Origin of the sequence: Streptomyces sp. LMG1-1-1.1, assembly GCF_040815545.1 — a bacterium.
In the GTDB taxonomy this organism is placed as follows: domain Bacteria; phylum Actinomycetota; class Actinomycetes; order Streptomycetales; family Streptomycetaceae; genus Streptomyces.
This window is the reverse complement of record NZ_JBFPNH010000017.1, coordinates 1-57,472: the sequence shown is the minus strand read 5'-3', so window position 1 is coordinate 57,472 and position 57,472 is coordinate 1. Positions and strand designations below refer to the sequence as shown.

Below are 57,472 nucleotides of genomic sequence, written 5' to 3'. Positions count from 1 at the left end.
AGGTCGGAGACCATGGGCTTCTTGTCGGTGCGCTGCTCGGGGCCACGGTTCAGCTGGGAGAGCGCGATGACCGGAAGCTCCAGCTCCTTGGCGAGGAGCTTGAGGTTTCGCGACATGTCGGAGACTTCCTGCTGACGGCTCTCCTGCCGCTTCGAGCCGCCCGACTGCATGAGCTGCAGGTAGTCGATGATGACGAGCTTGAGGCCGTTGCGCTGCTTGAGCCGGCGGCACTTGGCCCGGATCTCCATCATCGACAGGTTCGGCGAGTCGTCGATGTACAGCGGGGCCTGGGAGACGTCCGGCATGCGGCGGGCGAGACGCGTCCAGTCCTCGTCGGTCATCGTGCCGGAGCGCATGTGGTGGAGCGCGACCCGGGCCTCGGCCGAGAGGAGTCGCATCGCGATCTCGTTGCGGCCCATTTCGAGGGAGAAGATGACGCTGGGCAGGTTGTGCTTGATGGACGCGGCCCGGGCGAAGTCCAGGGCGAGGGTCGACTTACCCATGGCGGGACGGGCCGCGATGATGATCATCTGGCCGGGGTGCAGACCGTTGGTGAGGGAGTCGAGGTCGGTGAAACCGGTGGGCACACCGGTCATCTCGCCGCTGCGGGAGCCGATCGCCTCGATCTCGTCGAGGGCCCCCTCCATGATGTCGCCGAGCGGCAGGTAGTCCTCGGTGGTGCGCTGCTCGGTGACCGCGTAGATCTCGGCCTGCGCCGAGTTCACGATCTCGTCGACGTCGCCGTCGGCCGCGTAGCCCATCTGCGTGATCTTGGTGCCGGCTTCCACGAGGCGGCGCAGGACGGCGCGCTCGTGGACGATCTCCGCGTAGTACGAGGCGTTGGCCGCGGTCGGTACCGACTGGACCAGGGTGTGGAGGTAGGAGGCGCCGCCGACCCGGGTGATCTCGCCGCGCTTGGTGAGCTCGGCGCCGACCGTGATCGGGTCTGCCGGCTCGCCCTTGGCGTAGAGGTCGAGGATCGCCGCATAGACGGTCTCGTGGGCCGGCTTGTAGAAGTCGTTGCCCTTGATGATCTCCACGACGTCCGCGATGGCGTCCTTGGAGAGCAGCATGCCGCCGAGGACGGACTGTTCGGCGTCGAGGTCCTGCGGGGGTACGCGCTCGAAGCCGGAGAGTCCGCCGTCCCACGAGCCGTCGTTGCCCCGCTCGTGCTGGTCGTCGCGGCCGCGGCCGCGGCCACGACCTTCACCGCGGGTACGGGTGGGCAGCCGGTCACTCGGTCCGCTGTCGGCCCAAGGGTCGTCCATGGGCTCGGTAATGCTCACCAAGCACCTCCTCCCGTCCGCTCCGCGGACCTCGCCCTGCCACTCTTTCTTACGCCACGGGCTTGATCAACGAGTGGCTTTGCGACCGCTTCTGGCGCGTCGGGCGCCGAACCACGGTAGGCCCGCGGGAGGCGTCAGCCAATCTGGTTATCCACAGGCCCTGTGGGTGAAGGCCCAGATGCTGTGGAGAACTCCCCGGAACCTGTGCACGGACCGGGGGACAGTCATGTGGACAAACTCATAGCCCTCTTGAATTCACCCACCTGACCTGCGGTTTCTCCATCCACGGGCTGTGGGGGAGAAAAAGTTCTCCCCCTGGATCAAGATCAGAACAAACGGCCCACACCCGAAGCCCCGCACCCTCGAAAAGTAAGGAGCACAGATACATTGCATCTCTTACCTGTGGAAGATTAGATTGACCCCATGACCCAGGCCCCCGTGACCTCCAAGGCCGTCCGTCGACAGCACGACCGCGAGATCGTGTCTCTGGCCCTGCCGGCCTTCGGTGCCCTCGTCGCCGAGCCGCTGTTCCTCATGGTCGACAGCGCCATCGTCGGCCACCTCGGCACCCCCCAGCTCGCGGGCCTGGCCATCGCCGCCGCCCTGCTCTCCACCGCCGTCAGCGTCTTCGTCTTCCTCGCCTACGCCACCACGGCCGCCGTCTCACGGCGCGTCGGCGCGGGCGACCTCCAGGCCGCGATCCGCCAGGGCATGGACGGCATCTGGCTCGCGGTCCTGCTCGGCGCCGCCGTCGTCGCCCTGACCCTGCCCACGGCACCCGGGCTCGTCGACCTCTTCGGCGCTTCCGACACCGCCGCGCCGTACGCCGTCACCTACCTCCGGATCTCCAGCCTCGGCATCCCCGCAATGCTGGTGGTCCTGGCGGCCACCGGCGTCCTGCGCGGCCTCCAGGACACCCGTACACCGCTCTATGTGGCCATCGGGGGCTTCGCCACCAACGCCGCGCTCAATGTCGGGCTGGTCTACGGGGCCGATCTGGGCATCGCCGGCTCCGCCTGGGGCACGGTCATCGCCCAGTACGGCATGGCCGCCGTCTACCTCTTCGTGGTCGTTCGGGGCGCACGGCGCCACGGGGCTTCCCTCCGCCCCGACGCGGCCGGCATCCGCGCCTCCGCCCAGGCCGGTGCCCCCCTGCTCGTCCGTACGCTCTCGCTGCGCGCGGTCCTGCTGATCGCCACGGCGGTCGCGGCCCGGCTGGGTGACGCCGAGGTCGCGGCCCACCAGATCATCCTGTCCCTGTGGAGCCTCATGGCCTTCGCCCTCGACGCGATCGCCATCGCCGGCCAGGCCATCATCGGCCGCTACCTCGGCGCGGACGACGCCCAGGGCGCCCGGCAGGTCTGCCGCCGCATGGTCCAGTGGGGCGTGGTCTCGGGCATCGTTCTGGGCGTGCTCCTCATCATGGCGCGACCCTTGTTCATCCCCCTCTTCACCAGCGACACGACGGTCCAGGACACCCTGCTGCCGGCCTTGCTGGTGGTCGCGGTCTCGCAGCCGATCTCGGGGGTCGTCTTCGTACTCGACGGCGTGCTGATGGGCGCGGGAGACGGCCCCTACCTCGCCTGGGCCATGCTGCTGACCCTCGCCGTCTTCGCCCCGGTGGCCCTGGTGATCCCTGCGCTCGGCGGAGGCCTCACCGCCCTCTGGTGGGCGATGACGCTGATGATGACGGTGCGGATGCTGACGCTGTGGCTGCGCACCCGCTCCGGTCGCTGGATCGTCACGGGCGCCACACGCTGAACGTTTCACGTGAAACGCCCTGTTTCACGTGAAACAGCGGAAGGGCCGCACCCCGAGGGGTGCGGCCCTTCCTCACTGCTGAGCGCAGACTGCCAAGGGCAGCGTTACGCGGCGACGACCTCGACGCCGAGCTTCGCGGCAACCTCGGGGTGCAGACGCACGGACACCTGGTGCGAGCCCAGGGTCTTGATCGGCGAACCGAGCTCGACGCGACGCTTGTCGACGTCGGGGCCACCCGCGGACTTGATCGCCGAGGCGATGTCGGCCGGGGTCACGGAGCCGAAGAGACGGCCGGCGTCGCCGGAGCGAACGGCCAGGCGCACCTTCGTGCCCTCGAGCTGGGCCTTGATCTCGTTGGCCTGCTCGATGGTCGCGATCTCGTGGATCTTGCGGGCGCGGCGGATCTGCGCCACGTCCTTCTCGCCACCCTTGGTCCAGCGGATCGCGAAACCACGCGGGACCAGGTAGTTGCGAGCGTAGCCGTCCTTGACGTCGACGACGTCGCCAGCGGCACCGAGGCCAGAGACCTCGTGGGTGAGGATGATCTTCATTTTTCGGTCACCCTTCCCTTATCGCGCGGTGGACGTGTAGGGCAGCAGCGCCATCTCACGGCTGTTCTTCACGGCCGTGGCGACGTCACGCTGGTGCTGCGTGCAGTTGCCGGTAACGCGGCGGGCACGGATCTTGCCGCGGTCGGAAATGAACTTCCGCAGCATGTTCGTGTCCTTGTAGTCCACGTACACGGTCTTGTCCTTGCAGAACGCGCAGACCTTCTTCTTAGGCTTGCGCACAGGCGGCTTCGCCATGGTGTTTCTCCTGTGTGATCAAGAAGTGGGAGTACGAGCTGCTTCCAGGCGATGCCTAGAAGGGGGGCTCGTCCGAGTAGCCGCCGCCGGAGTTTCCACCCCAGCCGCCTCCGCCGCCCTGCTGGCCGCCGCCGCCGGAGGGAGCACCACCGCCGGTCGCCCACGGGTCTTCGGCGGGAGCACCGCCGCCACCCTGCTGGGAACCGCCGGAGTTTCCACCCCAGCTGCCGCCGCCACCGCCGCCGGCCTGCTGGCCGCCGCCGCCGTATCCACCCTGGCCGCCGCGACCGGTGGTCTTGGTGACCTTGGCCGTGGCGTTCTTGAGGCTGGGGCCGACTTCCTCGACGTCCAGCTCGTAGACCGTGCGCTTGACGCCCTCACGGTCCTCGTAGGACCGCTGCTTCAGCCGGCCCTGCACGACGACGCGCATGCCTCGCTGGAGCGATTCGGCGACGTTCTCCGCCGCCTGACGCCAGACCGAGCAGGTCAGGAACAGGCTCTCGCCGTCCTTCCACTCATTGGTCTGACGGTCGAAGGTGCGGGGAGTGGACGCGATACGGAACTTCGCGACCGCCGCACCGGACGGGGTGAAGCGCAGCTCGGGGTCGTCGACAAGATTGCCGACGACCGTGATGACGGTCTCGCCTGCCATGGGGGAACCTCTCGGCGGGTTTGCTTCTGGCTGCTTTGTTGCTACTCGAACCCGATGACCTCTGAGCTAGAAGCTCAGTGGGTCTCGGGACGGAGGACCTTGGTCCGGAGGACCGACTCGTTCAGGTTCATCTGGCGGTCGAGCTCCTTGACGACCGCAGGCTCGGCCTGCAGGTCGATGACCGAGTAGATGCCCTCGGGCTTCTTCTTGATCTCGTACGAGAGACGACGACGGCCCCAGGTGTCGACCTTCTCGACCTTTCCGTTCGCCTCACGGACGACGGAGAGGAAGTTCTCGATCAGGGGGGCGACAGCGCGCTCCTCCAGATCGGGGTCGAGGATGACCATCACTTCGTAGTGACGCATGTGGAACCCACCTCCTTTGGACTCAGCGGCCACGGTCGTTCCGTGGCAGGAGGGTCGTGATGCGTAAGCAACGGTATCCGCCACCACTGACAACCCCCTCGGCGAACGAGGAGGCCGTCGGGGATCCCGGAGGGACCTGGGCAGACACCGGCGCAGCTGTACAGAGTACCCGCACATCGGCCTGCGGTTGAAATTCCCCGGTGAGGGGACGCAATCTGTACACAACGGATGTCGGCGGCGCCATGAGGCGCCGCCCTCGCGCAGCAACGCCAGGAGGTGCCCCATGGCACAGGCAATGCGACCCGACCCCGGCCACTCCCTCTTCGCGACCGACGGCAAGCCCCACCCCCTCCAGGACACCCTGGTCGGCGTGACGCTGGTCCTGGGCGTCCTCGCCTTCGTCACCGCGCAGTTCGACAACCTGCACCTGCTGAGTTCCTGGTCGGGCCTGATCGGCATCCTGACCGGTGCCTACGGACAGTTCATCTCCGTGACGACCCGCGAACGCTTCCTGCTGATCCTCGGACTCGGCGCCTCGGCATTCGGGTTCTATCTCGGCATGGCGCACGGCGGCCTCTTCGGCGGCGTGATCAGCTGAGCCCGGCGGCACGTCAGGGCACACACACCCATTCGGGGCGCTCCCCGGTCACAGTAGGCTTCGGCGCGAGAGCCGGAGCCCCTGACCGATGGGGACACACCTGCCGAGGAGCGCCCCGCATGAGCCTGACCCTGAGGACCATCAGCCGTGAGCAGCATCTGGCATTCATCCAGAGCCAGCCCGCGGCGAGCCACTGCCAGGTCCCGGCGTGGGCTGACGTGAAGACCGAGTGGCGCTCGGAGAACCTCGGCTGGTTCGACAAGTCCGGTGAGCTCGTCGGCGCGGGCCTGGTGCTCTACCGCCAGCTCCCGAAGATCAAGCGGTACCTCGCCTACCTGCCCGAGGGCCCGGTCATCAACTGGTACGCGCCCAACCTCGACGACTGGCTGCAGCCGATGCTGGCGCACCTCAAGCAGCAGGGCGCCTTCTCGGTGAAGATGGGCCCGCCGGTCGTCATCCGGCGCTGGGACTCGACCGCCATCAAGGCCGGCATCCAGGACCCGGACGTCAAGCGCCTCAAGGACGTCGAGGCCACCCACATCGAGCCGCGCGCCTTCGAAGTCGCGGACCGGCTGCGGAAGATGGGCTGGCAGCAGGGCGAGGACGGCGGCGCCGGCTTCGGTGACGTCCAGCCCCGCTACGTGTTCCAGGTCCCGCTCGCGAACCGCTCGCTCGACGACGTCCTCAAGGGCTTCAACCAGCTGTGGCGCCGGAACATCAAGAAGGCCGAGAAGGCCGGCGTCGAGGTCGTCCAGGGCGGCTACGAGGACCTGGCCGAGTGGCAGCGGCTCTACGAGATCACGGCCGTCCGCGACCACTTCCGGCCGCGCCCGCTCTCGTACTTCCAGCGCATGTGGACCGTCCTCAACAACGAGGACCCCAACCGCATGCGGCTCTACTTCGCCCGCCACGACGGCGTGAACCTCTCGGCCGCGACCATGCTCGTCGTCGGCGGCCACGTCTGGTACTCCTACGGCGCCTCCGACAACATCGGCCGCGAGGTCCGGCCCTCGAACGCGATGCAGTGGCGGATGCTGCGCGACGCCTACGCGATGGGCGCGACCGTCTACGACCTGCGGGGCATCTCGGACTCCCTCGACGAGACCGACCACCTCTTCGGCCTCATCCAGTTCAAGGTCGGCACGGGCGGCGAGGCCGTCGAGTACGTCGGCGAGTGGGACTTCCCGCTCAACAAGCTGCTCCACAAGGCGCTCGACATCTACATGTCGCGCCGCTGACCGTTCCGTAGGCTTTCGTAGTCTCGTACACATCTTTGACACACCGCTGCCACCAGAAAGGTCCGGGCCGGCCATGGCGCTCTCCCTCTACGTCGACACCGCTCGCTGGCGCGCGCACCAGAAGAGCGTCATCGACCAGTTCCCCGGTCTCATCCCGGTCTGCAAGGGCAACGGGTACGGCTTCGGACACGAGCGCCTCGCGGACGAGGCGGCCCGGTTCGGCTCCGACATGCTGGCCGTGGGCACCACCTACGAGGCCGCGAAGATCAAGGACTGGTTCGGCGGCGACCTGCTGGTCCTCACCCCGTTCCGCCGGGGTGAGGAACCGGTTCCGCTGCCCGACCGCGTGATCCGCTCCGTGTCGTCCGTGGACGGCGTCCGCGCCCTGGTGGGCGCCCGGGTCGTGATCGAGTGCATGAGCTCGATGAAGCGCCACGGCGTCCGCGAGGAGGAGCTCCAGCAGCTCCACTCGGCGATCGAGGACGTACGCCTCGAAGGTTTCGCCCTCCACCTCCCGCTGGACCGCCCGGACGGCACGGACGCGGTCGAGGAGGTCATCGCCTGGATGGACCGGCTGCGGGCCGCCAGGCTGCCCCTGCACACCATGTTCGTGAGCCACCTGCGGGCCGAGGAGCAGGCCCGGCTCCAGCAGCAGTTCCCGCAGACCCGCTTCCGCGCCCGGATCGGCACCCGGCTCTGGCTGGGCGACCACGAGGCCACGGAGTACCGGGGCGCGGTCCTCGACGTGACCCGGGTGGCCAAGGGCGACCGGTTCGGCTACCGCCAGCAGAAGGCGGCATCGGACGGCTGGCTGGTCGTCGTCGCCGGCGGCACCTCGCACGGCGTGGGCCTGGAGGCCCCCAAGGCCATGCACGGCGTCATGCCGCGCGCCAAGGGCGTCGCCCGGGCCGGCCTCGCCACCGTCAACCGCAACCTGTCGCCCTTCGTCTGGGCCGGGAAGCAGCGCTGGTTCGCCGAGCCGCCGCACATGCAGGTGTCGATCCTGTTCGTGCCCTCCGACGCGGAGGAGCCCCGGGTGGGCGACGAGCTCGTCGCCCATCTGCGCCACACGACGACGCAGTTCGACCGGCTCGTCGAGCGCTGAGCCGGCCGGAATGGATCACCCCCCGGGAGCAGGGCTCCCGGGGGGTGATCCATGTGGCTACTCAGGAGCGCCCCATGGGTCGTGCGGATCGTCGGAGGTGCCCCACCGCACCCGGCGGCCCTCCTCCGCGCCGGGAGCGGCGTGCCGGGCCGGATGCGCGGCCCTGCCCATGACGAAGACGTCCTCCGTCCCGTCCAGGACGCCCCCCGAGGGGTCGTCCGAGCCGTCCTGCCGCACCGGGTCCTTCTCGGGCGCCAGGATGTCGCGTACGACCATCGCGCACAGGTACAGGGTGCCGAGCAGGTGCAGGACGATCGCGAACTGGTAGCCGTCCAGCGGCAGGCCCTGCTTGCTGCCGCTGCTGGTGAAGGCCAGGTACATCCAGATGCCGAGGAAGTACATGACCTCGCACGCCTGCCAGACCAGGAAGTCGCGCCAGCGGGGCCGGGCGAGCACCGCCAGCGGCACGAGCCACAGGACGTACTGCGGCGAGTAGACCTTGTTGACCAGCACGAACGCGGCGACGATCAGGAAGGCCAGCTGGGCGAAGCGGGGCCGGCGGGGCGCCGTGAACGCCAGGTAGGCGAGTCCGGCCGCGGCCAGCACCATCAGCAGCAGCGCGTACAGGTTGGCCCGCTCCGGCGTGATCGTCGTCCCGGCCCGCTGGCTGACCAGCAGCCAGACCGATCCGAAGTCGACGTTCCGGTCCCGGCTGAACAGGTAGAACTGCTTCCAGCCCTCGGGCGCGAGCAGCATCACGGGCAGGTTCACGACCAGCCACGCGCCGCACGCGCCGAGCACCGCGGTCCCGTACTCCCGCCACTTCCCGGCCCGGGCGCAGAGCAGCAGCAGGGGCAGGAGGAGCAGTATCGGGTAGAACTTGGCGGCGGTGGCCAGGCCCAGCAGGATGCCGAAGCCCAGCGGCCGGCCGCGCGACCACATCATGACGGCGGCGGCGGTCAGCGCGACGGCCAGTATGTCCCAGTTGATCGTGGCGGTGAGCGCGATCGAGGGGGCCAGGGCCACCAGGAGCCCGTCCCAGGGCCGCAGGCGGTGCGTCCGCGTCACGCAGACCGCGAGGACGGCCGCACAGGCCATCAGCAGGCCCGCGTTGGCCAACCAGTACGCCCTCTCGTTCTCGGCCGCGCTGCCGCCGCCCGGCGTCAGCCAGGCGGCGACCTCCATGAGAAGACCCGTGAGGACCGGGTACTCCAGGAACGGTATGTCACCGCTCAGCCGGTCGAAGTACGGCACCAGGCCGTCCGCGAAGCCCCGCCCGGCGAAGAGGTGGGGGATGTCGGAGTAGCAGGCGTGGGTGTACTGGGACGTCGTCCCCCGGAACCAGGCCCAGTTGTAGCAGGGCAGCTTCTGCACCATGCCGAGGGCGAACATGCCGATGGCCACGAGGGCGATCACCCGCACGGGAGTGAGCTGCCCGGTACCGGGCAGCGCCCGGCGCCCGTACGGGCCGCCGATCAGCTCGCTGCCCGCGGCGGCCACCTTGTCCCGGTGGGTGGGGATGACCGTCCGCGAGCGGCCCTGGGGCCGGTCCTGCGGCGCGCTCGTCTTCTGGAGGCTCGGCATGGGGGACATCCTGCCGTACGTCCCGGTGAAAACGGCGAGGGCCGCCGCGGCCGGTCCGTACGGAAGGTACGGAGCGGACGCGGCGGCCCTCAGGGACGTGCCCGTGCGGCCGGATCAGGGATTCCAGGACCCGCCGCCGGGTCTGCCGTTCCCACCGCCACTGGCATCGGTCGACGTGTCGGTCGGCGTCGGTGAATCCGTGGTGGGCGCCGTGGTCGTGGGTCCTCCGGTGTTGCCACCCGGGTTCCCCGGATAGTTGCACTCGATGTCCCAGACGTCACACGTCGTCTTGCCCGGCTTCGGCGTCTTGGTCGCCGGGGGAGTCGTGGTGGCGGTGGCCGGCGGCGTCGTCGACGGCGTCGCGGACTCGGTGGGCGTCTCCGTGGCCGTCGGCGTCGGCGTCGGGCTGGTGGCGCCACCGCCGAACACGGGCACGGCGTTCTCGATGTCCATCGGCTCGGGGAACTTCACCAGCGGCATGTCCTTGACCACGTCCGACATGTAGTCCTGCCAGATCCGCGACGGGAACGACGAACCGTGGATCTTCGGCTGGGCACCCGTGCCGTACATGTCCTCGAACTTGCGGTCCTTCTTGGTGTCGTCGTCGTCGTAGCGGTACATGTCGATCGCCGTCGCCAGCTGCGCGGTGTACCCGACGAACCAGGCCGACATGTTGGCGTCGGTCGTACCGGTCTTGCCCGCCACGTCGCGGCCCGGGATGCGGGCCTTCGTGCCGGTGCCCTTCTGCACGACGTCGCGGAGCACGTCGGTGACCTGGCTGGCGATGGCAGGGGTGAAGGGCTGCTTGGGCGCCGCTTCGTGCTTCTTGATGACGACGCCCTCCTTCTTGATGCTCTCGACCGAGTAGGGGTCGTTCTGCTTGCCGCCGTTGGCGAAGGTCGAGTAGGCGCCGGCCATGCGGATGGCGCTCGGGCTGGAGATACCGAGGGAGAACGACGGCACCTCGCCCTGCACGAGCGAGCTCTCCAGGAGTCCGGCGTCCTGTGCGGACTGGCGGACCTTGTCGATGCCGATGTCCATGCCGAGCTGCACGTACGGCGAGTTGGCGGAGTGGATCATGGCCTCACGAAGCGAGATCGCGCCGTAGCTGGCGTCCTCGTCGTTGACCTGCTTCCACTCCTTGCCCTTCTCGTTGACCCAGATGTCGCCGTTGTACTTCCGGACCGTCAGCCCGTTCTTGCCGGAGTAACGGCTCTTGTCCGGGTCCAGGATCTTGCGGCTGGACTCGTCCTGGACGGGTCCCAGCTCGGGGTCGCGGACGCCGTACTTCATGGCGGCGGCGAGCACGAAGGGCTTGAACGTCGAGCCGACCATCGCACCGGTGGCGTCGGCGTTGTTGCTGAAGTGCTTGGTGGCGTCGGCGCCGCCGTAGAGGGCGACGATCTTCCCGGTCGCCGTGTCGACGGAGGCACCGCCGAACTGGACGTGTGTGTCGTCCTCCGGGCGCTTCTTCGGGTCGATGTGGGCGTCGAGGATCTTCTTGACCGACTTCTCGAGCTTGTCCACCTTCTGCTTCTCGAAGGTGGTGTAGATCTCGTAGCCGCCGCGCTCCAGGTCCTGGACGCTGATGCCGAACTGGCTCTTGATGTTGGCGTTGGCGGTCCTGACCAGGTAGCCGATCTGGCCGCCCAGGTTGGCGCTCTGGCCGGGCTTCTTCACCTTGGGGAAGGCGGTGTACTTCGCCCGCTCCTCGGCCGGGAGATGCCCGTCCTTCTGCATCTCGTCGAGGATCCACTTCCACCGGAGCGTGGCCCGGGCGGTGTTCTTCTCGGCCGTGGCCTCGGAGTCGATCTCGGGGTAGCCGGCGGGGTCGTAGTACGTCGCGCCCTTCAGCACCGCCGCGAGCAGCGCGCACTCGCTGGGGTTGAGGTTCTTGGCGTCCTTGTTGAAGTACGCGCGGGCCGCGGCCTGGATGCCGTAGGCACCACGTCCGTAGTACGAGGTGTTCAGGTAGCCGGCCATGATGGCGGGCTTCTTCACCTCGTTGCCCACCTTCATGGAGATGAAGAGTTCCTTCACCTTCCTGGTGACCGTCTGCGACTGGTCGTCGAGGCGGTTGTTCTTCACGTACTGCTGGGTGATGGTCGAACCACCCTGGGTCTCGCCGCCCTTGGCCATGTTCCACACGGCGCGGGCGATGCCCATCGGGTCGACACCCGAGTCGTCCCAGAACGTCTTGTTCTCCGCCGAGATGACGGCGTTCTGCATGGCCGTCGGGATCTGCTCGATCGGAACGATCTGGCGGTTGGTGCCACTGCCCGTCGCGACCATGCGGGACTTGTCGGCCCAGTAGTAGATGTTGTTCTGCGAGGTCGCGGTCTCGGCCTCGTTCGGGATCTCGACCTGCGAGTACGCGAACGCGGCGGCACCCATCAGGCTCGCCACGAAGAACAGGAAGGTGCCCGTCACGAGCTTCCACGACGGCATCCAGCGACGCCAGCCGTACTTGCCGTACCGCGGATAGTCGATGATCCGCTTCTTGCCCGGCGGACGACCGCCGGGGCCCCGCCCCGGGCCTCCGCCGCGTCCCCCGCCGCCGCCTCCGCGCCGGCCTCCACCGGGGCCGCCTGGGCTCCCGGGGCCGTTGTCGGCTCCCTTGCGGCGGCTGCCGCGCTGGGCGGCTCTACGGGCCTCCGCGCGGCCGCCGTAAGCGCGCTGCTCCTCTCCGTGAGAGGAAGGCGGCCCGTACGAGGCCGACGGGGCCCTCGTGCCGACGTCATGGGCCGGTGCCGACCCGCGGCCAACCGGCTGCTGGGCAGCGCGCCGTGCCGCCGCGCGCCCACCCGTCGGCGGCTGCTGCGGCGGCATTTTGCGACGATGCTCGCTCATCGAACGACTACTCCTCGGGCAGGCGCGTACGCCTGGAAGCGGCAGTTGAGTTCCGGTCCCCCCGAAATGTGCACGCACGGCACCCCATCGGAGGCCCATCCGTAACGCAGCCGGTCACCCGCAGCACTGACGCCCCACGGCATCGCTTGGTTCCCGGTGGTCTGCATGCCGCACAGACTACGCACGGCCAAAACCCACGGAGAGCCGGACTTCCACCCAAATCAGGCAAGTCGATCCCTGTGAATTGATGATGTGACGCCGGTCACGGCGGTCCCACTTGTCGAGACGGGGAGGCCGTTCTATCGTGCTGATGTATCGAGTCGATACATCAGCACGGCATAAAGGCCGGGGAAGCGGAGGAGGCGACGGATGAGCAGGCGCTCGGGCATCCTCGAGTTCGCCGTTCTCGGCCTGCTCCGCGAGGCCCCCATGCACGGGTACGAGCTGCGGAAGCGCCTCAACACCTCGCTGGGCGTCTTCCGGGCCTTCAGCTACGGAACGCTGTACCCCTGCCTCAAGACGCTGGTCGCCAACGGCTGGTTGATCGAGGAACCGGGCAGCGCTCCGGAGGAGGCCCTGGCCGCTTCACTCGCAGGACGCCGGGCCAAGATCGTCTACCGGTTGACGCCCGCCGGTAAGGAGCACTTCGAGGAGCTCCTCTCCCACACGGGCCCGGACGCCTGGGAAGACGAACACTTCGCCGCCCGCTTCGCCTTCTTCGGTCAGACCGAACGCGAAGTGCGGATGCGGGTCCTCGAAGGCCGCCGCAGCCGGCTGGAGGAGCGCCTCGAGAAGATGCGCGCCTCCCTGGCCCGGACCCGCGAGCGCCTCGACGACTACACGCTTGAGCTGCAGCGCCACGGCATGGAGTCCGTGGAGCGCGAAGTGCGCTGGCTGAACGAGCTCATCGAGAGCGAGCGGGCAGGGCGGGATCAGCGATCCGGCCCCGACGCCCCCGCTCTGCACGACAACGATTCTGGAGAAACGGGCGGCCTGCCCCGGCACGGGGGCAGTACCCGGCCGGATCCGTCCGACGACACCGCCAAGTGAAGCCCTGCGCACAGCAGGGCTTCCACGATCACACAGGGAGCAACCGGAATGGGTTCGGTTCGCGTAGCCATCGTCGGCGTGGGCAACTGCGCCGCCTCGCTGGTGCAGGGCGTCGAGTACTACAAGGACGCCGACCCGGCGGCCAAGGTGCCCGGCCTGATGCACGTCCAGTTCGGCGAGTACCACGTCGGTGACGTCGAGTTCGTCGCCGCCTTCGACGTCGACGCGAAGAAGGTCGGCCTCGACCTCTCCGACGCCATCGGCGCCAGCGAGAACAACACCATCAAGATCTGCGACGTCCCGAACGCGGGCGTCACGGTTCAGCGTGGCCACACCCTCGACGGCCTGGGCAAGTACTACCGCCAGACCATCGAGGAGTCCGCCGAGGCCCCGGTCGACGTCGTCCAGATCCTCAAGGACCGCCAGGTCGACGTCCTCGTCTGCTACCTGCCCGTCGGCTCCGAGGCCGCTGCGAAGTTCTACGCGCAGTGCGCCATCGACGCCAAGGTCGCCTTCGTCAACGCCCTCCCGGTCTTCATCGCCGGCACCAAGGAGTGGGCGGACAAGTTCACCGAGGCCGGTGTCCCGATCGTCGGCGACGACATCAAGTCCCAGGTCGGCGCCACCATCACGCACCGCGTCATGGCGAAGCTCTTCGAGGACCGCGGTGTCCGCCTCGAGCGCACCATGCAGCTGAACGTCGGCGGCAACATGGACTTCAAGAACATGCTCGAGCGCGAGCGCCTGGAGTCCAAGAAGATCTCCAAGACGCAGGCCGTCACCTCGCAGATCCCCGACCGCGAGCTGGGCGAGAAGAACGTCCACATCGGTCCGTCGGACTACGTGGCCTGGCTGGACGACCGCAAGTGGGCGTACGTCCGCCTCGAAGGCCGTGCCTTCGGTGACGTTCCGCTGAACCTGGAGTACAAGCTCGAGGTGTGGGACTCCCCGAACTCCGCGGGTGTCATCATCGACGCCCTGCGCGCCGCGAAGATCGCCAAGGACCGCGGCATCGGCGGCCCGATCCTCTCCGCGTCCTCGTACTTCATGAAGTCCCCGCCGGTGCAGTACTTCGACGACGAGGCCCTGGCCAACGTCGAGAAGTTCATCAAGGGTGAGGTCGAGCGCTAAAGCGCCGCACGCTTGTCGATCGAGGGTCCCCGAGCCACTGCCCGGGGGCCCTCTTCGTATGTGAGTCTTGCTGCCATGTCCGTCGTACGTGATCTGCGCGTACTCCTGCGCCTGACGAACTTCCGCCGCCTGCTCGCCGTACGGCTGCTCTCCCAGTGCGCCGACGGTGTCTACCAGGTGGCCCTGGCCACGTACGTCGTCTTCTCCCCCGAGAAGCAGACCTCCCCCACCGCCATCGCCTCGGCCATGGCGGTACTCCTGCTCCCGTACTCGCTCGTCGGCCCCTTCGCCGGCGTGCTCCTCGACCGCTGGCAGCGACGCCAGGTCTTCCTGTACGGGAACCTCCTGCGCGCCCTGCTCGCCTGCGGGACCGCGCTCCTCGTCGTCGCCGCCGTGCCCGACTGGCTCTTCTACGCCTCCGCCCTCTCCGTCACGGCGGTCAACCGCTTCGTCCTCGCGGGTCTCTCGGCCTCGCTCCCCAGGGTCGTCGACGGCGAGCGGCTGGTCGTCGCGAACTCGCTCTCCCCGACCGCCGGAACGCTCGCCGCGACGCTGGGAGGCGGTCTCGCGTTCGGCGTCCGTCTGGTCGCGGACGACTCCGACGCCGTCGTCGTGGCCTTCGGCGCCCTGCTCTACCTCTGCTCCGCCCTCGCCTCCCTGCGGATGCCCCGAGAACTCCTCGGACCCGACCCGGGCCCCGCCCCCCAGAAGCTCCGCTCGGCACTGGCCTCGACGGCACACGGGCTGGTCGGGGGAGTGCGACACCTCGCCGAGCGCCGACCCGCCGCCCGGGCCCTCATCGCCGTGGGCCTCATGCGCTTCTGTTACGGCGCCCTGCTCGTCACCGTGCTCATGCTCTGCCGCTACGCCTGGAGCTCCACGGACTCCGAGGGCCTCGGACTCCTCGGGCTCGCCGTCGCCACCTCGGGCGCCGGCTTCTTCGCGGCCGCCCTGCTCTCTCCCTGGGGGGTGGGACGACTCGGCCCCTTCGGCTGGATGACCGTGTGCGCGGGAGTCGCCGCCGTCGTGGAGCCGGCGCTCGGCCTGACCTTCGCCCCGGTGCCCTTCCTCATCGCCGCCTTCGTCCTGGGTCTGATCACCCAGGGCGCCAAGATCGCGACCGACACGGTGGTGCAGACCGCCGTCGACGACGCCTACCGCGGACGGGTCTTCTCCCTCTACGACGTGCTGTTCAACGTGGCCTTCGTGGGCGCGGCAGGCGTCGCCGCGCTGATGCTGCCGCCCGACGGGCGGTCCTCGCTCCTGGTGGTGCTGGTGGCCGTGATCTACGCGGCCATCGCGCTGGCCCTGCGGGGGGAACGCACGAAGGGGTGGTGTTTCACGTGAAACACCACCCCTTCCCCGCGCGGAGAGCGTCGCTGTTTCACGTGAAACAACGCACCGCCTCCCGCGGCACGGCTCAGCTCTGCGCCGCCCACCACTCCTTGAGTGCGGCGACGGCCTGGGAGTGCTCCATCGGCCCGTTCTCCAGACGGAGCTCCAGCAGGAACTTGTACGCCTGACCGATCGCCGGACCGGGCCCGATGCCGAGGATCTCCTGGATCTGGTTGCCGTCGAGGTCGGGGCGGATCGCGTCCAGCTCCTCCTGCTCCTGGAGCTGGGCGATGCGGTCCTCCAGGCCGTCGTAGGCACGGGAGAGGGCGGTGGCCTTGCGCTTGTTGCGGGTCGTGCAGTCCGAGCGGGTCAGCTTGTGCAGCCGGGAGAGCATCGGACCGGCGTCACGGACGTAGCGGCGCACGGCGGAGTCGGTCCACTCGCCGGTCCCGTAGCCGTGGAAGCGCAGGTGCAGCTCCACCAGCCGGGAGACGTCCTTGATCATCTCGTTCGAGTACTTGAGCGCGGTCATGCGCTTCTTGGTCATCTTCGCGCCCACCACTTCGTGGTGGTGGAAGGAGACGCGGCCGTCCTTCTCGAAGCGGCGCGTGCGCGGCTTCCCGATGTCATGGAGCAGGGCGGCGAGCCGCAGCACCAGGTCGGGACCGTCCTCCTCCAGGTCGATCGCCTGGTCGAGCACGGTCAGCGAGTGCTCGTAGACGTCCTTGTGCCGGTGGTGCTCGTCACTCTCCAGACGCAGCGCGGGCAGCTCGGGCAGCACGTGCTCGGCGAGGCCCGTGTCCACGAGAAGGCCGAGGCCCTTTCGCGGGTGGGCGGAGAGCAGCAGCTTGTTGAGCTCCTCGCGGATCCGCTCGGCGGAGACGATCTCGATCCGGCCGGACATCTCCGTCATGGCCGTGACCACCTCGGGGGCGACCTCGAAGTCCAGCTGCGCGGCGAAGCGCGCGGCCCGCATCATCCGCAGGGGGTCGTCGGAGAAGGACTCCTCCGGCGTGCCCGGGGTGCGCAGCACGCGGGCGGAGAGGTCCTCCAGACCGCCGTACGGGTCGATGAACGTCTTCTCGGGCAGGGCCACGGCCATGGCGTTGACGGTGAAGTCACGCCGGACGAGGTCCTCGTCGATCGAGTCGCCGTAGGAGACCTCGGGCTTGCGCGAGGTCCGGTCGTACGCCTCCGAGCGGTACGTGGTGACCTCGATCTGGTAGCCGTCCTTCTGCGAGCCGACCGTCCCGAAGGCGATGCCGACCTCCCACACCGAGTCGGCCCACGGGCGGACGATCTTCAGTACGTCCTCGGGGCGGGCGTCGGTGGTGAAGTCCAGGTCGTTGCCGAGCCGGCCGAGCAGTGCGTCCCGTACCGAGCCACCGACCAGCGCGAGGCTGAACCCGGCCTCCTGGAAACGGCGGGCGAGGTCGTCGGCGACAGGGGACACACGCAGCAGTTCACTGACCGCGCGGCGTTGCACCTGGCTCAGTGCAGTCGGGGTGTCTTCGTTGGCGTTCGGCACAACAGAAAAGGGTACGTGCCCCGGCTCACCGCAACGTCCCCGTTTTCCCGAGCGGGAAGATCGCCTGGAGCAGTCCCCGGCACTTGCCCCCAGCGTGCCTCGTTACCATGCCTGGACACAGCAACCGGGAACCATCGACACCACCGGCACCACTGACAACGACGAGGACGGGCGAACGCGTGGCCGAGGCGGCAGACATCCAGGGAACCGGTCCCTCACCTGCCCGCCGATGGCTGCGGCGCACGATCACCGTCGCCTTCGGGGCGCCCCTCCTCGCCGGGCTGCTCCAGGCCCCGGCCGGGGCATCCCCCGCGCTCGCGGCCGAGGACGGCACCGGATCCAGGACCGTCGATGTGTCGCTCGACACCATGGCACCGAGCAGCCCCGTCGAAGGGGACACCGTGACGGTCACCGGGACGGTGACCAACCGGGGGAAGAGGACCGTCACCGACGCGACCGTCGACCTGCGCGTCGGACCGCGGATGACGAGCCGCAGCGAGATCGAGCAGGTGACGGGACGCACCGGCTTCCGGTACGACAGCGATCCCGCCCCCCTCGAGGACGCTCCCACCGTCAGCATTCCCCGGCTCGGTGCCGGCCTCAGCGCGGACTTCTCGCTCTCCGTCCCGGTCTCCGAGCTCGGCCTCGACGAGGCGGGCGTCTACCAGCTGGGCGTCTCCCTCACCGGACACACCTCCGACCAGGGGTCGGACCGGGTGCTCGGCATCGAGCGGACCTTCCTGCCGTTCCAGCCCGAGGCCACCAAGAAGAAGACCCAGCTGAGCTACCTCTGGCCGCTGATCTCCTCCGCCCACGTCTCGGCGGAGACGGCCACGGACGACCAGCAGACCCCGGTCTTCGAGGACGACGCCCTGGCCGACGAGCTGCGACCGGGCGGGCGCCTGGACCAGATGGTCTCGCTCGGCAAGGACCTTCCCGTCACCTGGGTGCTCGATCCCGACCTGCTGGCCACCGTCGACGCGATGGCGAACGGCTACCGGGTCAAGGACGGCACCCTGCACGTCCCCGGCAAGAACCAGGACGTCGCCGAGCAGTGGCTGAACGCCCTGGAGAAGGCGGTCCAGGGGCGCGAGGTCGTCGCCCTGCCCTTCGCCGACCCCGACCTCGCCTCGCTCGCCCATCACGGCAAGGACGTCCCCGGCTCCCTGGGACACCTCCAGTCGGCGACCGACCTCGCCGGGACGACCGTCGAGACCATCCTCCACCTGCGGCCGTCCACCGACTTCGCCTGGCCCGTCGACGGCGCCGTCGACCCCTCGATCGTGGCGGTCGCGACCTCGGCCGGCGCGGACAAGGTGATCGCGCGCAGCGACAGCGTCCGCGACGACCTCTCCTACACGCCCACAGCGGCCCGCCCGCTGGGCAACGGCAGCACCACGGCCGTGGTGAGCGACGCGGTGCTGTCCACCGCCTTCGACGGCGACATGGTCCGCGCGGAGGGCTCCACGCTCGCCGTCCAGGAGTTCCTCGCCCAGTCCCTCGCGATCACCCTGGAGCAGCCGGAGGACCAGCGCAGCGTCGTGGTCGCCCCGCAGCGGACGCCGACCTCCGCCCAGGCGCAGACGATGGCCGAGGCCCTGCGCGGCCTCTCCGCCAAGCGCTGGAGCCAGCCGCTCGATCTCGTCGCCGCCTCGGCGGCCAAGCCCGATCCCGACGCCTCGACCGCGGTGCCCAGCTCCTCCCGGTACCCGAAGAAGCTGCGCGACCGGGAGCTGCCGGTCCAGGCCTTCCGTGACATGAAGACCACCCGCGACGAGCTGGACGACTTCAAGGTCGTCCTGGAGCAGCCCGAGCGCGTCGTGACGCCGTTCGGCAACGCGATCAACCGCGAGATGTCGGTCTCCTGGCGCGGCGAGGTCCGCGCGGCGGTGGTCTACCGCAGCAACGTCCTGGAGTACCTCCAGGGGCTCACCAAGAGCGTCCAGCTGGTCGACAAGTCGGACCTCACGCTCTCCGGCCGCAGCGCGACGATCCCCGTGACCGTCCAGAACAAGCTGCTGCAGGGCGTGGACCATCTGGTGCTGCGCCTCACCTCCGGCAACAAGAACCGGCTGGAGGTGAACGGGGAGGGCTTCGCCGAACTCCCGGTGAAGATCAACGGCGGGCACAGCCAGTCGGTGAAGTTCACGGCCTCCGCCAACGTCAACGGCCAGGTGCCGATGACCGCACAGCTCTACACCGAGGACGGCACTCCCTACGGGCAGCCGATGACCTTCACCGTGAAGGTCTCCGAGATGACCCCCACGGTGATGCTCGTGATCGCGGGAGGCGTCCTGCTCCTGGTCCTCGCCGGTGTGCGGATGTACACCCAGCGGAAGCGGATCGCGGCACGGAACGCCGAGGCCGAGGCCGCGGAGACGGACGAGCCCGCCGAGGCCGCGGCAGACGGGGACGCCCCCTCCGGGGACGATCCCGAGCAGCCGAGTGACCCGACACCTGACACCGGGCCCGAAAGCGGCGACCCGTCGGGCCCGGGTGAGAAGGTGGACCGTTGAGCGATGTCGTGGCCGGTCGGCCGGGGACGATGAGGTGGGGTAAGCATGAACGCGCCGTATGACGGTGACCGCGGCCAGGGCGCGGGCGGCCCCGCGCCTCAGGGTGCCCCGGGCCCGCAGGGGCACGAGCCCTACCCGCAGAACCCGCAGGGGCACGACCCCTACGCGCAGGACCCGCACGTCCAGGACCCGTACGTCCAGGACGTCTTCTCGCACGACCCGTACCGGGCGCAGGACCTGGCAGCGCAGGACCCGGTGGGCGAGGCCCTCTACGACCGCGCCGCGCACCCGCCTCCCCCGCCGGGCACCTACCAGGAGCCCCAGCCGCTCTACCAGCAGCCGGTCGCGCCCCAGCACGCTCCCGACCCCCGGGTGTGGGCGCAGACGCCGGCACCGGAGCCCGAGGGCCCTTCGCGTCACCTGCCGTACGGCGACGACGCGCGCACGGTCCAGTTCACCGGGGTCGACGACCTGGTGACCCGGGCGGGCGAGGAGGAGCCCGAGCCGGACGCCTTCGCCCACCTGTACCGGGACCAGCAGACGCCCGGCCAGGTGCCGCCGCCCGCTCCGGAGCCGGACCCGCTGCCCGCCCCCGCCGCCAAGAAGTCCGGCCGCGCCTCCGGGCTGCTGAAGTCGAGCGCCGTCATGGCGGCCGGCACCCTGGTCTCCCGGCTCACCGGATTCGTCCGCAGCCTGGTGATCACCGGTGCGCTCGGCGCGGCCCTGCTCGGTGACACCTTCACCATCGCCTACACCCTGCCGACGATGATCTACATCCTCACCGTCGGCGGCGGCCTCAACTCGGTCTTCGTCCCCCAGCTCGTCCGCTCGATGAAGAACGACGAGGACGGCGGCGAGGCCTACGCCAACCGCCTGCTGACCCTCGTGATGGTGGCACTCGGCCTGATCGTGGCCCTCGCCGTCTTCGCGGCACCGCTGCTGATCCGGCTGATGTCGAACACCATCGCCGACGACGCCGCGGCCAACAGCGTGGCCGTGACCTTCGCCCGCTACTGCCTGCCCACCATCTTCTTCATGGGTGTGCACGTGGTGATGGGTCAGATCCTGAACGCCCGGGGCAAGTTCGGCGCGATGATGTGGACGCCGGTCCTCAACAACATCGTCATGATCGTCACCTTCGGCCTGTTCATCTGGGTCTACGGCACCTCCGCCGAGTCCCACATGGGCGTGCAGACCATTCCGGACGAGGGCATCCGCCTCCTCGGCATCGGCACCCTCCTCGGCCTCGTCGTCCAGGCCCTGGCGATGATCCCGTACCTCCGTGAGACGGGCTTCCGCTTCCGGCCCCGCTTCGACTGGAAGGGCCACGGGCTCGGCAAGACGGTCAAGCTGGCCAAGTGGACCGTGCTCTTCGTCCTCGCCAACCAGGCGGGCGTCCTCGTCGTCACCCAGCTCGCCACGGCCGCCGGTGAGGCGTCGGGGAAGAACGGCGCGGGCTTCCTCGCGTACTCCAACGCCCAGCTCATCTGGGGCATGCCGCAGGCCATCATCACGGTCTCCGTCATGGCGGCACTGCTGCCGCGGATCTCCCGAGCCGCCCACGACGACGACCCCGGTGCCGTCCGGGACGACATCTCGCAGGGCCTGCGGAACTCGGCCGTCGCGATCGTCCCGGTCTCGTTCGCGTTCCTGGCGCTCGGCGTTCCGATGTGCACGCTGCTCTACGCCTCCAGCGGCGTCGAGGCGGCCCAGGGCATGGGCTTCATCCTGATGGCCTTCGGCCTCGGTCTGATCCCCTACTCCGTCCAGTACGTCGTGCTCCGCGGCTTCTACGCCTACGAGGACACCCGGACGCCCTTCTACAACACGGTCATCGTCGCCGCCGTCAACGCGGCGGCCTCGGCGGTCTGCTACGTCGTGCTGCCCGCCCAGTGGGCCGTCGTCGGCATGGCCGCCTCGTACGGGCTCGCCTACGCCGTCGGCGTCGGCATCGCCTGGCGCCGTCTCCGCAACCGGCTGGGCGGCGACCTGGACGGCACCCAGGTGGTGCGGACCTACGCCCGGCTCTGCATGGCCTCCGTACCCGCCGCGATCGTCGCCGGTGCCGTCGGTTTCGGCCTGTTGAAGCTTCTGGGTGAGGGCGCGCTCGGTTCGCTCGTCGCCCTGATCGTCGGCGGAGCGGTACTCCTCGGTGTCTTCTTCGTCGCGGCAAAGCGCATGCGCATCGCGGAGTTGAACACCCTGGTCGGCATGGTGCGCGGACGTCTGGGACGCTGATTCGACGGTCCCGCACAACCATCGGCGGGAACCGCGTGTCGTGCATAGCGCCGGACTGTGGGCACAATTGGCATGGCTGTTGGATGTGGCGCAACGGATGGGGAGGCAGGAACGACGGTGGCGGAACGTAGCACGGCTGCCGTCGACGTGGCCGACAACAGCGGTGACGACCCGCTGACCGCCAAGGCGGACACGGCCGCGACCGACGGGGTGGCGGAAGAGCAGAAGACGGCGGACAAGACCGCCGAGGCCTCGAAGAACAAGGCGGTCGAACGACAGAGCGGCGAACAGCCCTCCATCACTGCACCCGAACTGCACAGCGGGCACAAACTGGCCAGACGCTACCGGCTGGAGGAGTGCGTCACCCGTTTGGACGGCTTCAGCAGTTGGCGTGCGGTCGACGAGAAACTGCGGCGCGCCGTCGGGGTCCACCTGCTGCCCGCCGACCACCCCAGGGCCCGGTCGGTCCTGGCCGCGGCCCGCTCCTCGGCCCTCCTCGGCGACCCCCGGTTCGTCCAGGTCCTCGACGCCGTCGAGGAGAACGACCTGGTGTACGTCGTGCACGAGTGGCTGCCCGATTCCACCGAGTTGACCGCGCTGCTCGCGACCGGCCCGCTGGAGCCCCACGACGCCTACCAGCTCGTCAGCCAGGTCTCCCAGGCGATGGCCGCCGCCCACCGCGAAGGCCTCGCCCACCTGCGGCTCACCCCGAGCGCCGTCCTGCGCAGCTCCACGGGCCAGTACCGGATCCGCGGCCTGGCCGTGAACGCCGCCCTGCGCGGCATCACCGCCGACCGTCCGCAGCGCACCGACACCGAGGCCATCGGCGCCCTGCTCTACGCCGCGCTCACCCAGCGCTGGCCGTACGACAGCGACGCCCACGGGCTCTCCGGGCTTCCCAAGGGCGTGGGCCTGCTCCCGCCCGACCAGGTCCGCGCCGGCGTCCACCGCGGCCTCTCCGAGATCGCCATGCGCGCCCTGGCCAACGACGGCGCCACCGCCTCGCGGCAGGAGCCGCCCTGCACGACCCCGGACGAGCTGGCCAAGGCCGTGGCGGCGATGCCCCGCGTCAAGCCGCCCGAGCCGGAGTACACCGCCCCGCCCGAGTACCAGCGCACGACGTACCAGCAGGGCACGTACGGACGGCCCCAGCCGCGCCCGGCCGCCACCCAGCCGGTGACGCTCCCGCCGCCCCCGCTGCAGAGCCGCACCGGCCGGGCGTTGAAGTGGGCCGTCTCGGCGCTGCTGATCGCCGCCCTCGGCCTCGGCAGCTGGCAGATCGCGGACCGGCTCCTCGACCAGGACAACTCCTCCAAGAACCCGGTCACCACGCCGACGGTCGACGACGAGAAGCCCGAGCCGCCCCAGCCACTGACGATCCGGTCGGCCGAGGAGTACGCACCCGACGGCAAGCTGCAGAACGCCCCGGGGGTGCGCGACACCTACGACAGCGACAGCTCCACGTACTGGCGTACGAGGACCTTCGTCGACGGTCCCGTCCTGGCGCCGTACAAGCAGGGCGTCGGCATCGTCTACGACCTCGGGAGCGAGCAGAACGTCTCGTCCGCGTCCATAGCGTTCCGCTACGGCGGCCCGCAGACCGCGGTCTCGCTGTACGCCGCGGACTCGCTGACCCCGTCAGGCGGCCCGGACTCCATGAAGAAGATCGCCTCGGTCGAGACCTCGGACTCGACCGCGAAGCCGGAGACCAAGACGCCGGTGAAGACCCGCTACGTGCTCCTCTGGCTGACCTCCGTGCCGTACTCCAGCGGTGACGAGTACTTCGGGGCCGGCTACAAGCAGGCGATCACGAACGTGTCCTTCCAGGGAACCGCGCCGTAGTCGCGGAGCAACCCCCTCCATGAGCGCCGAGCCCAGCTCGGCGCTCATTTACTTCCGGGCACGGACCGGATTGAATGCCTGCACGGCTGCCGATCGAGGAGGGGAACCGTGGCGCCTACGGCTGACGACCCCCGGACGGCGACGGACGAGGAACTCCTCGCGAACCACGTCGCCGGAGACCCGGACGCCTTCGGTGAGCTCGTACGCCGCCACCGCGACCGGCTCTGGGCGGTGGCCCTGCGGACCCTGGGGGACCGCGAGGAGGCCGCTGACGCCGTCCAGGACGCCCTCATCTCTGCTTTCCGGGCCGCCCATACCTTCCGCGGCCAGTCGGCCGTCACGACCTGGCTCCACCGGATCACGGTGAACGCCTGCCTTGACCGTGCGCGCAAGACCGCCTCGCGCCGCACGTCCCCCGTCGACGACACCGACCGCTTCGAGCAGCTCCTCGGCCCCCACGAGTCGGCCGAGGCGCCCGTAGAGCGCCAGGACCTCCACCGCGAGGTGCTCGCCGCACTCGCCGCGATCCCGGCCGACCAGCGGGCCGCGCTCGTCCTGGTCGACATGCAGGGTTACCCCGTCGCGGAGGCCGCCCGTATCCTCGGCGTCCCCACCGGCACCGTGAAGAGCCGCTGTGCACGCGGGCGGGCGCGCCTGCTGCCGATGGTCACTCATCTGCGCGTCGACACCGTGGGTAACGAGGCCACCGAAGGGGGAAGGAACCGGACGCCGGGGGCATCCGTCCCAACGGTGCCGGGGCCGACGGATACCGGACCGACTGATCCAGCTGCTGTGAAGGGCGGAGGTGGGCGCACGTGACTTCCACGGCCGGCAAGGCCGACACCACACAGCACCCGGACGTCTCGGAGATTTCCGATCTGACCGAGGGGCTCCTTTCGCCGACCCGCTCCGCGGCCGTCCGCCGGCACCTGGACGACTGTCCCCTCTGCGCGGACGTCCGGTCCTCGCTGGAGGAGATCCGCGGGCTCCTGGGCACCCTCCCCGGGCCTCCTCGTATGCCCGCCGAGATCGCCGGCAGGATCGACGCCGCACTCGCCGCCGAGGCCCTTCTCGACTCCACCGCGCCCGAGAGCGAAACCCCTGTTTCACGTGAAACATCGCGCTCCCCGGTCGAGGCCTCGCTCCCCTCCCGCGCCCCCTCACCGCCCTCGGACCGTCCCGCGGGCAGCTCCCGCGCCGCCACCGGCCCCGGACGCCCCGGCAAGCCCCGCCGGCGCCGGATCGCCCTGCTGTCCACGCTCGGCGCGGCGTTCGGTGCCGTGGTCCTGGGAACGAGCCTGTACCTCAGTCAGACGGGGACGCTGACCGCCGGCGACAGCGCATCCGACACGAAGAAGGCAGACACCGTCGCCGGCGCGACCCTGAGCCCCTTCTCGGGATCTCCGGTCGAGGATCGGGTCCATGAGCTCCTGGCCGGGAACACGGCCGCCAAGACGCCCCAGGGCATCGGCCCCGAGTCGATGTCCTCCGAGACCAGCCCCACCGCTCCCCAGCGCAACCGGGACAACGCGGTACCCGGCTGCGTCCGGGCCGGCACCGGCCGCACCGACCCGGTGCTCGGCCACGAGCGGGGCGAATACCAGGGCATGCCCGCCTACCTGCTGGTGCTGGCTGATCGCTCCGACAGCACGCGGGTCCAGGCCTACGTGCTCGACGCCTCCTGCGCCGACGGGTCCGCGGACGGTTCGAGCCCGGCCGCCGAAGTCCTCCTGAGCCGGACGTACCCCCGCTCCTGACGTCTCTTCGCCCCGTCCACGGTGCCGCGCGGCGGTCTCGGGAATGCACGCCCCTTAGGATCCGTTGGGTGGGGTGAGAGCGACCGAGACAACCACCCCCGTAGGCAGTGGCAGTCTGCAGAGACGAGGAAGAAACCCGTGAGCGACGTCCGTAACGTGATCATTATCGGCTCCGGGCCCGCGGGTTACACCGCGGCGCTCTACACGGCCCGAGCGTCGCTGAACCCTCTGGTCTTCGAGGGGGCCGTCACCGCCGGTGGCGCCCTGATGAACACGACCGAGGTCGAGAACTTCCCCGGCTTCCGTGACGGCATCATGGGCCCGGACCTGATGGACAACATGCGGGCCCAGGCGGAGCGCTTCGGCGCCGAGCTCGTCCCGGACGACGTCATCGCCGTGGACCTGAGCGGTGACATCAAGACCGTCACCGACACCGCCGGCACCGTGCACCGCGCCAAGGCCGTCATCGTCACGACCGGTTCCCAGCACCGCAAGCTCGGCCTGCCCAACGAGGACACGCTCTCCGGCCGCGGTGTCTCCTGGTGCGCCACCTGCGACGGGTTCTTCTTCAAGGACCAGGACATCGCCGTCGTCGGCGGCGGCGACACCGCGATCGAGGAGGCCACCTTCCTCTCGCGCTTCGCCAAGTCCGTCACGATCGTCCACCGCCGGGACACGCTGCGCGCCTCGAAGGCCATGCAGGAGCGCGCCTTCGCCGACCCGAAGATCTCCTTCGCCTGGGACAGCGAGGTCACCGAGATCCACGGCGAGCAGAAGCTGAGCGGTCTCACCCTGCGCGACACGAAGACCGGCGAGACCCGCGAGCTCGCGGTCACCGGCCTCTTCATCGCCGTGGGCCACGACCCGCGCACCGAGCTCTTCAAGGGTCAGCTGGACCTCGACGAGGAGGGCTACCTCAAGGTGGCCGCCCCGTCGACGCGCACCAACCTCACGGGTGTCTTCGGTGCCGGCGACGTCGTCGACCACACCTACCGCCAGGCCATCACGGCCGCCGGTACCGGCTGCTCCGCCGCCCTCGACGCCGAGCGCTTCCTGTCCGCTCTGGCCGACAGCGAGAAGCTGGCCGAGACCCCCGCGGTCTGATCCACCGTCTTCTGCCCCACCCCTACACCCCCGCGAGATCAAGGAGGCCGCTGTGGCCCTCAAGACTGTGACCGACGCTTCCTTCGAAGAGGACGTCCTCAACAGCGACAAGCCCGTCCTGGTGGACTTCTGGGCCGCCTGGTGCGGACCGTGCCGCCAGATCGCCCCGTCGCTGGAGGCCATCGCCGCCGAGCACGGTGAGATCGAGGTCGTGAAGCTCAACATCGACGAGAACCCGGCCACGGCCGCCAAGTACGGCGTCATGTCCATCCCGACGCTGAACGTCTACCAGGGTGGCGAGGTCGTGAAGACCATCGTCGGCGCCAAGCCGAAGGCCGCGATCCTGCGCGACCTGGAGCCCTTCGTCGAGGCCAAGGCCTGATGATCGTCCGCTGTTTCACGTGAAACAGCGAAGGCCCGTCCCCGAGAGGGGGCGGGCCTTTCCGTTTTCCGAGGCTCATCCGACGCTCAGAGCGGCCGCAGGGCGGGCTCCTTCTGTACGGCGCCGAGAAGCCGGTCCAGGGCCATCTCGACGTCCTCCTTCCAGGAGAGCGTCGTCCTGAGCTCCAGTCGCAGCCGCGGGAAGGCGTGATGCGGACGGACGGTCTTGAAGCCCACCGCGAGCAGATGGTCGGCGGGCAGCACGCAGGCGGGCTCCTTCCAGCGCGCGTCCCCGAATGCCTCGATCGCCTTGAAGCCCCGCCTCATCACGTCCTTGGCCACCGTCTGCACCATCACGCGCCCCAGCCCCTGGCCCTGGTAGCCCGGCATGATCCAAGCCGTCATCAGCTGGACGGCGTCAGCCGCCACGGGGCTCGTCGGGAAGGCCGTGGAGCGTGGGACGTAGGCCGGGGGAGCGTAGAGCACGTAGCCGACGGGCACCTCGTCCACGTAGACCACGCGCCCGCAGGATCCCCACTCCAGCAGAGCAGCCGAGATCCAGGCTTCCTTCTCCAGCTCCGGACGACCCGCCTTGACCGCCGCTTCCCCGCTGACCGGGTCGAGCTCCCAGAAGACGCACGAGCGACATCGCTGGGGAAGATCCGGAAGGTTGTCCAGTGTGAGCGGTACGAGCCGACGCCCCACGACCTCTCCCCGATTCCCTCGCCATCGAGTACGCATACGTCTCTCGGAATCGTATCCATCGGGCGATCAGGGCGATACCGCACACAGGCAAAGGGCGGGCCGCGATCCGGTCAATCCCGGAGCGAGGCCCGCCCTGAGCGGACGCCGTGGAGCGGGAGGGGTCAGCCCTCCTCGCCGCCCTTGTTGTCCATGACGCGTCCTTCCCCGGGAGCCAGCGTCGAGAGGATCCGGTCCAGATCGTCCATCGAGGCGAATTCGACGACGATCTTGCCCTTCTTCTGCCCCAGATCGACCTTCACCCGGGTCTCGAAGCGATCCGACAGCCGGGTCGCGAGATCCGTGAGCGCCGGCGACACCCGGGCTCCCGCGCGGGGGCCCTTCGGCTTGACCGGCGACCCGGGCTCCGAGCCCATGAGCGTGACGATCTCCTCGACGGAACGCACCGAGAGTCCCTCGGACACGATCCGGTAGGCCAGCTTGTCCTGGGCTTCCGGGTCCTCGACGCCCAGCAGAGCGCGTGCGTGACCGGCGGAGATCACCCCGGCGGCAACCCGGCTCTGGACCGGCGGGGAAAGGCGCAGCAGCCGGAGCGTGTTGGAGACCTGCGGGCGCGAGCGTCCGATCCGGTCGGCCAGCTGGTCATGGGTGCAGTTGAAGTCCTTGAGCAGCTGGTCGTAGGCCGCCGCCTCTTCCAGCGGGTTCAGCTGAGCCCGGTGCAGGTTCTCCAGGAGGGCGTCCAGGAGGAGCTTCTCGTCGTCCGTGTGCCGCACGATGGCCGGGATCCGCTCCAGACCGGCCTCGCGGCAGGCGCGCCAGCGCCGCTCGCCCATGATGAGCTCGTAGCGCTCGGCGCCCGCCTGGCGCACGACCACGGGCTGGAGAAGACCGACCTCGTTGATGGAGGCGACCAGCTCGGCCAGAGCGTCCTCGTCGAAGACCTCACGCGGCTGGCGCGGGTTCGGCGTGATGGAGTCGAGCGGCAGCTCCGCGAAGTGCGCGCCGGCCGGGGACGCCGGGGCGGCCACCGCCTCGGGCTCGTTCCACGACACCATCGAGTCCGGGGACTGGGCGCTCTGGGGAAGCGTCGCCAGCTTCGCGGCGGCCACACCTCGCTCCGTGGTCAGGACGGGGGCGGAGCCCGCGGAGGTCGCGCCCGCCCCGACACCGACCGCCGGCACCTGCCGTTCCTGGGGAGCCGTAGGGATCAGCGAACCGAGCCCTCGCCCCAATCCCCTACGTCGCTCGCTCACTGGATCCCCTCCGACATGCTGCGCTGGTTGTTCTGGTGCCCTACCTGGCCGTGGCCTGTCTGGCCGTGGCCTGTCTGGCCGTGGCCTGTCTGGCCGTGCCCTCCATGGGCGTGCTGGGGGTCGTAGTACACGGTGGCCCCCCGCAGGGCGATCTCACGGGCCGCTTCGAGATACGACAGGGCTCCGCTGGAGCCCGGATCGTAGGTGAGGACCGTCTGGCCGTAGCTCGGCGCCTCCGAGATGCGGACGGACCTCGGAATACTGGTCCGCAGCACCTCCTCGCTGAAGTGGGTGCGCACCTCTTCGGCGACCTGGGAGGCGAGCCTCGTCCTGCCGTCGTACATGGTGAGCAGGATCGTCGAGACGTGGAGCGCGGGGTTCAGGTGTCCGCGCACCAGGTCGACGTTCCGCAGGAGCTGTCCGAGCCCCTCCAGCGCGTAGTACTCGCACTGGATCGGGATCAGTACCTCGGCGCCGGCCACCATGGCGTTGACCGTGAGGAGACCGAGCGACGGCGGGCAGTCGATCAGGATGTAGTCGAGCGGCTGCTCGTAGGCCTGGATCGCCCGTTGCAGACGGCTCTCACGGGCCACCAGCGACACGAGCTCGATCTCCGCACCCGCGAGGTCGATGGTGGCCGGGGCGCAGAAGAGGCCCTCGACTTCCAGGACGGGCTGGACCACTTCGGAGAGCGGCCTGCTGTCGACCAGGACGTCGTAGATCGAGGGGACCTCGGCGTGGTGGTCGATGCCGAGCGCCGTGGACGCATTGCCCTGCGGGTCCAGGTCGATGACCAGGACCCGGGCCCCGTGCAGGGCGAGGGACGCGGCAAGGTTGACCGTCGTGGTCGTCTTGCCCACGCCGCCCTTCTGATTGGCGACCACCATCACGCGCGTCTGAGCCGGTCGGGGAAGCCCCTCACCGGCACGACCCAGGGCTTCTACTGCCAGTTGGGCAGCACGACCAATGGGGGTGTCGTCCATCGGGGGCGGTGTTTCACGTGAAACATCCTCCCCCACCGATTCGGTTCGGGGACCGGGGACCGGATCGGTCATCGGTCCCGCGATGTTGGCGTCGGACCGCAAGGATTCACTCTCCTCGGCTTCAGGCTCGCGATGAGGAGAGCCTGCCATGCTTTCGGGGTCGTGAACCAGCGAGGCCGGTGGTTCTGTGGGTGAATCCACCTCTGTGGACAACTCCGCAACCCTCGCGAGTGGCTTCACGCGGGGGCCGCGGTCCCGGGGCGTGGCAGCCGCGCGACCGCGGCTGATGATCCCCTGCAGCAGTGAGCGACGTTTCACGTGAAACACCATGCCCGTGCTGCCCGGCCAGGACCGCTCGACACTCCGAAATGGTACGTATGCGACGCTCAGCGGCGCCGGCGGGTCTTGCTCGTACGGGCCGCCTTGGCCCGCTTGGCCGCGAAACGCACACCGCCCGGGCTCTCACCGACCTCCACCCGCACGACGGTGGTCAGCGGGTCGACGATGCCCTCGCCCACCTGGAGCACCGAGGTCTCCACCACACCGAGCCGGGAGAGCGCGGCACGAGCGCCGTTGAGCTCCTCCTCGGCGGTGTCACCCTTGAGCGCCAGCATCTCGCCGTACGGGCGCAGCAGGGGAACGCCCCAGCCTGCCAGCCGGTCCAGAGGGGCGACCGCGCGGGCGGTCACCACGTGCACGGGCGTGATCTTGCCGAGCATCTCCTCGGCTCGTCCGCGGACCACGGTCACATGGTCGAGACCGAGCAGCTCGACGACCTCCTGGAGGAAGTTCGTCCGGCGAAGGAGCGGCTCCAGGAGCGTGATCTTCAGGTCGCGCCGGACCAGGGCCAGGGGGATGCCGGGAAGACCGGCGCCCGAGCCCACGTCGCAGACGGTGACGCCCTCGGGGACGGCCTCCGCGAGAACGGCGCAGTTCAGCAGGTGGCGTTCCCAGAGTCGCGGAACCTCGCGCGGGCCGATCAGACCGCGCTTCACACCCGCGTCCGCGAGGAGCTCCGCGTAGCGCACGGCCTCCGGGAAGTACTCACCGAAGACTGTCCGCGCCTGCTCCGGCGCCTCGGGGAGCTCCGCTGCCTCCGTCACGGGAACCGTCCTTCCGTACCGCACGCTTCACGTGCGAGCGCACTGTGATGGCTGACTATCAGGCTGACAAAGATCGGCCCCGCCTGCGAACACAGGCGGGGCCGACACTACGTGAGGGGTCAGGCCGGGAGCACGACGACGAAGCGCTGAGGCTCCTCGCCCTCGGACTCGCTGCGCAGACCGGCCGCGGCGATCGCGTCGTGCACGACCTTGCGCTCGAACGGCGTCATCGGGTCCAGCTTGACCGGCTGGCCGCTGGACTTCACCTCGTCCGCCGCCTTGGCGCCCAGCTCGGCGAGCTCGGAACGCTTCTTGGCACGGAAGCCGGCGATGTCGAGCATCAGTCGGCTGCGGTCCCCGGTCTCCCGGTGCACGGCCAGGCGCGTCAGCTCCTGGAGAGCCTCCAGAACCTCACCGTCGCGGCCCACGAGCTTCTGCAGCTCACGGCTGCTGGAGTCGCTGATGATCGAGACCGCTGCCCGGTCCGCCTCGACGTCCATGTCGATGTCGCCGTCCAGGTCGGCGATGTCGAGCAGGCCTTCGAGGTAGTCGGCCGCGATCTCACCCTCCTGCTCCAGGCGGGTCAGGGTGTCGCCACCCTCGGCGGCGGCGGAGGTGGTGCCTTCCGTCACGGATGGACTCCTTCTGGCTTCGTGGAGGCTTACTTCTTGGACGACGGGTGCTTGGGCCGCTGCTGGCCCTTGCGCTGGCCGGACTTGCCCTGACGGGAGCCTCCGGAGTTGGCACGGCTCGGACGCGCGGGCTTGTCGCCCTGTGCCTCGTCCTTGACCTCGGCCTGGCCCTGAGGCTTCTTCTCGAGCGAGGTGGTCGCCTGTTCGGCGGCCGGCTCGGAGGCTTCCTCGGTGTCCTTGACCGCGCCCTGTGCGGCGGCGGCCTGGCGCTGGGCCTTGGTCTGCCGCTTGGGCTGCTGGCGCCTGGCCGCGGCACCGCCCTCGGCCTCGGCCTCGATCGTGTCGCTCTTGATCACGGTGCCGTCGGCCTGCGCGGCGAAGCCGGCCTTGGAGAGGCCCACGAAGAAGCGGCGCTCGTTCTCGTTGCGGTCGCTGCCCTTGGCGACGATCACCTTGACGATGGCCTTGCGCCGGCGGCCGCGGACCTCACCGTGCTGCGTGATGTTCTTCAGGAGGCGCTGGAGGTAGGAGTCCTGCGCCTTGCTGCCCGGGGTCGGGTTCTGGTTGATCACGTACATCTGCTGGCCCATGGTCCACACGTTGGTGGTCAGCCAGTAGATGAGGACACCGACGGGGAAGTTGATGCCCATGCCGGCGAAGATCAGCGGGAAGATGTACATGAGCATCTTCTGCTGCTGCATGTACGGGGTCTTCACCGTGAGGTCGACGTTCTTCATCATCAGCTGGCGCTGGGTGAAGAACTGCGAGGCCGACATCATGACGATCATGACCGCGGTGACGATCCGGACCGACGTGATCGAGGCGTCGAGAGCGGCGACCTCGGCGGCGGTGTCCGTGAACTTCGAGGCGAGCGGGGCGCCGAAGATGTGGGCCTGACGGGCGCTGGCGAGCAGCGGGCCGTCGATGACGCCGATCTCCTTGCCCGAGGCGATCGCGGAGAGCACGTGGTACAGCGCGAAGAAGAAGGGCGACTGCGCCAGGATGGGAAGGCACGAGGAGAGCGGGTTGGTGCCCGTCTCCTTGTACAGCTTCATCATCTCTTCGGACTGACGCTGCTTGTCGCTCTTGTAGCGCTCCTGGATCGCCTTCATCTTCGGCTGGAGCGCCTGCATGTTCCGGGTCGACTTGATCTGCTTGACGAACAGCGGGATCAGGCAGATGCGGATCAGCACCACGAGGGACACGATGGACAGGCCCCAGGCCCAGCCCGTGTCAGGACCGAAGATCGCCCCGTACACCTTGTGGAACTGGACGATGACCCAGGAAACGGGCCAGGTGATGAAGCTGAACAGACTGGCAATCGTGTCCACTAATCAGGCTCCTTGAGCATTGGGCGAGGTCTCGGCGGCCGGGCTCGTCTCGGCGGGGGACCCGCCCTTGTCGCCGCGCAGCGCGTTCCGCAGCATCTCGTGCCAGCGGGGGCGCCTGCGCGGAGGAACGTGATCCACACCGCCGGGCGACCACGGGTTGCACCGCAGGATGCGCCAGGCGGTCAGGGCCGTGCCCTTGATCGCGCCATGCCGGTCGATGGCCGTGAATCCGTAGTGGGAACACGACGGGTAGTACCGGCAGACGGGCCCGAGAAGCGGGCTGATCGTCCACTGGTACAGCTTGATGAGAGCCAGCAGCGGGTACTTCATCGCGTGCCCCCTCCCAGCAGCCGCTGGAGAGCGGCGTCCAGGTCTCGGGCCAGCTGTGCATGGTCGGCGTCGCCGGCTCCGGGCAACGCCCGTACGACCACCAGGCTACCGGGGGGCAGCTCGGCGAGCCGGTCGCGGACGAGGTGGCGCAGGCGACGCTTCACCTTGTTGCGCACGACCGCAACGCCTACGGCCTTGCTCACGACGAAACCCGCACGCGACGGGGGAGCGCTCTCCCCAGGCGCGTGCGGGTCCGTTGCACCGCTGCGTAGGTGGACGACGAGGAGCGGGCGACCGGCCCGGCGACCTCGGCGTACCGCGGTTGCGAAGTCCTCGCGCCGCCTCAGCCGATTCTCGGTAGGCAGCACGTCATGACCTGTTTAAGTGGATCAGGCGGACAGGCTCGCGCGACCCTTGCCACGGCGGTTCGCCAGGATGGCGCGGCCGGCACGGGTACGCATGCGCAGGCGGAAGCCGTGGGTCTTCGCGCGACGACGGTTGTTCGGCTGGAAGGTGCGCTTGCTCACTCGGGGGCTCCAGAAATGATTCGGGTGGTGGCGGGACATCGCCTGGCTGTCACCGTGCGCCCACGAGTAGCTCGCAATACGCCCGAGTGCACCGCTTCACGATCACTGACCGTGATCTTTGCCCATCGGAGGCAGGCGGCAGCAGCCATCGACAACTCGACCTGGGTACGGTACGCGCGGCTACGCCATCCGGTCAAACCGACTTGTCGCCACCCCCCATTGTGCACAGGCTGTGGACAACAACTTGAACCACGTCAGGCGGCCCGACTACCGTGGACGGTCTCCACAATCTTTTGCCGTTCTGTCCCACCTGTCCTCAACGGACACGTCCTCACGGACTTCGACCCACTGTCCCCGAGAACCACACCATCGTGGGACCTGCGAGAAAGCGTGCCCTGTGGCTGACGTACCTGCCGATCTTGCCGCAGTGTGGCCACGGGTCCTCGAGCAGCTTCTCGCCGAAGGCCAGCAGGGCATCGAGTCCAAGGACAAGCAGTGGATCGAGCGCTGCCAGCCGCTCGCCCTGGTCGCGGACACGGCGCTCCTCGCGGTGCCGAACGAATGGGGCAAGCGCGTCCTCGAAGGCCGGCTGGCCCCGCTGATCAGCGAGACGCTCAGCCGTGAGTGCGGTCGGCCGATCCGGATCGCGATCACCGTCGACGACTCCGTCGGCGAGCCGACGCCGCCCGCGCCCACGGCACAGCAGCCGCAGCAGCCCCGCTACGACGAGCGCGCGCAGCCCGAGCCGTACGAGAAGTACGACGGGTACGGCCACCGGCCGATGCCCGGCGACGGGCTGCCCACGGCGCGCCCCGCCTATCCGGACTACGGACAGCAGCGACCCGACCCCGGCGCCTGGCCGCGCACCCAGGAGGACCTCTCCTGGCAGCAGCCGCGGCTCGGCGGCTACCAGGAGCGCGCGCCGTACACCGGACCGGACCAGTCGCGGCAGCCCCGCTACGACGAGCCGCCCCGCGGGTACGAGCAGCAGCGGCCGGAGCGTGCCGAGCTGCCCGACCCGCAGAACCACGGCGCCCGGCCCGGCACCCGGCCGGGCGGCGGTCCGGTTCCCGGCCCGGGCGGTCACGGCGCGTCGTCGTCCGGACAGGGCGGCGGGGCCGGCGCTCCGGGCGAGCAGCACGCGCGGCTCAACCCCAAGTACCTCTTCGACACCTTCGTCATCGGTTCCTCGAACCGGTTCGCGCACGCGGCCGCCGTCGCGGTGGCCGAGGCACCGGCCAAGGCGTACAACCCGCTCTTCATCTACGGGGAGTCGGGTCTCGGAAAGACCCACCTGCTGCACGCGATCGGGCACTACGCGCGGAGCCTCTACCCGGGCACGCGCGTGCGGTACGTGAGCTCCGAGGAGTTCACCAACGAGTTCATCAACTCGATCCGCGACGGCAAGGGCGACGCGTTCCGCAAGCGGTACCGCGACGTGGACATCCTGCTCGTCGACGACATCCAGTTCCTCGCGAGCAAGGAGTCGACGCAGGAGGAGTTCTTCCACACCTTCAACACGCTGCACAACGCGAACAAGCAGATCGTGCTCTCCTCCGACCGGCCGCCCAAGCAGCTGGTGACCCTGGAGGACCGGCTGCGCAACCGCTTCGAGTGGGGCCTCACCACCGACGTGCAGCCGCCGGAGCTGGAGACGCGCATCGCGATCCTCCGCAAGAAGGCGGTGCAGGAGCAGCTCAACGCCCCGCCGGAGGTACTGGAGTTCATCGCGTCGCGGATCTCGCGGAACATCCGCGAGCTGGAGGGCGCGCTGATCCGGGTGACGGCCTTCGCGAGCCTCAACCGGCAGCCGGTGGACCTGGGGCTCACCGAGATCGTGCTCAAGGACCTGATCCCCGGCGGCGAGGACAGCTCGCCGGAGATCACCGCACCCGCGATCATGGCGGCCACGGCCGACTACTTCGGTCTGACGGTGGAGGACCTCTGCGGATCCTCGCGCAGCCGCGTCCTGGTGACGGCCCGGCAGATCGCCATGTACCTGTGCCGTGAGCTCACGGACCTGTCGCTGCCGAAGATCGGCGCGCAGTTCGGCGGGCGTGACCATACGACGGTGATGCACGCGGACCGCAAGATCCGCGCTCTGATGGCGGAGCGGCGCTCCATCTACAACCAGGTCACCGAGCTCACGAACCGCATCAAGAACGGCTGACACGGGCCCTCCAAAGCCTCCGAAGGGCGCTCCGGGACACCTCCCGGGGCGCCCTTCGGCGTTTCCGGAGGCCGATGTCGGGCCGTTGGCGGGCCGCGGACGGGGCGGGTACGCGCCGGGTACGGGCCCGGGACGGGCGCCCGCTGTTCGATTACGCCGTTCCGGTGGCAGGTTCTCCACAGATTGGGGGATGATCTCCCGTCCACAGGGTGGGGACTGTCGAGTTATCCGGAACGTGTCCACAGGCTGCGCTGTTGACAGACCATCACCCCAGGTCAGGCCCCTGTGGAATTGTTGGCAAACGATCTCCACAGCCTGTGGATGAATATTTTGTCCACAGGGGGTCCGGAAAGTTGTCCACTGGCTGCCCACAGGGGACGGCCGGTTGCCCACAGCTTCTCCACACCGCTGTCCACTGTTCGGCAACAAAACACACCCCCTCACCGGGCCGAGTGAAAGCGGTCACACCAAGGGAGACGTTTGGGCTGTGGGGAACCTGGGGAAAGCTGGGGACAGCGCTGGGGAGAACTCCCACTGGCCTGTGCATGGGGTGTGCAGAACTTTCCCGTGTCCACAGATACCCCTGGTTTTCCACGGGGTCCACCCACAGGGTCGGTGGACAAAAAACTGGGCCTGACCTGCGAAAACGACGTTATCCACCGTTTCCACAGGCCCTACTACTACTCCCACTTAGAGTTAGCTAGGAATCCGCTTCGAAGTGGGGCCTGTGCACAACTCGGCGCCGGAGCTCCGACGCGCTCTCGTCGCGACTTGACCCCGAGCAGCACCGAGTGTCGGCGGCGTACGTCAGACTGGTTCCCGCAGTCGACGAAGAGCCAGCAACAAGCAGGAGGCGGTTCCGGTGAAGATCCGGGTGGAGCGCGACGTACTTGCCGAGGCGGTGGCCTGGGTGGCCCGCAGCCTCCCGGCCCGTCCGCCGGCGCCCGTGCTCGCGGGCCTTCTGCTGAAGGCCGAGGACGGCGCCCTGAGCTTCTCGAGCTTCGACTACGAGGTCTCGGCCCGGGTCTCCGTCGAGGCGGAGGTCGAGGAGGACGGCACCGTCCTCGTCTCCGGCCGACTGCTCGCCGACATCTGCCGCGCCCTCCCCAACCGACCGGTGGAGATCTCCACAGACGGTGTACGGGCGACCGTCGTCTGCGGCTCCTCCCGCTTCACACTCCACACCCTGCCTGTGGAGGAGTACCCGGCGCTGCCGGAGATGCCCACCGCGACCGGCACCGTCCCCGGTGAGGTCTTCGCCTCCGCCGCCGCGCAGGTGGCCATCGCCGCCGGCCGTGACGACACGCTGCCCGTCCTCACCGGTGTGCGCATCGAGATCGAGGGCGACACGGTCACCCTGGCCTCCACCGACCGCTACCGCTTCGCGGTCCGCGAGTTCCTGTGGAAGCCGGAGTCCCCGGACGCCTCCGCGGTCGCCCTGGTGCCCGCGAAGACCCTCCTGGACACCGCCAAGGCGCTCACGAGCGGCGACACGGTCACCCTGGCGCTCTCCGGCTCCGGCAAGGGCGAGGGCCTCATCGGCTTCGAGGGCGCGGGCCGCCGCACCACGACCCGGCTGCTCGAGGGCGACCTGCCGAAGTACCGGACGCTCTTCCCCACCGAGTTCAACTCGGTCGCGGTGATCGAGACCGCGCCCTTCGTCGAGGCCGTCAAGCGTGTGGCCCTGGTGGCCGAGCGCAACACGCCGGTCCGGCTGAGCTTCGAGCAGGGCGTGCTGATCCTGGAGGCCGGTTCCAGCGACGACGCACAGGCTGTGGAGCGTGTGGACGCGCAGCTGGAGGGCGACGACATCTCGATCGCCTTCAACCCGACCTTCCTGCTCGACGGCCTGAGCGCCATCGACTCCCCGGTCGCCCAGCTCTCCTTCACGACCTCCACCAAGCCGGCCCTCCTGAGCGGCAAGCCCGCCCTGGACGCCGAGGCGGACGAGGCGTACAAGTACCTGATCATGCCGGTGCGACTGTCCGGTTGATCCCGGTTCTTCGGGGCATCGCCTGAGCGGCTGACCCCACAGGTGTGCACCCGGGTCCGGGCGTAGGCTCGGACCCGGGTAAACCGCACACGACGCTTAAGGAATCTCTGATGGAGCTCGGTCTCGTCGGTCTCGGCAAGATGGGCGGCAACATGCGCGAGCGCATCCGCCGCGCAGGCCACACCGTCATCGGATACGACCGCAACCCGGACCTCGCCGACGTCCACAGCCTCGAAGAGCTTGTGGGCAAGCTCAAGGGTCCGCGCGTCGTGTGGGTCATGGTCCCGGCCGGTGCCGCGACCCAGTCCACCATCGACGAGCTGGCCGACCTGCTCTCCCCCGGCGACATCGTCGTGGACGGCGGCAACTCGCGCTGGACCGACGACGAGAAGCACGCCGAGGAGCTCGCCGCCAAGGGCATCGGGTTCGTCGACTGCGGCGTCTCCGGCGGCGTCTGGGGCCTGGAGAACGGCTACGCGCTGATGTACGGCGGCTCCGCCGAGGACGTGGCGCGGGTCCAGCCGATCTTCGACGCCCTCAAGCCCGAGGGCGAGTTCGGCTCGGTCCACGCGGGCAAGGTCGGCGCCGGCCACTTCGCGAAGATGGTCCACAACGGCATCGAGTACGCGATGATGCAGGCCTACGCCGAGGGCTGGGAGCTCCTGGAGAAGGTCGACTCCGTCACCGACGTGCGCGAGGTCTTCCGCTCCTGGCAGGAGGGCACGGTCATCCGTTCCTGGCTGCTGGACCTCGCGGTGAACGCGCTGGACGAGGACGAGCACCTGGACAAGCTGCGCGGCTACGCGTCGGACTCCGGCGAGGGCCGGTGGACCGTCGAGGCCGCCATCGACAACGCCGTACCGCTGCCGGCGATCACCGCGTCGCTGTTCGCGCGGTTCGCGTCGCGGCAGGACGACTCCCCGCAGATGAAGATGATCGCCGCGCTGCGCAACCAGTTCGGTGGCCACGCGGTCGAGACGAAGAAGTAATCCACAGGCTGTGCACCCCGCGGTGCACAGCCGCCGGGGGAAGAAGGTCGGCGCCCACCATGCACGTCACGCATCTCTCGCTGGCCGACTTCCGCTCGTACGCCCGGGTCGAGGTTCCGCTCGACCCGGGCGTCACCGCTTTCGTGGGCGCCAACGGCCAGGGCAAGACCAACCTGGTCGAGGCCGTCGGCTATCTGGCGACCCTCGGCAGCCATCGCGTCGCATCCGACGCCCCGCTCGTCCGGATGGGGGCGGAGCGCGCGGTCATCCGCGCCGCCGTCACCCAGGGCGAGCGCTCCCAGCTGGTCGAGCTCGAACTCAACCCGGGCCGGGCCAACCGCGCCCGCATCAACAGGTCATCGCAGGTCAGACCGCGTGACGTGCTGGGCATCGTACGGACCGTGCTGTTCGCGCCCGAGGACCTCGCCCTGGTGAAGGGCGACCCCGGCGAACGCCGGCGCTTCCTCGACGAACTGATCACGGCCCGCACACCGCGCATGGCGGGCGTGCGCTCCGACTACGAGCGCGTGCTCAAGCAGCGCAACACGCTCCTCAAGTCGGCGGCCATGGCCCGCAGGCACGGCGGCCGCGGCATGGACCTGTCGACCCTCGACGTCTGGGACCAGCACCTGGCCAGGGCGGGCGCCGAGCTGCTCGCCCAGCGCCTCGACCTCATCGGCGTACTGCAGCCGCTCGCCGACAAGGCGTACGAGCAGCTCGCGCCCGGCGGCGGCCCGATCCTCCTGGAGTACCGGCCCTCCGCGCCGGGCGCCGGGCACACCCGCGAGGAGCTGTACGAGCAGCTGATCGCCGCCCTCGCCGAGGTCCGCAAGCAGGAGATCGAGCGGGGCGTCACGCTCGTCGGACCGCACCGGGACGAGCTGCAGCTCAAGCTCGGCGACCTGCCCGCGAAGGGGTACGCGAGCCACGGCGAGTCCTGGTCGTACGCGCTGGCGCTGCGGCTGGCCTCGTACGACCTGCTCCGCTCCGAGGGCAACGAACCGGTCCTCGTCCTCGACGACGTCTTCGCCGAACTCGACGCGCGGCGGCGCGAGCGCCTCGCGGAGCTGGTCGCGCACGGCGAGCAGGTCCTCGTGACGGCCGCGGTGGACGACGACGTGCCGGGTGTCCTCGCGGGGACGCGGTACGCGGTGGCCGGCGGGACGGTGGAGCGGGTATGAGCGAACAGCCTGTGGACAAGGCGGCGGCGCCCGCCGTCCCCGAGCACTCCGGCGTCGACCTCGCGCGGGTCGCGCTGCGCGCCGCGAAGGAGCAGGCGAAGGCGCGGGGCGCGGCCGTCCAGCAGAAGAAGCAGGCCCGGCGGGGCGGTGGACTGCGCTCCGGCGCCCGCGCCGACGGCCGCGACCCGATGGCGCTCGGCGCCGCGATCAACCGGCTGATCACCGAGCGCGGCTGGGAGACGCCCGCGGCGGTCGGCGGGGTCATGGGCCGCTGGCCGCAGATCGTCGGCGAGGACCTGGCGAAGCACTGCGTACCGCTGAAGTTCGACGACGAGCCGGACGCGCGGGTGCTGACCGTGCAGTGCGACTCGACGGCGTGGGCGACGCAGCTGCGGCTGCTCGCGCCGACGCTCGTGGCCCGCCTCAACGAGGACCTCGGGCACGGGACCGTGCGGCTGATCAAGGTGCTGGGGCCGGGGGCGCCGCGGCGCGGGTACGGGCCGCTGCGGGCGCCGGGGTCCGTGGGGCCCGGGGACACGTACGGGTAGTCCGCGGGTGGCTTCCCGGGGCGCGGGTCCGGTCGGAACGGAGCCGCGCGGGTAGGCGGTGCCCAGCCGCGCCGGTGGGCCGTGCCCACCTCCCCCCGAACCCCGTCCGAGGGGACCTAGGAGCGATTGCCCACAGCCTGCTACTCCTCGAAGCGCTGGGTGGCCGCCAGGGGGCTCTGAAGCCCCTATCCGGATATGGGGAGTCGTCTCGCGCCCGCGCAGGGCGGCACATGCGGACTCAGGTACCGGCAAACCCCCATGAGTGTCGGCGCTACCGGTAGACTGGGAGACAATCCCGCCACCCTGCGGAACAAGTCGAACGACGCAGCCGCTCCCGTATGCCCGGAGAACGGCCTGTGCTGTGCCAGAAAGGGCGCTTCGTGGCCGATTCCGGCGACCCCAACGAGAACAACCAGTACACCGCCAGCAACATCCAGGTCCTCGAAGGCCTGGATGCCGTGCGCAAGCGCCCTGGCATGTACATCGGCTCGACCGGCGAGCGCGGTCTGCACCACATGGTGCAGGAGGTCGTCGACAACTCGGTCGACGAAGCCCTGGCCGGCCACGCCGACACCATCGACGTGACGATCCTGGCCGACGGCGCGGTGCGCGTCGTCGACAACGGCCGAGGCATCCCGGTCGGCATCGTGGCCTCCGAGGGCAAGCCGGCCGTCGAGGTCGTGCTGACCGTGCTGCACGCGGGCGGCAAGTTCGGCGGCGGCGGCTACGCCGTCTCCGGCGGTCTGCACGGTGTCGGTGTGTCGGTCGTGAACGCCCTGTCCACCAAGGTCTCCGTCGAGATCAAGACGGACGGCCACCGCTGGACGCAGGACTACAAGATGGGCGCCCCGACGGCCCCGCTCGCCCAGCACGAGGCGACCGCCGACACCGGCACGTCGGTGACCTTCTGGGCCGACCCGGACATCTTCGAGACGACCGAGTACTCCTTCGAGACGCTCTCGCGGCGCTTCCAGGAGATGGCCTTCCTCAACAAGGGCCTCACGATCACGCTCACCGACGAGCGCGAGTCCGCGAAGGCGACCGTCGGCGCCGACGACCCGGACGCCGAGGCGGCCGCCGAGCCGGCCGCGCGCACGGTGAAGTACCACTACGAGGGCGGCATCGTCGACTTCGTGAAGTACCTCAACTCGCGCAAGGGCGAGCTGGTCCACCCCACCGTCATCGACCTGGAGGCGGAGGACAAGGACAAGGCCCTGTCCCTCGAGGTCGCGATGCAGTGGAACAGCGGCTACAGCGAGGGCGTGTACTCCTTCGCCAACATCATCCACACCCACGAGGGCGGCACGCACGAGGAGGGCTTCCGTGCGGCGCTGACCTCGCTGATCAACAAGTACGCGCGCGACAAGAAGCTGCTCCGCGAGAAGGACGACAACCTCACGGGCGACGACATCCGCGAGGGTCTGACCGCGATCATCTCGGTCAAGCTGAGCGAGCCGCAGTTCGAGGGGCAGACCAAGACCAAGCTGGGCAACACGGAGGCGAAGACCTTCGTCCAGAAGGCGGTCTACGAGCACCTCAACGACTGGCTCGACCGCAACCCGGTCGAGGCCGCGGACATCATCCGCAAGTCGATCCAGGCCGCCACCGCGCGCGTGGCCGCCCGCAAGGCGCGCGACCTGACCCGTCGCAAGGGCCTGCTCGAGTCGGCGTCGCTGCCGGGCAAGCTGTCCGACTGCCAGTCGAACGACCCGGCCAAGTGCGAGATCTTCATCGTCGAGGGTGACTCCGCCGGCGGCTCGGCCAAGTCCGGCCGCAACCCGATGTACCAGGCCATCCTGCCGATCCGCGGCAAGATCCTGAACGTCGAGAAGGCCAGGATCGACAAGATCCTGCAGAACACCGAGGTCCAGGCGCTGATCTCCGCCTTCGGCACCGGTGTGCACGAGGACTTCGACATCGAGAAGCTCCGCTATCACAAGATCATCCTGATGGCGGACGCCGACGTCGACGGTCAGCACATCAACACCCTGCTGCTGACCTTCCTCTTCCGCTTCATGCGGCCGTTGGTCGAGGCCGGCCACGTCTACCTCTCCCGCCCGCCGCTCTACAAGATCAAGTGGGGCCGGGACGACTTCGAGTACGCGTACTCGGACCGGGAGCGGGACGCGCTCGTCGAGCTGGGCAAGCAGAACGGCAAGCGGATCAAGGAAGACTCGATCCAGCGCTTCAAGGGTCTCGGCGAGATGAACGCCGAGGAGCTGCGCGTCACCACCATGGACGTCGAGCACCGCGTCCTCGGCCAGGTCACCCTGGACGACGCGGCGCAGGCCGACGACCTGTTCTCGGTGCTGATGGGCGAGGACGTCGAGGCACGGCGCTCGTTCATCCAGCGCAACGCCAAGGACGTTCGCTTCCTCGACATCTGAGTCGGTCTCAGCTGACCGTACGAAAGGACTGACGACCAGCAATGGCCGACGAAAACACCCCCGGCACCACCGAAGAGCAGGAGCCCGTGCTGCGGATCGAGCCCGTCGGGCTCGAGACCGAGATGCAGCGCTCGTACCTCGACTACGCGATGTCCGTCATCGTGTCCCGCGCGCTGCCCGACGTCCGCGACGGCCTCAAGCCCGTCCACCGGCGCGTGCTGTACGCGATGTACGACGGCGGCTACCGGCCCGAGAAGGGCTTCTACAAGTGCGCCCGCGTCGTCGGTGACGTCATGGGTACGTACCACCCGCACGGCGACTCCTCGATCTACGACGCGCTCGTCCGCCTCGCCCAGCCCTGGTCGATGCGCATGCCGCTCGTCGACTCCAACGGCAACTTCGGCTCCCCGGGCAACGACCCGGCCGCCGCCATGCGTTACACCGAGTGCAAGCTCATGACGCTGTCGATGGAGATGCTCCGGGACATCGACGAGGAGACCGTCGACTTCCAGGACAACTACGACGGCCGCAACCAGGAGCCGACGGTCCTGCCGTCCCGCTTCCCGAACCTGCTGATCAACGGCAGCGCCGGCATCGCGGTCGGCATGGCGACCAACATCCCGCCGCACAACCTGCGCGAGGTCGCGGCCGGTGCGCAGTGGGCGCTCGAGCACCCCGACGCCAGCCACGAGGAGCTCCTCGACGCGCTGATCGAGCGGATCAAGGGCCCGGACTTCCCGACCGGCGCGCTCGTCGTCGGCCGCAAGGGCATCGAGGAGGCGTACCGCACCGGCCGTGGCTCGATCACGATGCGCGCGGTCGTCGAGGTCGAGGAGATCCACAACCGCCAGTGCCTGGTGGTCACGGAGCTGCCGTACCAGACCAACCCCGACAACCTCGCGCAGAAGATCGCCGACCTGGTGAAGGACGGCAAGGTCGGCGGCATCGCCGACGTCCGCGACGAGACCTCGTCCCGGACCGGCCAGCGCCTGGTCATCGTGCTCAAGCGCGACGCCGTCGCCAAGGTCGTCCTGAACAACCTGTACAAGCACACCGACCTGCAGACGAACTTCGGCGCGAACATGCTGGCGCTCGTCGACGGCGTGCCGCGCACCCTCTCGCTCGACGCGTTCATCCGCCACTGGGTGACGCACCAGATCGAGGTCATCGTCCGCCGGACGAAGTTCCGGCTGCGCAAGGCCGAGGAGCGCGCGCACATCCTGCGCGGCCTCCTCAAGGCGCTGGACGCCATCGACGAGGTCATCGCGCTCATCCGCCGCAGTGACACGGTCGAGGTCGCCCGCGGCGGCCTGATGGACCTGCTGCAGATCGACGAGATCCAGGCGAACGCGATCCTGGAGATGCAGCTCCGCCGACTCGCCGCCCTGGAGCGCCAGAAGATCGTCGCCGAGCACGACGAGCTCCAGGCGAAGATCAACGAGTACAACGCGATCCTGGCCTCGCCGGAGCGCCAGCGGTCGATCGTCAGCGAGGAGCTCGCCGCCCTCGTCGAGCGGTTCGGCGACGACCGCCGCTCCAAGCTCGTGCCCTTCGACGGTGACATGTCCATCGAGGACCTGATCGCCGAGGAGGACATCGTCGTCACCATCTCGCGCGGTGGCTACGTGAAGCGCACGAAGACCGAGGACTACCGCTCGCAGAAGCGCGGCGGCAAGGGCGTGCGGGGCACGAAGCTGAAGCAGGACGACATCGTCGACCACTTCTTCGTCTCCACCACCCACCACTGGCTGCTCTTCTTCACCAACAAGGGCCGGGTCTACCGGGCCAAGGCCTACGAGCTGCCGGACGCCGGACGGGACGCGCGCGGCCAGCACGTGGCCAACCTGCTGGCCTTCCAGCCGGACGAGCAGATCGCCCAGATCCTGGCGATCCGCGACTACGACGCCGCGCCGTACCTGGTGCTCGCCACCAAGGCCGGCCTGGTGAAGAAGACCGCGCTGAAGGACTACGACTCGCCCCGCTCGGGCGGCGTCATCGCCATCAACCTGCGCGAGCGGGAGGACGGCAGCGACGACGAGCTGATCGGCGCCGAACTGGTCTCCTCGGAGGACGATCTGCTGCTGGTCAGCAGGAAGGCGCAGTCGATCCGCTTCACCGCCACGGACGACGCGCTGCGCCCGATGGGACGCGCCACGTCGGGTGTGAAGGGCATGAGTTTCCGCGAGGACGACGAACTGCTCTCGATGAATGTCGTCCGGCCCGGTACTTTCGTGTTCACCGCGACCGACGGCGGGTACGCGAAGCGCACCCCCGTCGACGAGTACCGCGTCCAGGGTCGAGGCGGCCTGGGTATCAAGGCCGCCAAGATCGTGGAGGACCGTGGTTCGCTCGTGGGCGCGCTGGTGGTCGAGGGGACCGACGAGATCCTCGCCATCACGCTGTCCGGCGGTGTGATTCGTACGCGAGTCAACGAAGTCAGGGAGACCGGCCGTGACACCATGGGCGTCCAGCTGATCAACCTGGGCAAGCGCGATGCCGTCGTCGGCATCGCACGGAACGCCGAGGCCGGCAGCGACGACGATGACGTCGACGACGATGCCGAGGGCGCCGTCGAGGCGACCGAGGCAGCGGTGATCGAAGCCGAGGCAGTCGAGGCAGAGGGCACCGAGCCCTCGGCCGGGGAGCACGAGGAGTAAGAGCGTGAGTGGAGCCACGGGCGCCGGATCGGCGGCCGCCGGAGCTTCTGCTGGTGCTGGAGCGAACGGCGCCCGTGGCCCCGCCACGGACTCCCAGGGGGTAGCGGTGACGGACACTCGGGGGCAGCAGCCCTCGTCGTACGAGACGTACAACGGGCCGCTGCCCGGCGAGCGCGCGGGAGCGCAGCAGCAGGGCGGCGCGTACCACCCTCCGCAGGCGTACGGCGCTCCGGCGCCGGCCGCCGGGCGGCAGGGCGGTACGGCGGGCGGCCAGACCGGTGCCGTGCGCCGGCCGCGTACGGGGGCGCGCACCACGCCCCGTACGCGCAAGGCGCGGCTGAGGGTGGCCAAGGCCGATCCGTGGTCGGTGATGAAGGTGAGCTTCCTGCTCTCCATCGCGCTGGGCATCTGCACGGTCGTGGCCGCGGCGGTGCTGTGGATGGTCATGGACGCCATGGGCGTCTTCTCGACGGTCGGCGGCACGATCAGCGAGGCCACGGGCTCGAACGAGTCCAACGGCTTCGACCTGCAGTCGTTCCTGTCGCTGCCGCGGGTGCTGATGTTCACCTCGGTGATCGCCGTGATCGACGTGGTCCTGATGACCGCCCTGGCGACGCTGGGCGCGTTCATCTACAACCTGTCGGCCGGCTTCGTGGGCGGTGTCGAGCTCACGCTCGCCGAGGACGAGTAGGCCCGGGGGGCCGTCCCGGGATTCGGATTTTGGGACTGGCCCCCACGTGCGCTAATGTTCAGGAGTCAGCGCGCGGGACACACACCGCAAAGCGCGGCGGGGCTATAGCTCAGTTGGTTAGAGCGCATCCCTGATAAGGATGAGGCCACAGGTTCAAATCCTGTTAGCCCCACAGTAAAGATCGACCCGGACGGTTCCTCCGTCCGGGTCGATTTGTTTGTCCGCGGCCGGTTGAAGGTTTGAAGCTCGCACAGGTCACCGATCGGTATCGGTCGATGTGTAGAGTGGGCGTCAGAAGTCTCCTACGTCAACGAAAGACGAGGTCGCGCGGTGAAGAAGCTTCTCCTGGTCGCACTGGCCGCCATCGGCGGGCTCCTCGTGTACCGCCAGATCCAGGCGGATCGCGCCGAGCAGGACCTGTGGACGGAGGCGACCGACTCCGTGCCCGCAGGTTCCGGTGTCTGAGACGAAGACCGTCTGTGGGTGAAGCCCCGGCCGCGCGAGAGCGGGCCGGGGCTTTGCTTTGCCTGAGCAATGCGATCACTTGCTTGAGTGAAGAGAAGGAGCTCGTGTGAAGACGCAGGCCGGCATCGGCCGGAGGGCGGGGGCCCTGCTCACGGCGGCTGCCGCGATGGGCGCCGTGGCCGCGCTGCCCGGCCAGGCGCAGGCGGCCGAAGGGCCCGCGCTCCCGCCGTACACCTTCGACAGCACCGCCCAGCGCCTCCAGGGAGCCGCTTCGAGCTCGGACGCGGCAGCCCTGCAGCCCGGCCGGACCTACCGAGGCACCCTCAAGAAGGACGGCAAGGTCTACTACCGGGTCGACCTCGACGACAAGCGGAACGCGTACGTGTCCGTCGTCGCCGTCCCCAAGGCCGGTGGCAAGGTGGAGTACGGCGACGGCTTCCGGGTGAGCATGCAGGACGGCACCGGCACCGAGTGCGGCTACCAGCAGGTCTCCTTCTCGTCGGCCGCCTACGCGCGGCCCCTCGCCGCGTACGCCCGCCGGATCGTCGACGCCGAGAGCTCCACCTGCCAGAAGGCCGGCGCCTTCTACGTGTCGGTCGAGCGGGAGTCCAAGGCGACGTCCTCCCCCGACGACTGGGAGCTGGAGATCCGGCACCTGTCCGAACCGCCCCTCAAGAAGGCCGGGCCGACCGCGCTCCCCGAGGCCTGGGCCTCGGGCACGCCCGCGCCTCCGACGGGCGGCCCCAAGCCGCGGCAGGGCGGCTCCGGCGTCCATGACGCCACCTCGCTCACGCAGGGCGAGTGGCGGTCCGACATCCGGCCCGGCCAGACCCTCTTCTACCGGGTACCCGTCGACTGGGGACAGCAGCTCTACGCCACCGCCGAGCTCGGCAGCAGCGCCGCCGCCGACGAGTACGTCAGCTACGCGCTCGTGCTCTCCCTGGAGAACCCGGCGCTCGGGCACGTCGACGACAACACCGGCAGCTACGACGGCAAGCCCGCGACGATCGACCTCGGCCCGCAGCGGCCGGTGGCCCACGAGAACCGGACCGCGTACGACGAGGCCACGAGCGGCATGCGCTTCGCCGGCTGGTACTACCTGTCCGCCACGCTCAACCCGGCCATCGCCCAGGAGTACGGCGACAAGCCGGTACCGCTGACGCTGCGGGTCAACCTCACGGGCACCAAGAAGGCCGAGCCCGGGTACGACGGCGACGCCGGGCCGTTCGCGGTGACCGCCGACGACCGGGAAGCGGCCGCGAGCGGCGCGAGCGGGGCGCTCGCGGCGGAGCAGAGCTCCTCCATGCGGCTCGTCGCGGCGGCCGGCATCGGCAGCGGGACCGTCCTGCTCCTCGGACTCGGCGCGTGGACGCTGGTGGCACGGAGGCGGGCGGCGGCTTAAGCGGGTCTCCGGGGCGGGCGCAGGCTTAAGCGGGTCTCCGGAGGCGCGGTGGCTTACGGGCCTCCGGGGCGCGGCGGCTTAGGCGGGCCTCCGGGGCGCGGCGGCTCAGGCACGCCTCCGGGGCGGGCTCAGGTCTGGGTGAGGGCCCAGAAGCCGACCGCGAAGCAGATCAGGGCGAGCAGGAGTACCGGGACCGTCACCTTCGGGGGCGGTCCCGGTCGGCGTACCGGGGCGAGCGGCGCGGGCTCGGCCGGCCGACCGGGAACCTCGACGGGTCGAGCGGTGTATGGATGAGTAGGGGCTGTTCGTCCGTACGGTGCCGCGGACGTGGGGGCCTGGTCCAAGGAGGGGGTCGGATGAGGGACCGGCGGGGGCAGGTGGAAGCTGCCCGTCTCGGAGGCGCCCGGCAGCGGCTGCTGCGGGGGCTGGAGCGGGGTCTGGACCTGCTGATGGGGTTGCTGGGGCTGCTGCGGCGCCGGTACGGGGCCGGGCACGGTCGCCGGCAGCGGAGGCGTGTCGGCCGCGCCGGTCCGCACGGCGGGGACCTCCGGTGCGGTGAGGCCCGTCGGGCCCAGCGGCCCGAAGCCGGCGGGCAGCGGGCCGAGTTGGTCGCGGATCTCGATCGGCTGCTCTCCGGGGGCGGGCTCGGGGAGCATCTCGACGGCGGCGTTCAGGGCCTTGCGCGCGCCCGTGGCCGTCCTGAACCGGGCGTGGGGGTCGGGCTGCAGAAGCCCGGCGAGCACCTGCCACAGGGGCTCCGGGATGCCTTCGGGGGCGCCCGGGGTGCCGTGGGTGACGAAGTGCTCGACCAGGGCCTGGGAGTCGGGCCTGCGGCCCTGGAGCAGATAGAGCGCGACCAGGCCGACGGCGAACAGGTCGGCGGTGAAGTCCGGCTCGGCGCCCATGAGTTGCTCGGGCGCGAAATAACCGGGCGTCCCCACCACGTAGTTGGTCTCGGTGAGCCGGGGCTCGCCCTTGCGCATGGAGATGCCGAAGTCGGAGAGCCGCAGGTGGGGGCGCCCGGTCCCGGTGACCTCCATGAGGATGTTGGCGGGCTTGATGTCCCGGTGCACGACGCCTTCGGCGTGCACCGTGGCCAGACCCGAGAGCAGCTGGTCGAGCAGGGCGCAGACGAGTCGGGGCGGCAGCGCGCCGCAGTCGTTGATCACGTGCGCCAGGGAGCCGCCGGCCACCAGGTCCATGGTGAAGAGGACCTTGTCGTCGTCGGCGGCCCAGCTGGCCGGGGCGAGGACGTGCGGATGGTCGATCCGCAGTGCCTGCTCGCGGACGAAGCGCAGCAGCGTGTGCGCGTCGCTCTGGAGGAGCACCTTGGCCGCCACGTAACGGCGGCGCCGGTGGTCCCAGGCCCGCCACACCGCGCCCGCCCCACCGCGTCCGATCGGGTCGATCAGCTCGTACCGACCAGCGAAGACCTCACCCATCGCGCTGTGCCCGCTCCCCGTGCGTCGTCTGTCGGCGGTGCCGGCCCGGTTGCCGGGATCCGCGTCAGTTCTGGTGCGACTCGTAGTGCGCGACCGCGTCCCCGGTGCGCCCGGCGCCGTACACCCGGAGGAACTCTGCCAGTTCCGGGTGGGCGGGGGCGAGGGAGTCGGCCGCGTCGATGATGTCGCCGGCGGCGGCGACGGAGCGCAGCAGGGACTGGATCTCGCGGACCACGCGGCGCACGGTCGGAGCGCCCGAACCGGGGGTGGGCTGGCTCGTGCCGGTGAGAACGGAACCGCCCTGGGACTTCTTGATCTCGTCCATCCGGTCGGTGGCCTCGGCGGCGCTGACGCTGCCGTCGGCGACCTGGACGGCGAGCTCCTGGAGGGCCTGGACACGCTGGACGACGGCGGGATTCCCGATCTTGGCCCGCTGGCCGCTCATCAGCTGGGACAGCATGGGCGCGGAGAGCCCGAGCACGGCCGCGAGCCTGGCCTGGTTGAGCCCGAGGTCGTCGATCAGCCGGCGGAAGAGCGCCCCCAACGGCTCCCCGTACCAACTGCGCTGAAGCTCTCTGGCTCTTGCCGTGGCTTCCTGCTGCGCTGTGTCCATCACTTCTCCCCATCCCTGAGGTTCGCCACTGCGAACCTGGTCAGCATCTTACGGAGAGTGGTCGCCGACCGGGAGTCCCAATCCTTTTGCCGGACATGGGGGGTGACCGGGTACGCTGTCCTCGTTCCGGGGCCTTAGCTCAGTTGGTAGAGCGCTGTCTTTGCATGGCAGATGTCAGGGGTTCGACTCCCCTAGGCTCCACTCGGAAAAATCCCCCTCGACCTGCGGAAACGCGGTCGAGGGGGATTTTTCTTTGCCCTGTTCTCCGGGCCGGTCCGACGACGGGTGGCCGCGGCGCCCCGTGCGGAGCGGGCCCGTGCTGGCCCGTACGGGTGGTGTTCATCGGAAGAACTGCGCGGCGGTGGCGTCGGTCCGCGGAAATCGGGCGCGCATCCACATCATGAGGAAGGTACGAAAAGCGCGCAATCCGAAATGAACCATCCGAGAACGTCACGAAAGTGAGGGGTCATGGCCACCGCCAAGGTCAAGCAGTTCTGGACCGCCTTCATCTCCGTCCTCTTCGCCCTGCTCGCCTCCGTCGGCCTGGCGGGCACCGCCGCCGCGGCCCAGCAGCCCGCCGTGCAGCAGCCCGAGGAGCCGGCCGGCCCCGCCGCCGCCGTCGCACCCGCCACCACGGGCGAGCGGGCGCTCGCCTCCGTACCGGCACAGCGGACGCACCGGTGGCCGCTCGCCGGCGACCGCTCGCTGCCGCCCACCATCAAGCAGCGCATCGCGGCCGAGGCCCACGGTTCCTCCCCTTCCGCGCGCCAGCGGTCGTCCGCCACGGCCGTGACCGAGAGCGACCCGGCCGCGCTGACGGACCTGGCCCTCGCCGCAGCGGCGGCGTGAGGTGCGGGGAGACGACACGCGCATTCCCCGCACCCGTACTCCGCTCGGCATCACTCCGGCGGGACCCGCGGTACTCCGCAGGATCTCGCTTCGCAGGATCCAGGCGTCACCCGGCAGCATCCAGGCATCACCCAGCAGGACCCCGGTCGGTCAGCGTCGCTTGTCGCGCTCGTCGGCTTCCGCCTCGGCCGCGGCTTCGGCCTCGGTCTCCTTGGCCTCCACCTCGGGGTCGAGGGAACTGCCACTGTCGTCGACGGACGTCAGCACGGTCCCCTCTTCGTCCACTTCGGTGGGAGCGGGCGGTTCGACCAGCCAGTCGGGATTGGCCTGCTTGTCCCACCACATCCAGGCGGCGAAGATGCCGCCGACCACCACGCCGAGGACGAGCAGCCCCTTGGCGAGGCGTCCGGCCTTGGCCCGGCGCTCGTGCTTCCTCACGATCTTCCGGATTTCCTCCGGCGTCACCTGACCGCGCAGTGCGGCCCAGGCGGCGGTGGAACGCGACCCCGCCTCCTCGAAGACGGGACCGGTCGCGGCGACCGCGTGCTCGACACGCGGAACGGTGTAGTCGGTCGCCTGACGGGCGGCCTGGCGGGTCTTGACCGCCGCACGCTGTGCGGCCGCGTCGACCCGCGGCGGTACATGCGGTGCGACGTACGAGTCGTACTGCGCACGAGCCTGTGTTCGGCACATCCGTGCTGCCTTCGATACCTTCGGCGCGAGCGCGACACGCGCCTCGTGCGCGTAGTGCGTGGCCTGGTCCTTGGCCGTGCCGGCGTACGGCGCCACCACTTCCGCGGCGTGCAGGACGCTCTCCTTCGCCGAATCTGTCGCGGCGCGCACGCTCTCCATGCGGGTCACGGGATTCCTCCTCCTCGGTGGCGACGACTGTCGGTTTTTCACCTTTCCATCCTTTTCGGAATCATGCCCCTCGGATCGCGGTCCGGCATGCGGGGCGGGCATCCGGGGCATGGCGGGCCGGTGACCGGGGCATGCGAGGATCGGGCCAGAGACAGACGTGACATGACGCGACCCGATGTGGACGGAAGGCGACCGTGGCCGAGCAGCAGTACGCGATCCTCAAGACGAGTCTGGGCGACATCGAGGTGCGGCTGATGCCGTTCCACGCCCCGAAGACGGTCCGGAACTTCGTCGAACTCGCCACGGGTGCGCGCGAGTGGACGCACCCCGCCACCGGCACGGTCTCCTCGGACCCGCTCTACGACGGCACGGCCTTCCACCGGGTGATCAAGGGCTTCATGATCCAGGGCGGCGACCCGCTGGGGAACGGCACCGGCGGCCCCGGCTACGAGTTCGCCGACGAGTTCCACCCGGAGCTCTTCTTCGACCGCCCCTACCTGTTGGCCATGGCCAACGCCGGCCCCGGCACCAACGGCTCGCAGTTCTTCATCACCGTCGCCCCGGCGACCTGGCTGAACCGCAAGCACACCATCTTCGGCGAGGTCGTGGACAAGGAGAGCCGGAAGGTCGTGGACGCGATCGCGGTCACCGCGACCGACCCGCACACCGAGCGTCCGGTCCAGGACGTCGTCATCGAGTCCGTGGTGATCGAGAAGCGCTGAGGCGGAAGGGACGGCACCTCCCATGGACCCGCGACCTTCAGGGGCACCGCACGCCGGTCTGCCGCGCTGCTACCGCCATCCGGAGACCGAGACCGGCATCCGCTGCACGCGCTGCGAGAAGCCGATCTGCCCGCAGTGCATGGTCTCCGCCTCCGTCGGCTTCCAGTGCCCCGACTGCGTGCGCGGCGGCTCGGGAACCGGCCACGCGGCCGACGCCAACCAGCCCCGGACGCTCGCGGGCGGCCGGGTGGCGACGGACGACCGCTTCGTCACCAAGATCCTCATCGGGATCAACCTCGCGGTCTTCCTCGCGGTGCTGCTGGTCGGGGACCGGCTCGTCGCCGAGCTGGAACTCATCGGCTACGCCTTCAGCCCGGTGCTCGGCGAGGTCGTAGGCGTCGCGGACGGGGAGTGGTACCGGCTGCTGACCGCGGCCGTCCTGCACCAGGCGGTCTGGCACATCCTGTTCAACGTGCTCGGGCTGTGGGTGATCGGCGGGATCGTCGAGCCCGAGCTCGGCCGGATCCGGTTCGCGGCGCTGTGCCTGCTCTCAGGGCTCTCGGGCTGTGTCCTGGCCTACCTGCTCGCCGAGCCCAACCAGCCCTCGCTCGGGGCCTCCGGCATCGTCTACGGCCTGATCGGCGCCTGGGTGGTGCTCGCCCGCCGGCGGCGCCACGACATGCGGCCGGTGGTCCTTTTCGTGGCCCTGTCGCTGCTGATGACGTTCACCCGTCCGGGGATCTCCTGGGAGGCGCACGTCGGCGGCCTGGTGGCCGGCGCCCTCGTCACGTACGCGATGGTGCACGCGCCCCGGGCCCGCAGGGACCTCGTGCAGTACGCGGCCTGCGGCGCGGTGCTGCTGATCGACCTGGGGATCGTGTTCGCCCGCTCCGCCGCGCTCACCTGAGCGCACCGGGCTGTGGAAGAGCTCTTCTGTGAGCTTTCCCCAGAGTTATCCACAGCGTGTGGCGAATCTTTCCCCCGCGGTGGGGAAAGACTACGCCCCTCGGCTCTGACCTGGTGTTTCTCCAGGGAGGTGAGGGGCGTAGCGCGTTGCGCCAAGGGTGATTCCGGTCATACCGGCGTCAACCTCGTGCGAGTTATCCACAGATCTTCGTAAGTTATCCAGTGCTGTGCACAACGCTGTGGATAAGTTCAGGGGAGAGCTTGACGAGCAGCCGGTACGGCCGCTACGCCGCCACTACTTCCACTGCGTGGAGACGCCGAAGCCGGCCGCGATGAAGCCGAAGCCCACCACGATGTTCCAGTTCCGGATCGACTCGACCGGGAGGGAGCCGTCAGTGACGTAGAAGACCACGATCCACACCAGCCCGATGGCGAACAGCGCCAACATCACGGGCGCCACCCAGCTGCGGTTCGTCAGCTTGATGTTGGTGGCCTGCTTGGCGGGCGGGGGCGTGAAGTCGGCCTTCTTGCGGATCCGTGACTTCGGCACGAGGGACTCTCCTGTCGATGCGCTGCGTGACCGCGCAGGGAACTGTGGCTGGCGCCGGGATGTGACGAAGGAGGACGACTGCGTCCCCCGGGCGTCCGTTAGCGTAGTGGTTCCGCGGCACCGAAGGGGATCAGGGTACGTTGAGCAATTCCGCCGACACTCCCGAAAGGCCGGGCCGCACCACGAGGTGGCGCCCCGTCCGGGTGCTGACCCTTGCCGTTTTCGCCCTGGCCGGACTGATCTTCGTCACCAGCTTCAACACCGCCAAGGGCACCAACATCCGCACGGACGCCTCGCTGCTCAGGCTGTCCGACCTGATCGAGGAACGCAGCCACAAGAACGCCGGCCTCGACGAGTCCACCGCCGCCCTCCGCTCCGAGGTCGACGCCCTCGCCGCCCGCGACGACGGATCCACCCGCGCGGAGGACGCGAAACTCGACGCCCTCGAAGCCGCCGCGGGGACCACCGAGGTCGAAGGCTCCGGCCTCACCGTCACCCTCAACGACGCCCCGCCCAACGCCCAGGCCGCCCCCGGCTACCCCGAGCCGCAGGCGAACGACCTGGTCATCCACCAGCAGGACCTCCAGGCCGTCGTCAACGCCCTGTGGCAAGGCGGCGCCGAGGGCATCCGCGTCATGGACCAGCGGCTCATCTCCACCAGCGCCGTGCGCTGCGTCGGCAACACCCTCATCCTCCAGGGCCGCGTCTACTCGCCCCCGTACAAGGTCACCGCCGTCGGCGACCGCGGGAAGCTGACGAAGGCGCTCGCGGAGTCCCCGGCGATCCAGAACTACCAGCTGTACGTGAAGGCGTACGGGCTCGGCTGGAAAGTCGACGAGCACAGGGCGGTGACTCTTCCCGGCTACTCGGGCACAGTGGACCTCCACTACGCGCAGCCGGTGAGCTGACAGCGGGAGAGCGGGAGGGCCGCTTGCGTCTCGTCGTGAGGACCTTCAGCGAGCTGTGCCTCACCGTCGGCACCCTCATCGTCCTCTTCGTCGTGTACGTCCTGTACTGGACCGGCGTCCAGGCCGGCATCGCCGGCGCCGCCCAGATCGACACCCTCCAGCGGGAATGGGCGGCCGCCCCCCTCCCTGCCACCGACGTCCCGGCCACCGACGTCCCGGCCGCACCCGGACCCGCCCCCGCGCGCGTGGCGCCGTACGTCCCCGGCAAGGGCATCGCCGTCATGTACGTCCCCCGGCTCGGGGCGGACTGGAAGTGGCCCGTGCTCGAAGGCACCGGGACCGGCGTCCTCAAGAAGGGCCTCGGGCACTACGCGGCAGGCGGACGACTCGGCGGGACCGGGAACTTCGCCGTCGCCGGCCACCGCCGCACGTACGGCGACCCCTTCAAGGACTTCCCGCGGCTGCGTGCCGGCGACGCGGTCGTCCTCACCGACGGGACGACCTGGTTCACGTACCGGATCGACCGCGGCCCCTACCGGACCGTGCCCGGCGACGTCGCCGTGGTCGACCCCGTCCCCGGGAAGTCCGGCTTCGACGGGCCCGGCCGCTACCTCACCCTCACCACCTGCGACCCCGAGTGGGGCAGCAGTCACCGGCTGGTCGTCTGGGCGCATCTCGACGCCACGCAGCCGGTGACCGACGGTCGTCCACAGGCTTTGGACAGCTGACCCTGTCCGGCCCCGGCGACCCGTACTCTGGTCCCCGTAACGAACGGAAGGGGCGGTCGACGTCATGTACGGCTGGATCTGGCGGCATCTGCCGGGCAACGCGTGGGTACGTGCGCTGCTCTCGATCGTGCTGGGCCTCGCGGTCGTCTACGTCCTCTTCCAGTACGTGTTCCCCTGGGCGGAGCCGCTGCTTCCGTTCAACGATGTGACGGTGGACGGCCAGTGAGCGCGCGAATTCTCGTCGTCGACAACTACGACAGCTTCGTCTTCAACCTCGTTCAGTACCTCTACCAGCTCGGCGCCGAATGCGAGGTCCTCCGCAACGACGAGGTCGAGCTGAGCCACGCTCAGGACGGCTTCGACGGCGTCCTGCTCTCGCCGGGCCCGGGTGCCCCGGAGCAGGCCGGCGTCTGCATCGACATGGTCAGGCACTGCGCCGCCACCGGTGTGCCCGTCTTCGGCGTCTGCCTCGGCATGCAGTCGATGGCCGTGGCGTACGGCGGTGTCGTCGACCGGGCCCCCGAGCTGCTGCACGGCAAGACCTCGCTCGTCACGCACGAGGGCCAGGGCGTCTTCGCCGGCCTGCCGTCGCCGTTCACCGCCACCCGCTACCACTCGCTGGCCGCCGAGCCCGCCGCGCTGCCGGCCGAGCTCGAGGTCACCGCCCGCACCGCGGACGGCATCATCATGGGCCTCCGCCACCGCGACCTTCCCGTCGAAGGCGTCCAGTTCCACCCCGAGTCGGTCCTCACCGAGCACGGCCACCTGATGCTCGCCAACTGGCTGGAGCAGTGCGGCGACAAGGGGGCGGTCGGCAGGTCGGCGGGGCTCGCGCCGGTGGTGGGCAAGGCCGTCGCGTGACGACGGGCTCGCCGTGGTTCCGCGCGTCGGACACGCCGGAACCCGAGCCGATACCCGCGGACCCGTACGGGTACGGGCAGCCCACCCCGTACGAGCCCCAGGCGCAGCCGTCGGCCTACGAGTCCCAGCCGCAGCCGCAGCCGCACGCTTACGAGACGCAGCCGCAGCCTTCGGCCTATGAGCCGCGGGCGCAGCCGTCCGCCTATGAGACGCAGCCGCAGCCTTCGGCCTATGAGCCGTCGTCCGAGGCGGCGTACGCGCCCGAGCCGACGGCTCCGTACGAGCCCGCTTACGAGGTCCCGTACGAGGTCCCCTACGAGGCCGTGCGCGAGCCGGGGGCCGGTTATGGGGACGGGTACGGGGCGGAAGCCGCTTACGAGGCCCCGCACGAGCCCGTGGACGAGCCGTACGCGGCGGAGGAGCCCGTGGAGCCCCCGCGGGCCCGGCGTGACGAGACGATGCCCCTACGGGCCGTGGAGCCCCTTCCGGGGCCCGGGCGGGCCGAGCGGCGCCGTGCCGCCGCGAAGGGCGGCCGCGGCAGGAGCCGGGGCGCCGCCCCCG

52 protein-coding genes, 2 tRNA genes and 1 pseudogene (1 of these 55 cut by a window edge) are annotated in these 57,472 nt (G+C 69.7%); 34 read left to right on the top strand and 21 right to left on the bottom strand.

Going from position 1 to position 57,472, the window contains the following annotated elements:
- Positions 1-1,286, bottom strand: the 5' portion of a protein-coding gene (gene dnaB / locus MRBLMG1_RS08295; RefSeq protein WP_367822253.1) for a replicative DNA helicase. It extends 196 nt beyond the left edge of the window; only the first 1,286 of its 1,482 coding nucleotides appear in the window; its start codon is at positions 1,284-1,286; its stop codon lies off the left edge, out of view.
- Between the two features lie 423 nt (positions 1,287-1,709).
- Here dnaB and MRBLMG1_RS08290 point away from each other — a divergent pair, with 423 nt between their 5' ends.
- The gene (locus tag MRBLMG1_RS08290) at positions 1,710-3,047 is read left to right on the top strand and encodes an MATE family efflux transporter (protein WP_367822251.1); all 1,338 of its coding nucleotides are present in this window, start codon (positions 1,710-1,712) and stop codon (positions 3,045-3,047) included.
- A 104-nt stretch (positions 3,048-3,151) separates the two neighbouring features.
- Here the strand turns inward: MRBLMG1_RS08290 and rplI are convergent, their stop codons facing one another.
- The 4 genes from rplI to rpsF all read right to left on the bottom strand — a co-directional run bounded on the left by rplI (position 3,152) and on the right by rpsF (position 4,870).
- The gene (gene rplI / locus MRBLMG1_RS08285) at positions 3,152-3,598 is read right to left on the bottom strand and encodes a 50S ribosomal protein L9 (protein ID WP_017240417.1); all 447 of its coding nucleotides are present in this window, start codon (positions 3,596-3,598) and stop codon (positions 3,152-3,154) included.
- A gap of 18 nt (positions 3,599-3,616) precedes the next feature.
- Positions 3,617-3,853: a 30S ribosomal protein S18 gene (rpsR, locus tag MRBLMG1_RS08280; protein WP_003956534.1), complete on the bottom strand. Its 237-nt coding sequence runs from the start codon at positions 3,851-3,853 to the stop codon at positions 3,617-3,619.
- Positions 3,854-3,908: 55 nt separating this feature from the next.
- On the bottom strand, positions 3,909-4,505 hold the full coding sequence (locus tag MRBLMG1_RS08275; protein ID WP_367822248.1) for a single-stranded DNA-binding protein: 597 nt from the start codon (positions 4,503-4,505) through the stop codon (positions 3,909-3,911).
- A 74-nt stretch (positions 4,506-4,579) separates the two neighbouring features.
- Complete coding sequence (rpsF, locus tag MRBLMG1_RS08270) at positions 4,580-4,870, bottom strand: 30S ribosomal protein S6 (protein ID WP_017240415.1); 291 nt, start codon at positions 4,868-4,870, stop codon at positions 4,580-4,582.
- 283 nt (positions 4,871-5,153) lie between these two features.
- On the opposite strand from rpsF, the gene MRBLMG1_RS08265 reads away from it, so the two are divergent.
- The 3 genes from MRBLMG1_RS08265 (at position 5,154) to MRBLMG1_RS08255 (ending at position 7,811) form a co-directional block, all read left to right on the top strand.
- Positions 5,154-5,468, top strand: a complete 315-nt coding sequence (locus MRBLMG1_RS08265) for a hypothetical protein (RefSeq protein ID WP_150268224.1) — start codon at positions 5,154-5,156, stop codon at positions 5,466-5,468.
- 119 nt (positions 5,469-5,587) lie between these two features.
- The gene (locus MRBLMG1_RS08260; RefSeq protein ID WP_367822245.1) at positions 5,588-6,706 is read left to right on the top strand and encodes a lipid II:glycine glycyltransferase FemX; all 1,119 of its coding nucleotides are present in this window, start codon (positions 5,588-5,590) and stop codon (positions 6,704-6,706) included.
- A 73-nt stretch (positions 6,707-6,779) separates the two neighbouring features.
- Complete coding sequence (locus MRBLMG1_RS08255; protein ID WP_367822244.1) at positions 6,780-7,811, top strand: alanine racemase; 1,032 nt, start codon at positions 6,780-6,782, stop codon at positions 7,809-7,811.
- A gap of 57 nt (positions 7,812-7,868) precedes the next feature.
- Here the strand turns inward: MRBLMG1_RS08255 and MRBLMG1_RS08250 are convergent, their stop codons facing one another.
- Positions 7,869-9,395: a glycosyltransferase family 87 protein gene (locus MRBLMG1_RS08250; RefSeq protein ID WP_367822242.1), complete on the bottom strand. Its 1,527-nt coding sequence runs from the start codon at positions 9,393-9,395 to the stop codon at positions 7,869-7,871.
- A 114-nt stretch (positions 9,396-9,509) separates the two neighbouring features.
- On the bottom strand, positions 9,510-12,245 hold the full coding sequence (locus MRBLMG1_RS08245) for a transglycosylase domain-containing protein (RefSeq protein WP_367822240.1): 2,736 nt from the start codon (positions 12,243-12,245) through the stop codon (positions 9,510-9,512).
- Positions 12,246-12,614: 369 nt separating this feature from the next.
- Here MRBLMG1_RS08245 and MRBLMG1_RS08240 point away from each other — a divergent pair, with 369 nt between their 5' ends.
- The 3 genes from MRBLMG1_RS08240 to MRBLMG1_RS08230 all read left to right on the top strand — a co-directional run bounded on the left by MRBLMG1_RS08240 (position 12,615) and on the right by MRBLMG1_RS08230 (position 15,773).
- On the top strand, positions 12,615-13,295 hold the full coding sequence (locus MRBLMG1_RS08240) for a PadR family transcriptional regulator (protein WP_189804943.1): 681 nt from the start codon (positions 12,615-12,617) through the stop codon (positions 13,293-13,295).
- Between the two features lie 48 nt (positions 13,296-13,343).
- Positions 13,344-14,426 carry an inositol-3-phosphate synthase gene (locus MRBLMG1_RS08235; protein WP_367822238.1) on the top strand — a complete coding sequence of 361 codons (1,083 nt, stop codon included), beginning with the start codon at positions 13,344-13,346 and terminating at the stop codon, positions 14,424-14,426.
- 75 nt (positions 14,427-14,501) lie between these two features.
- Positions 14,502-15,773, top strand: a complete 1,272-nt coding sequence (locus MRBLMG1_RS08230) for an MFS transporter (protein ID WP_367822236.1) — start codon at positions 14,502-14,504, stop codon at positions 15,771-15,773.
- A 73-nt stretch (positions 15,774-15,846) separates the two neighbouring features.
- Here the strand turns inward: MRBLMG1_RS08230 and MRBLMG1_RS08225 are convergent, their stop codons facing one another.
- Positions 15,847-17,289, bottom strand: coding sequence for a CCA tRNA nucleotidyltransferase (locus MRBLMG1_RS08225; protein WP_367822234.1), 1,443 nt, complete (start codon positions 17,287-17,289; stop codon positions 15,847-15,849).
- A 179-nt stretch (positions 17,290-17,468) separates the two neighbouring features.
- Here MRBLMG1_RS08225 and MRBLMG1_RS08220 point away from each other — a divergent pair, with 179 nt between their 5' ends.
- The 7 genes from MRBLMG1_RS08220 (at position 17,469) to trxA (ending at position 27,128) form a co-directional block, all read left to right on the top strand.
- Positions 17,469-19,805 carry a DUF6049 family protein gene (locus tag MRBLMG1_RS08220; protein ID WP_367822232.1) on the top strand — a complete coding sequence of 779 codons (2,337 nt, stop codon included), beginning with the start codon at positions 17,469-17,471 and terminating at the stop codon, positions 19,803-19,805.
- A gap of 45 nt (positions 19,806-19,850) precedes the next feature.
- Positions 19,851-22,043 (top strand): murein biosynthesis integral membrane protein MurJ, encoded by a 2,193-nt coding sequence (murJ, locus tag MRBLMG1_RS08215; RefSeq protein WP_367822230.1) that lies wholly within the window; start codon positions 19,851-19,853, stop codon positions 22,041-22,043.
- A 117-nt stretch (positions 22,044-22,160) separates the two neighbouring features.
- Complete coding sequence (locus MRBLMG1_RS08210) at positions 22,161-23,885, top strand: protein kinase family protein (protein WP_367822228.1); 1,725 nt, start codon at positions 22,161-22,163, stop codon at positions 23,883-23,885.
- A 108-nt stretch (positions 23,886-23,993) separates the two neighbouring features.
- Complete coding sequence (gene sigM, locus MRBLMG1_RS08205) at positions 23,994-24,704, top strand: RNA polymerase sigma factor SigM (RefSeq protein WP_367822226.1); 711 nt, start codon at positions 23,994-23,996, stop codon at positions 24,702-24,704.
- Positions 24,701-25,642, top strand: a complete 942-nt coding sequence (locus MRBLMG1_RS08200; RefSeq protein ID WP_367822224.1) for a hypothetical protein — start codon at positions 24,701-24,703, stop codon at positions 25,640-25,642. Before sigM ends, MRBLMG1_RS08200 begins: the two co-directional genes overlap by 4 nt.
- Positions 25,643-25,780: 138 nt before the next feature.
- On the top strand, positions 25,781-26,746 hold the full coding sequence (gene trxB, locus MRBLMG1_RS08195; RefSeq protein ID WP_367822223.1) for a thioredoxin-disulfide reductase: 966 nt from the start codon (positions 25,781-25,783) through the stop codon (positions 26,744-26,746).
- Between the two features lie 52 nt (positions 26,747-26,798).
- Positions 26,799-27,128: a thioredoxin gene (gene trxA / locus MRBLMG1_RS08190; protein WP_367822222.1), complete on the top strand. Its 330-nt coding sequence runs from the start codon at positions 26,799-26,801 to the stop codon at positions 27,126-27,128.
- Between the two features lie 86 nt (positions 27,129-27,214).
- Here trxA and MRBLMG1_RS08185 read toward each other — a convergent pair whose 3' ends face one another.
- The 9 genes from MRBLMG1_RS08185 to rpmH all read right to left on the bottom strand — a co-directional run bounded on the left by MRBLMG1_RS08185 (position 27,215) and on the right by rpmH (position 33,988).
- Positions 27,215-27,832, bottom strand: coding sequence for a GNAT family N-acetyltransferase (locus MRBLMG1_RS08185; protein WP_367822220.1), 618 nt, complete (start codon positions 27,830-27,832; stop codon positions 27,215-27,217).
- A 161-nt stretch (positions 27,833-27,993) separates the two neighbouring features.
- Complete coding sequence (locus tag MRBLMG1_RS08180; protein ID WP_367822218.1) at positions 27,994-29,082, bottom strand: ParB/RepB/Spo0J family partition protein; 1,089 nt, start codon at positions 29,080-29,082, stop codon at positions 27,994-27,996.
- Positions 29,079-30,215 carry a ParA family protein gene (locus MRBLMG1_RS08175; protein WP_367822216.1) on the bottom strand — a complete coding sequence of 379 codons (1,137 nt, stop codon included), beginning with the start codon at positions 30,213-30,215 and terminating at the stop codon, positions 29,079-29,081. The genes MRBLMG1_RS08180 and MRBLMG1_RS08175 overlap by 4 nt, the downstream gene beginning before the upstream one ends.
- 236 nt (positions 30,216-30,451) lie before the next feature.
- A complete protein-coding gene (gene rsmG / locus MRBLMG1_RS08170) occupies positions 30,452-31,168 on the bottom strand; it encodes a 16S rRNA (guanine(527)-N(7))-methyltransferase RsmG (RefSeq protein ID WP_367822215.1) in 717 nt (238 codons plus the stop codon).
- 119 nt (positions 31,169-31,287) lie between these two features.
- Positions 31,288-31,800, bottom strand: a complete 513-nt coding sequence (locus MRBLMG1_RS08165) for a protein jag (protein WP_366303020.1) — start codon at positions 31,798-31,800, stop codon at positions 31,288-31,290.
- 29 nt (positions 31,801-31,829) lie between these two features.
- Positions 31,830-33,131, bottom strand: a complete 1,302-nt coding sequence (yidC, locus tag MRBLMG1_RS08160; protein WP_367822213.1) for a membrane protein insertase YidC — start codon at positions 33,129-33,131, stop codon at positions 31,830-31,832.
- Positions 33,132-33,134: 3 nt separating this feature from the next.
- Entirely contained in the window at positions 33,135-33,461 is a 327-nt protein-coding gene (yidD, locus tag MRBLMG1_RS08155; protein ID WP_367822211.1) for a membrane protein insertion efficiency factor YidD, read from the bottom strand.
- Entirely contained in the window at positions 33,458-33,829 is a 372-nt protein-coding gene (gene rnpA / locus MRBLMG1_RS08150; protein WP_366303017.1) for a ribonuclease P protein component, read from the bottom strand. Before rnpA ends, yidD begins: the two co-directional genes overlap by 4 nt.
- Before the next feature lie 21 nt (positions 33,830-33,850).
- Positions 33,851-33,988, bottom strand: coding sequence for a 50S ribosomal protein L34 (gene rpmH / locus MRBLMG1_RS08145; protein WP_006381191.1), 138 nt, complete (start codon positions 33,986-33,988; stop codon positions 33,851-33,853).
- Between the two features lie 397 nt (positions 33,989-34,385).
- Here rpmH and dnaA point away from each other — a divergent pair, with 397 nt between their 5' ends.
- The 11 genes from dnaA (at position 34,386) to MRBLMG1_RS08090 (ending at position 48,471) form a co-directional block, all read left to right on the top strand.
- Entirely contained in the window at positions 34,386-36,158 is a 1,773-nt protein-coding gene (gene dnaA, locus MRBLMG1_RS08140) for a chromosomal replication initiator protein DnaA (RefSeq protein WP_367822207.1), read from the top strand.
- 862 nt (positions 36,159-37,020) lie between these two features.
- Positions 37,021-38,151: a DNA polymerase III subunit beta gene (gene dnaN / locus MRBLMG1_RS08135; RefSeq protein ID WP_015034855.1), complete on the top strand. Its 1,131-nt coding sequence runs from the start codon at positions 37,021-37,023 to the stop codon at positions 38,149-38,151.
- Between the two features lie 110 nt (positions 38,152-38,261).
- Positions 38,262-39,140, top strand: coding sequence for a phosphogluconate dehydrogenase (NAD(+)-dependent, decarboxylating) (gene gnd / locus MRBLMG1_RS08130; RefSeq protein ID WP_026058396.1), 879 nt, complete (start codon positions 38,262-38,264; stop codon positions 39,138-39,140).
- A 59-nt stretch (positions 39,141-39,199) separates the two neighbouring features.
- Positions 39,200-40,321, top strand: a complete 1,122-nt coding sequence (gene recF, locus MRBLMG1_RS08125) for a DNA replication/repair protein RecF (RefSeq protein ID WP_367822204.1) — start codon at positions 39,200-39,202, stop codon at positions 40,319-40,321.
- On the top strand, positions 40,318-40,869 hold the full coding sequence (locus MRBLMG1_RS08120; protein WP_367822202.1) for a DUF721 domain-containing protein: 552 nt from the start codon (positions 40,318-40,320) through the stop codon (positions 40,867-40,869). Before recF ends, MRBLMG1_RS08120 begins: the two co-directional genes overlap by 4 nt.
- 356 nt (positions 40,870-41,225) lie before the next feature.
- On the top strand, positions 41,226-43,256 hold the full coding sequence (gyrB, locus tag MRBLMG1_RS08115) for a DNA topoisomerase (ATP-hydrolyzing) subunit B (RefSeq protein ID WP_367822200.1): 2,031 nt from the start codon (positions 41,226-41,228) through the stop codon (positions 43,254-43,256).
- Positions 43,257-43,297: 41 nt separating this feature from the next.
- A complete protein-coding gene (gyrA, locus tag MRBLMG1_RS08110; RefSeq protein WP_367822199.1) occupies positions 43,298-45,913 on the top strand; it encodes a DNA gyrase subunit A in 2,616 nt (871 codons plus the stop codon).
- A 106-nt stretch (positions 45,914-46,019) separates the two neighbouring features.
- On the top strand, positions 46,020-46,604 hold the full coding sequence (locus MRBLMG1_RS08105) for a DUF3566 domain-containing protein (protein WP_367822197.1): 585 nt from the start codon (positions 46,020-46,022) through the stop codon (positions 46,602-46,604).
- Positions 46,605-46,702: 98 nt separating this feature from the next.
- Positions 46,703-46,776, top strand: a tRNA-Ile gene (locus tag MRBLMG1_RS08100).
- A gap of 158 nt (positions 46,777-46,934) precedes the next feature.
- Positions 46,935-47,069: a DLW-39 family protein gene (locus tag MRBLMG1_RS08095; RefSeq protein ID WP_003958712.1), complete on the top strand. Its 135-nt coding sequence runs from the start codon at positions 46,935-46,937 to the stop codon at positions 47,067-47,069.
- Positions 47,070-47,175: 106 nt separating this feature from the next.
- Entirely contained in the window at positions 47,176-48,471 is a 1,296-nt protein-coding gene (locus MRBLMG1_RS08090; protein ID WP_367822195.1) for a hypothetical protein, read from the top strand.
- A 128-nt stretch (positions 48,472-48,599) separates the two neighbouring features.
- On the opposite strand, the gene MRBLMG1_RS08085 is transcribed toward MRBLMG1_RS08090, so the two are convergent.
- Both MRBLMG1_RS08085 and MRBLMG1_RS08080 read right to left on the bottom strand, forming a co-directional pair.
- Positions 48,600-49,913 (bottom strand): serine/threonine-protein kinase, encoded by a 1,314-nt coding sequence (locus tag MRBLMG1_RS08085; RefSeq protein ID WP_367822193.1) that lies wholly within the window; start codon positions 49,911-49,913, stop codon positions 48,600-48,602.
- Positions 49,914-49,977: 64 nt separating this feature from the next.
- A complete protein-coding gene (locus tag MRBLMG1_RS08080) occupies positions 49,978-50,526 on the bottom strand; it encodes a helix-turn-helix domain-containing protein (RefSeq protein ID WP_367822192.1) in 549 nt (182 codons plus the stop codon).
- A 128-nt stretch (positions 50,527-50,654) separates the two neighbouring features.
- Between MRBLMG1_RS08080 and MRBLMG1_RS08075 the strand changes: the two genes are divergently transcribed.
- Together MRBLMG1_RS08075 and MRBLMG1_RS08070 are read left to right on the top strand one after the other, a co-directional pair.
- Positions 50,655-50,727 (top strand) — tRNA-Ala (locus MRBLMG1_RS08075).
- A 267-nt stretch (positions 50,728-50,994) separates the two neighbouring features.
- On the top strand, positions 50,995-51,375 hold the full coding sequence (locus tag MRBLMG1_RS08070) for a DUF6344 domain-containing protein (protein ID WP_367822190.1): 381 nt from the start codon (positions 50,995-50,997) through the stop codon (positions 51,373-51,375).
- A 150-nt stretch (positions 51,376-51,525) separates the two neighbouring features.
- On the opposite strand, the gene MRBLMG1_RS08065 is transcribed toward MRBLMG1_RS08070, so the two are convergent.
- A complete protein-coding gene (locus tag MRBLMG1_RS08065; protein ID WP_367822188.1) occupies positions 51,526-52,236 on the bottom strand; it encodes a DUF5324 family protein in 711 nt (236 codons plus the stop codon).
- A gap of 194 nt (positions 52,237-52,430) precedes the next feature.
- Between MRBLMG1_RS08065 and MRBLMG1_RS08060 the strand changes: the two genes are divergently transcribed.
- On the top strand, positions 52,431-52,958 hold the full coding sequence (locus MRBLMG1_RS08060; RefSeq protein ID WP_367822186.1) for a peptidylprolyl isomerase: 528 nt from the start codon (positions 52,431-52,433) through the stop codon (positions 52,956-52,958).
- 22 nt (positions 52,959-52,980) lie between these two features.
- Positions 52,981-53,865 (top strand): rhomboid family intramembrane serine protease, encoded by an 885-nt coding sequence (locus MRBLMG1_RS08055; RefSeq protein WP_367822184.1) that lies wholly within the window; start codon positions 52,981-52,983, stop codon positions 53,863-53,865.
- A gap of 294 nt (positions 53,866-54,159) precedes the next feature.
- Here the strand turns inward: MRBLMG1_RS08055 and crgA are convergent, their stop codons facing one another.
- Positions 54,160-54,414 carry a cell division protein CrgA gene (gene crgA, locus MRBLMG1_RS08050; RefSeq protein WP_367822183.1) on the bottom strand — a complete coding sequence of 85 codons (255 nt, stop codon included), beginning with the start codon at positions 54,412-54,414 and terminating at the stop codon, positions 54,160-54,162.
- A 140-nt stretch (positions 54,415-54,554) separates the two neighbouring features.
- Between crgA and MRBLMG1_RS08045 the strand changes: the two genes are divergently transcribed.
- From MRBLMG1_RS08045 to MRBLMG1_RS08025, 5 genes and pseudogenes are all read left to right on the top strand, one after another.
- Positions 54,555-55,322: a DUF881 domain-containing protein gene (locus MRBLMG1_RS08045; protein WP_367822181.1), complete on the top strand. Its 768-nt coding sequence runs from the start codon at positions 54,555-54,557 to the stop codon at positions 55,320-55,322.
- Positions 55,323-55,345: 23 nt separating this feature from the next.
- Positions 55,346-56,050 carry a class E sortase gene (locus MRBLMG1_RS08040; RefSeq protein WP_367822179.1) on the top strand — a complete coding sequence of 235 codons (705 nt, stop codon included), beginning with the start codon at positions 55,346-55,348 and terminating at the stop codon, positions 56,048-56,050.
- A gap of 64 nt (positions 56,051-56,114) precedes the next feature.
- A complete protein-coding gene (locus MRBLMG1_RS08035) occupies positions 56,115-56,276 on the top strand; it encodes a hypothetical protein (protein WP_367822177.1) in 162 nt (53 codons plus the stop codon).
- The gene (locus MRBLMG1_RS08030) at positions 56,273-56,911 is read left to right on the top strand and encodes an aminodeoxychorismate/anthranilate synthase component II (protein ID WP_367822175.1); all 639 of its coding nucleotides are present in this window, start codon (positions 56,273-56,275) and stop codon (positions 56,909-56,911) included. The genes MRBLMG1_RS08035 and MRBLMG1_RS08030 overlap by 4 nt, the downstream gene beginning before the upstream one ends.
- Positions 56,908-57,472, top strand: a pseudogene (locus tag MRBLMG1_RS08025) (hypothetical protein); the annotation flags it as partial. The gene MRBLMG1_RS08030 and the pseudogene MRBLMG1_RS08025, both read left to right, overlap by 4 nt.

Coding starts and splice junctions, on each gene's coding strand:
- MRBLMG1_RS08290 (WP_367822251.1), top strand. CDS start 1,710: ATGACCCAGGCCCCCGTGACCTCCAAGGCCGTCCGTCGACAGCACGAC.
- rplI (WP_017240417.1), bottom strand. CDS start 3,598: ATGAAGATCATCCTCACCCACGAGGTCTCTGGCCTCGGTGCCGCTGGC.
- rpsR (WP_003956534.1), bottom strand. CDS start 3,853: ATGGCGAAGCCGCCTGTGCGCAAGCCTAAGAAGAAGGTCTGCGCGTTC.
- MRBLMG1_RS08275 (WP_367822248.1), bottom strand. CDS start 4,505: ATGGCAGGCGAGACCGTCATCACGGTCGTCGGCAATCTTGTCGACGAC.
- rpsF (WP_017240415.1), bottom strand. CDS start 4,870: ATGCGTCACTACGAAGTGATGGTCATCCTCGACCCCGATCTGGAGGAG.
- MRBLMG1_RS08265 (WP_150268224.1), top strand. CDS start 5,154: ATGGCACAGGCAATGCGACCCGACCCCGGCCACTCCCTCTTCGCGACC.
- MRBLMG1_RS08260 (WP_367822245.1), top strand. CDS start 5,588: ATGAGCCTGACCCTGAGGACCATCAGCCGTGAGCAGCATCTGGCATTC.
- MRBLMG1_RS08255 (WP_367822244.1), top strand. CDS start 6,780: ATGGCGCTCTCCCTCTACGTCGACACCGCTCGCTGGCGCGCGCACCAG.
- MRBLMG1_RS08250 (WP_367822242.1), bottom strand. CDS start 9,395: ATGCCGAGCCTCCAGAAGACGAGCGCGCCGCAGGACCGGCCCCAGGGC.
- MRBLMG1_RS08245 (WP_367822240.1), bottom strand. CDS start 12,245: ATGAGCGAGCATCGTCGCAAAATGCCGCCGCAGCAGCCGCCGACGGGT.
- MRBLMG1_RS08240 (WP_189804943.1), top strand. CDS start 12,615: ATGAGCAGGCGCTCGGGCATCCTCGAGTTCGCCGTTCTCGGCCTGCTC.
- MRBLMG1_RS08235 (WP_367822238.1), top strand. CDS start 13,344: ATGGGTTCGGTTCGCGTAGCCATCGTCGGCGTGGGCAACTGCGCCGCC.
- MRBLMG1_RS08230 (WP_367822236.1), top strand. CDS start 14,502: ATGTCCGTCGTACGTGATCTGCGCGTACTCCTGCGCCTGACGAACTTC.
- murJ (WP_367822230.1), top strand. CDS start 19,851: ATGAACGCGCCGTATGACGGTGACCGCGGCCAGGGCGCGGGCGGCCCC.
- MRBLMG1_RS08175 (WP_367822216.1), bottom strand. CDS start 30,215: ATGGCAGGCTCTCCTCATCGCGAGCCTGAAGCCGAGGAGAGTGAATCC.
- yidD (WP_367822211.1), bottom strand. CDS start 33,461: ATGAAGTACCCGCTGCTGGCTCTCATCAAGCTGTACCAGTGGACGATC.
- gnd (WP_026058396.1), top strand. CDS start 38,262: ATGGAGCTCGGTCTCGTCGGTCTCGGCAAGATGGGCGGCAACATGCGC.
- recF (WP_367822204.1), top strand. CDS start 39,200: ATGCACGTCACGCATCTCTCGCTGGCCGACTTCCGCTCGTACGCCCGG.
- MRBLMG1_RS08120 (WP_367822202.1), top strand. CDS start 40,318: ATGAGCGAACAGCCTGTGGACAAGGCGGCGGCGCCCGCCGTCCCCGAG.
- gyrA (WP_367822199.1), top strand. CDS start 43,298: ATGGCCGACGAAAACACCCCCGGCACCACCGAAGAGCAGGAGCCCGTG.
- MRBLMG1_RS08085 (WP_367822193.1), bottom strand. CDS start 49,913: ATGGGTGAGGTCTTCGCTGGTCGGTACGAGCTGATCGACCCGATCGGA.
- MRBLMG1_RS08080 (WP_367822192.1), bottom strand. CDS start 50,526: ATGGACACAGCGCAGCAGGAAGCCACGGCAAGAGCCAGAGAGCTTCAG.
- MRBLMG1_RS08070 (WP_367822190.1), top strand. CDS start 50,995: ATGGCCACCGCCAAGGTCAAGCAGTTCTGGACCGCCTTCATCTCCGTC.
- MRBLMG1_RS08055 (WP_367822184.1), top strand. CDS start 52,981: ATGGACCCGCGACCTTCAGGGGCACCGCACGCCGGTCTGCCGCGCTGC.
- MRBLMG1_RS08035 (WP_367822177.1), top strand. CDS start 56,115: ATGTACGGCTGGATCTGGCGGCATCTGCCGGGCAACGCGTGGGTACGT.